Source organism: Embleya sp. NPDC059213 (genome assembly GCF_042754445.1).
GTDB lineage: Bacteria > Actinomycetota > Actinomycetes > Streptomycetales > Streptomycetaceae > Embleya.
This window is the reverse complement of record NZ_JBHZAV010000036.1, coordinates 1-55870: the sequence shown is the minus strand read 5'-3', so window position 1 is coordinate 55870 and position 55870 is coordinate 1. Positions and strand designations below refer to the sequence as shown.

53 protein-coding genes and 1 pseudogene (1 of these 54 cut by a window edge) are annotated in these 55870 nt (G+C 71.9%); 22 read left to right on the top strand and 32 right to left on the bottom strand.

Features of this window, described 5'->3' with window-relative positions; genetic code table 11:
• On the bottom strand, positions 1-61 hold the 5' end (the start) of the coding sequence (locus ACFXMF_RS16220) for a helix-turn-helix transcriptional regulator (RefSeq protein ID WP_360318376.1). Its footprint begins 788 nt before the window's first position; the window shows 61 of its 849 coding nt (coding positions 1-61); the start codon lies at positions 59-61; its stop codon lies beyond the left edge, outside the window.
• A gap of 68 nt (positions 62-129) precedes the next feature.
• Positions 130-387: a hypothetical protein gene (locus ACFXMF_RS16215; RefSeq protein WP_360318378.1), complete on the bottom strand. Its 258-nt coding sequence runs from the start codon at positions 385-387 to the stop codon at positions 130-132.
• Positions 388-592: 205 nt separating this feature from the next.
• Between ACFXMF_RS16215 and ACFXMF_RS16210 the strand changes: the two genes are divergently transcribed.
• The gene (locus tag ACFXMF_RS16210) at positions 593-1546 is read left to right on the top strand and encodes a YafY family protein (RefSeq protein ID WP_360318481.1); all 954 of its coding nucleotides are present in this window, start codon (positions 593-595) and stop codon (positions 1544-1546) included.
• A gap of 195 nt (positions 1547-1741) precedes the next feature.
• Positions 1742-3286: a PucR family transcriptional regulator gene (locus tag ACFXMF_RS16205; protein ID WP_379989451.1), complete on the top strand. Its 1545-nt coding sequence runs from the start codon at positions 1742-1744 to the stop codon at positions 3284-3286.
• Positions 3287-3385: 99 nt separating this feature from the next.
• Here ACFXMF_RS16205 and ACFXMF_RS16200 read toward each other — a convergent pair whose 3' ends face one another.
• The 7 genes from ACFXMF_RS16200 to ACFXMF_RS16170 form a co-directional block, all read right to left on the bottom strand.
• On the bottom strand, positions 3386-3610 hold the full coding sequence (locus ACFXMF_RS16200; protein ID WP_078974137.1) for a hypothetical protein: 225 nt from the start codon (positions 3608-3610) through the stop codon (positions 3386-3388).
• Between the two features lie 311 nt (positions 3611-3921).
• Positions 3922-4767, bottom strand: a complete 846-nt coding sequence (locus tag ACFXMF_RS16195; protein WP_379989452.1) for a DUF4097 domain-containing protein — start codon at positions 4765-4767, stop codon at positions 3922-3924.
• A gap of 97 nt (positions 4768-4864) precedes the next feature.
• Entirely contained in the window at positions 4865-5407 is a 543-nt protein-coding gene (locus ACFXMF_RS16190; RefSeq protein WP_379989454.1) for a hypothetical protein, read from the bottom strand.
• 174 nt (positions 5408-5581) lie between these two features.
• Positions 5582-7024 (bottom strand): FAD-binding oxidoreductase, encoded by a 1443-nt coding sequence (locus ACFXMF_RS16185; protein ID WP_379989456.1) that lies wholly within the window; start codon positions 7022-7024, stop codon positions 5582-5584.
• Positions 7025-7163: 139 nt separating this feature from the next.
• Positions 7164-8450, bottom strand: coding sequence for an MFS transporter (locus tag ACFXMF_RS16180; protein ID WP_360318388.1), 1287 nt, complete (start codon positions 8448-8450; stop codon positions 7164-7166).
• Positions 8447-9076, bottom strand: a complete 630-nt coding sequence (locus tag ACFXMF_RS16175) for a helix-turn-helix domain-containing protein (protein ID WP_360318390.1) — start codon at positions 9074-9076, stop codon at positions 8447-8449. The genes ACFXMF_RS16180 and ACFXMF_RS16175 overlap by 4 nt, the downstream gene beginning before the upstream one ends.
• A 76-nt stretch (positions 9077-9152) precedes the next feature.
• Positions 9153-9401, bottom strand: a complete 249-nt coding sequence (locus ACFXMF_RS16170) for a hypothetical protein (protein ID WP_360318392.1) — start codon at positions 9399-9401, stop codon at positions 9153-9155.
• 206 nt (positions 9402-9607) lie between these two features.
• Here ACFXMF_RS16170 and ACFXMF_RS16165 point away from each other — a divergent pair.
• Both ACFXMF_RS16165 and ACFXMF_RS16160 read left to right on the top strand, forming a co-directional pair.
• Positions 9608-11257, top strand: a pseudogene (locus tag ACFXMF_RS16165) (FAD-dependent oxidoreductase); the annotation flags it as partial.
• Between the two features lie 113 nt (positions 11258-11370).
• The gene (locus tag ACFXMF_RS16160) at positions 11371-12798 is read left to right on the top strand and encodes an ATP-binding protein (RefSeq protein ID WP_380017796.1); all 1428 of its coding nucleotides are present in this window, start codon (positions 11371-11373) and stop codon (positions 12796-12798) included.
• An 88-nt stretch (positions 12799-12886) separates the two neighbouring features.
• Here ACFXMF_RS16160 and ACFXMF_RS16155 read toward each other — a convergent pair whose 3' ends face one another.
• Positions 12887-13204, bottom strand: a complete 318-nt coding sequence (locus tag ACFXMF_RS16155; protein ID WP_360318398.1) for a type II toxin-antitoxin system PemK/MazF family toxin — start codon at positions 13202-13204, stop codon at positions 12887-12889.
• 380 nt (positions 13205-13584) lie between these two features.
• Here ACFXMF_RS16155 and ACFXMF_RS16150 point away from each other — a divergent pair, with 380 nt between their 5' ends.
• The 3 genes from ACFXMF_RS16150 to ACFXMF_RS16140 all read left to right on the top strand — a co-directional run bounded on the left by ACFXMF_RS16150 (position 13585) and on the right by ACFXMF_RS16140 (position 16097).
• Positions 13585-14808, top strand: coding sequence for a histidine kinase (locus ACFXMF_RS16150; protein WP_360318400.1), 1224 nt, complete (start codon positions 13585-13587; stop codon positions 14806-14808).
• Positions 14808-15479, top strand: coding sequence for a response regulator transcription factor (locus ACFXMF_RS16145; RefSeq protein ID WP_360318402.1), 672 nt, complete (start codon positions 14808-14810; stop codon positions 15477-15479). Before ACFXMF_RS16150 ends, ACFXMF_RS16145 begins: the two co-directional genes overlap by 1 nt.
• A gap of 195 nt (positions 15480-15674) precedes the next feature.
• The gene (locus tag ACFXMF_RS16140; protein WP_379991492.1) at positions 15675-16097 is read left to right on the top strand and encodes a hypothetical protein; all 423 of its coding nucleotides are present in this window, start codon (positions 15675-15677) and stop codon (positions 16095-16097) included.
• Positions 16098-16456: 359 nt separating this feature from the next.
• Here ACFXMF_RS16140 and ACFXMF_RS16135 read toward each other — a convergent pair whose 3' ends face one another.
• The 3 genes from ACFXMF_RS16135 to ACFXMF_RS16125 form a co-directional block, all read right to left on the bottom strand.
• Complete coding sequence (locus ACFXMF_RS16135; protein ID WP_379991493.1) at positions 16457-17113, bottom strand: SnoaL-like polyketide cyclase; 657 nt, start codon at positions 17111-17113, stop codon at positions 16457-16459.
• Positions 17114-17487: 374 nt separating this feature from the next.
• Positions 17488-18378: a TIGR03854 family LLM class F420-dependent oxidoreductase gene (locus tag ACFXMF_RS16130; protein WP_379991494.1), complete on the bottom strand. Its 891-nt coding sequence runs from the start codon at positions 18376-18378 to the stop codon at positions 17488-17490.
• Positions 18379-18382: 4 nt separating this feature from the next.
• Complete coding sequence (locus ACFXMF_RS16125) at positions 18383-19246, bottom strand: helix-turn-helix domain-containing protein (RefSeq protein ID WP_379991495.1); 864 nt, start codon at positions 19244-19246, stop codon at positions 18383-18385.
• Positions 19247-19365: 119 nt separating this feature from the next.
• Here ACFXMF_RS16125 and ACFXMF_RS16120 point away from each other — a divergent pair, with 119 nt between their 5' ends.
• Complete coding sequence (locus ACFXMF_RS16120) at positions 19366-20607, top strand: cytochrome P450 (protein ID WP_360318413.1); 1242 nt, start codon at positions 19366-19368, stop codon at positions 20605-20607.
• On the opposite strand, the gene ACFXMF_RS16115 is transcribed toward ACFXMF_RS16120, so the two are convergent.
• Entirely contained in the window at positions 20604-21176 is a 573-nt protein-coding gene (locus ACFXMF_RS16115) for a hypothetical protein (protein ID WP_360318415.1), read from the bottom strand. The genes ACFXMF_RS16120 and ACFXMF_RS16115 overlap by 4 nt on opposite strands.
• 218 nt (positions 21177-21394) lie before the next feature.
• On the opposite strand from ACFXMF_RS16115, the gene ACFXMF_RS16110 reads away from it, so the two are divergent.
• Entirely contained in the window at positions 21395-21928 is a 534-nt protein-coding gene (locus ACFXMF_RS16110; protein WP_360318417.1) for a DUF6817 domain-containing protein, read from the top strand.
• Between the two features lie 91 nt (positions 21929-22019).
• On the opposite strand, the gene ACFXMF_RS16105 is transcribed toward ACFXMF_RS16110, so the two are convergent.
• The gene (locus ACFXMF_RS16105) at positions 22020-22520 is read right to left on the bottom strand and encodes a hypothetical protein (protein ID WP_360318419.1); all 501 of its coding nucleotides are present in this window, start codon (positions 22518-22520) and stop codon (positions 22020-22022) included.
• Positions 22521-22656: 136 nt separating this feature from the next.
• Here ACFXMF_RS16105 and ACFXMF_RS16100 point away from each other — a divergent pair, with 136 nt between their 5' ends.
• A complete protein-coding gene (locus tag ACFXMF_RS16100) occupies positions 22657-23631 on the top strand; it encodes a helix-turn-helix domain-containing protein (RefSeq protein WP_360318421.1) in 975 nt (324 codons plus the stop codon).
• Here ACFXMF_RS16100 and ACFXMF_RS16095 read toward each other — a convergent pair.
• Positions 23542-24054 (bottom strand): MarR family transcriptional regulator, encoded by a 513-nt coding sequence (locus ACFXMF_RS16095; RefSeq protein WP_360318484.1) that lies wholly within the window; start codon positions 24052-24054, stop codon positions 23542-23544. The genes ACFXMF_RS16100 and ACFXMF_RS16095 overlap by 90 nt on opposite strands.
• A 275-nt stretch (positions 24055-24329) precedes the next feature.
• On the opposite strand from ACFXMF_RS16095, the gene ACFXMF_RS16090 reads away from it, so the two are divergent.
• Together ACFXMF_RS16090 and ACFXMF_RS16085 are read left to right on the top strand one after the other, a co-directional pair.
• Positions 24330-25049: an SDR family NAD(P)-dependent oxidoreductase gene (locus ACFXMF_RS16090; protein ID WP_379991496.1), complete on the top strand. Its 720-nt coding sequence runs from the start codon at positions 24330-24332 to the stop codon at positions 25047-25049.
• 204 nt (positions 25050-25253) lie between these two features.
• Positions 25254-26066 carry an alpha/beta hydrolase gene (locus ACFXMF_RS16085; protein WP_360318426.1) on the top strand — a complete coding sequence of 271 codons (813 nt, stop codon included), beginning with the start codon at positions 25254-25256 and terminating at the stop codon, positions 26064-26066.
• A 77-nt stretch (positions 26067-26143) separates the two neighbouring features.
• On the opposite strand, the gene ACFXMF_RS16080 is transcribed toward ACFXMF_RS16085, so the two are convergent.
• From ACFXMF_RS16080 to ACFXMF_RS16065, 4 genes are all read right to left on the bottom strand, one after another.
• Positions 26144-26905, bottom strand: coding sequence for an SDR family NAD(P)-dependent oxidoreductase (locus ACFXMF_RS16080; RefSeq protein WP_379989823.1), 762 nt, complete (start codon positions 26903-26905; stop codon positions 26144-26146).
• A gap of 80 nt (positions 26906-26985) precedes the next feature.
• Positions 26986-28512 (bottom strand): MFS transporter, encoded by a 1527-nt coding sequence (locus ACFXMF_RS16075; protein ID WP_379989822.1) that lies wholly within the window; start codon positions 28510-28512, stop codon positions 26986-26988.
• A 108-nt stretch (positions 28513-28620) separates the two neighbouring features.
• Complete coding sequence (locus ACFXMF_RS16070) at positions 28621-29205, bottom strand: TetR family transcriptional regulator (protein ID WP_360318432.1); 585 nt, start codon at positions 29203-29205, stop codon at positions 28621-28623.
• Positions 29206-29295: 90 nt separating this feature from the next.
• The gene (locus tag ACFXMF_RS16065) at positions 29296-30312 is read right to left on the bottom strand and encodes a helix-turn-helix transcriptional regulator (RefSeq protein ID WP_379989821.1); all 1017 of its coding nucleotides are present in this window, start codon (positions 30310-30312) and stop codon (positions 29296-29298) included.
• Positions 30313-30374: 62 nt separating this feature from the next.
• Here ACFXMF_RS16065 and ACFXMF_RS16060 point away from each other — a divergent pair, with 62 nt between their 5' ends.
• The gene (locus tag ACFXMF_RS16060) at positions 30375-31517 is read left to right on the top strand and encodes a winged helix DNA-binding domain-containing protein (RefSeq protein ID WP_379989820.1); all 1143 of its coding nucleotides are present in this window, start codon (positions 30375-30377) and stop codon (positions 31515-31517) included.
• Positions 31518-31534: 17 nt separating this feature from the next.
• On the opposite strand, the gene ACFXMF_RS16055 is transcribed toward ACFXMF_RS16060, so the two are convergent.
• The 3 genes from ACFXMF_RS16055 to ACFXMF_RS16045 form a co-directional block, all read right to left on the bottom strand.
• The gene (locus tag ACFXMF_RS16055) at positions 31535-32077 is read right to left on the bottom strand and encodes an anthrone oxygenase family protein (protein WP_360318437.1); all 543 of its coding nucleotides are present in this window, start codon (positions 32075-32077) and stop codon (positions 31535-31537) included.
• 147 nt (positions 32078-32224) lie between these two features.
• Positions 32225-33199 carry a hypothetical protein gene (locus tag ACFXMF_RS16050; RefSeq protein ID WP_360318439.1) on the bottom strand — a complete coding sequence of 325 codons (975 nt, stop codon included), beginning with the start codon at positions 33197-33199 and terminating at the stop codon, positions 32225-32227.
• Positions 33192-33848, bottom strand: coding sequence for an MBL fold metallo-hydrolase (locus ACFXMF_RS16045; RefSeq protein WP_360318441.1), 657 nt, complete (start codon positions 33846-33848; stop codon positions 33192-33194). The genes ACFXMF_RS16050 and ACFXMF_RS16045 overlap by 8 nt, the downstream gene beginning before the upstream one ends.
• A gap of 142 nt (positions 33849-33990) precedes the next feature.
• On the opposite strand from ACFXMF_RS16045, the gene ACFXMF_RS16040 reads away from it, so the two are divergent.
• Complete coding sequence (locus ACFXMF_RS16040) at positions 33991-34857, top strand: fused MFS/spermidine synthase (protein WP_360318443.1); 867 nt, start codon at positions 33991-33993, stop codon at positions 34855-34857.
• A 77-nt stretch (positions 34858-34934) separates the two neighbouring features.
• On the opposite strand, the gene ACFXMF_RS16035 is transcribed toward ACFXMF_RS16040, so the two are convergent.
• Positions 34935-35645, bottom strand: coding sequence for a lysophospholipid acyltransferase family protein (locus tag ACFXMF_RS16035; RefSeq protein ID WP_360318445.1), 711 nt, complete (start codon positions 35643-35645; stop codon positions 34935-34937).
• 123 nt (positions 35646-35768) lie between these two features.
• Positions 35769-36326: a TetR/AcrR family transcriptional regulator gene (locus ACFXMF_RS16030; protein ID WP_379989818.1), complete on the bottom strand. Its 558-nt coding sequence runs from the start codon at positions 36324-36326 to the stop codon at positions 35769-35771.
• 318 nt (positions 36327-36644) lie between these two features.
• Between ACFXMF_RS16030 and ACFXMF_RS16025 the strand changes: the two genes are divergently transcribed.
• Positions 36645-38186: an APC family permease gene (locus ACFXMF_RS16025; RefSeq protein ID WP_360318447.1), complete on the top strand. Its 1542-nt coding sequence runs from the start codon at positions 36645-36647 to the stop codon at positions 38184-38186.
• On the top strand, positions 38183-39847 hold the full coding sequence (locus tag ACFXMF_RS16020; protein ID WP_379989817.1) for an amidohydrolase: 1665 nt from the start codon (positions 38183-38185) through the stop codon (positions 39845-39847). The genes ACFXMF_RS16025 and ACFXMF_RS16020 overlap by 4 nt, the downstream gene beginning before the upstream one ends.
• A 118-nt stretch (positions 39848-39965) precedes the next feature.
• Here ACFXMF_RS16020 and ACFXMF_RS16015 read toward each other — a convergent pair whose 3' ends face one another.
• On the bottom strand, positions 39966-40820 hold the full coding sequence (locus tag ACFXMF_RS16015; protein WP_379989816.1) for a nuclear transport factor 2 family protein: 855 nt from the start codon (positions 40818-40820) through the stop codon (positions 39966-39968).
• Positions 40821-40882: 62 nt separating this feature from the next.
• Between ACFXMF_RS16015 and ACFXMF_RS16010 the strand changes: the two genes are divergently transcribed.
• Positions 40883-41908 (top strand): helix-turn-helix transcriptional regulator, encoded by a 1026-nt coding sequence (locus ACFXMF_RS16010; protein WP_379989815.1) that lies wholly within the window; start codon positions 40883-40885, stop codon positions 41906-41908.
• A gap of 549 nt (positions 41909-42457) precedes the next feature.
• Here the strand turns inward: ACFXMF_RS16010 and ACFXMF_RS16005 are convergent.
• Entirely contained in the window at positions 42458-43000 is a 543-nt protein-coding gene (locus ACFXMF_RS16005; RefSeq protein ID WP_379989814.1) for a GNAT family N-acetyltransferase, read from the bottom strand.
• A gap of 218 nt (positions 43001-43218) precedes the next feature.
• Between ACFXMF_RS16005 and ACFXMF_RS16000 the strand changes: the two genes are divergently transcribed.
• The gene (locus ACFXMF_RS16000; protein ID WP_379989813.1) at positions 43219-43980 is read left to right on the top strand and encodes a group II truncated hemoglobin; all 762 of its coding nucleotides are present in this window, start codon (positions 43219-43221) and stop codon (positions 43978-43980) included.
• Positions 43981-44395: 415 nt separating this feature from the next.
• Positions 44396-45985, top strand: a complete 1590-nt coding sequence (locus tag ACFXMF_RS15995) for an alpha/beta hydrolase (protein WP_360318456.1) — start codon at positions 44396-44398, stop codon at positions 45983-45985.
• A gap of 246 nt (positions 45986-46231) precedes the next feature.
• Here the strand turns inward: ACFXMF_RS15995 and ACFXMF_RS15990 are convergent, their stop codons facing one another.
• The gene (locus ACFXMF_RS15990) at positions 46232-46888 is read right to left on the bottom strand and encodes a pyridoxamine 5'-phosphate oxidase family protein (protein ID WP_379989812.1); all 657 of its coding nucleotides are present in this window, start codon (positions 46886-46888) and stop codon (positions 46232-46234) included.
• A 111-nt stretch (positions 46889-46999) separates the two neighbouring features.
• Between ACFXMF_RS15990 and ACFXMF_RS15985 the strand changes: the two genes are divergently transcribed.
• The 3 genes from ACFXMF_RS15985 (at position 47000) to ACFXMF_RS15975 (ending at position 50484) form a co-directional block, all read left to right on the top strand.
• Positions 47000-48307 carry an aminotransferase class I/II-fold pyridoxal phosphate-dependent enzyme gene (locus ACFXMF_RS15985; RefSeq protein ID WP_360318460.1) on the top strand — a complete coding sequence of 436 codons (1308 nt, stop codon included), beginning with the start codon at positions 47000-47002 and terminating at the stop codon, positions 48305-48307.
• A 162-nt stretch (positions 48308-48469) separates the two neighbouring features.
• Positions 48470-49762, top strand: coding sequence for a sensor domain-containing protein (locus ACFXMF_RS15980; RefSeq protein WP_360318462.1), 1293 nt, complete (start codon positions 48470-48472; stop codon positions 49760-49762).
• Positions 49763-49839: 77 nt separating this feature from the next.
• Positions 49840-50484 carry a response regulator transcription factor gene (locus ACFXMF_RS15975; RefSeq protein ID WP_360318463.1) on the top strand — a complete coding sequence of 215 codons (645 nt, stop codon included), beginning with the start codon at positions 49840-49842 and terminating at the stop codon, positions 50482-50484.
• A gap of 253 nt (positions 50485-50737) precedes the next feature.
• On the opposite strand, the gene ACFXMF_RS15970 is transcribed toward ACFXMF_RS15975, so the two are convergent.
• From ACFXMF_RS15970 to ACFXMF_RS15955, 4 genes are all read right to left on the bottom strand, one after another.
• On the bottom strand, positions 50738-50965 hold the full coding sequence (locus ACFXMF_RS15970) for a hypothetical protein (protein WP_360318465.1): 228 nt from the start codon (positions 50963-50965) through the stop codon (positions 50738-50740).
• Positions 50966-51413: 448 nt separating this feature from the next.
• On the bottom strand, positions 51414-53051 hold the full coding sequence (locus ACFXMF_RS15965; protein WP_360318468.1) for a HAMP domain-containing sensor histidine kinase: 1638 nt from the start codon (positions 53049-53051) through the stop codon (positions 51414-51416).
• The gene (locus tag ACFXMF_RS15960; RefSeq protein ID WP_379992702.1) at positions 53048-53809 is read right to left on the bottom strand and encodes a response regulator transcription factor; all 762 of its coding nucleotides are present in this window, start codon (positions 53807-53809) and stop codon (positions 53048-53050) included. The genes ACFXMF_RS15965 and ACFXMF_RS15960 overlap by 4 nt, the downstream gene beginning before the upstream one ends.
• Positions 53810-54007: 198 nt before the next feature.
• Positions 54008-54850 (bottom strand): hypothetical protein, encoded by an 843-nt coding sequence (locus tag ACFXMF_RS15955; protein ID WP_379992701.1) that lies wholly within the window; start codon positions 54848-54850, stop codon positions 54008-54010.
• Between the last annotated feature and the right edge of the window lie 1020 nt (positions 54851-55870).

The window sequence follows — 55870 nt, the reverse complement described above, 5'->3', positions numbered from 1 at the left end:
CGGCGGGCCGAACCGCCGCGCGGCGGTCGCGGAGGTACGTACCAAGTTCGTTCTCGCTCACGGCCCGCAGTCTAGGGCGTGCCCTCGATCCCGTCGTGGTCGCTGCTTTGCCGTCTCGGCTGCCGGTGCTCAGTGGTCGGCGCGGCGGGCCGCGACCGCGCTCAGGCGCTGGATGTCGGTGACCGTCTCGGCCAGGACGGCGAGTTGGCGGCGGAACGCGACGAAGTCGCGGGCCTGCCAGGCCAGTGCGGCCTGCTCCAGCGCGTGCTCGACGGCCCGCTCGTAGTGCGCCCGGGTCGCGTCGTCCACCCTGGACAACACGGCCGCGTCGATGTGCGGGCGCAGCGGGCTGTCGTCGATGACGATGCGCACGTTCGGGCGTTCCATGGCGTCCACGGTCGCATCGTCCACCGGGCCGGGGCAGCCGGCGCACGGGGCGCGCACCGATGCGGACGGTGAGCGGTCGGGGGCGGAGCACTCGGTCACGGTTGGGCGAGCGCGCGCGGGCGGACGGCCGGTTCGGGGTGCGCCCGAGGTGTCCGCCGGTGGCCCGAGCCGACCGACCGCGCGGCGAGGGCGCATGCTGGAGAGTGTGAAGTCCGATCGGCTGCTGTCCATCCTGTTGCTGCTCCAGACCCGTGGTCGGGTGCCGGCGGCCGAGTTGGCCGACCGGTTGGAGGTGTCGACACGGACCATCTACCGCGACGTCGAGGCACTGTCCACGGCCGGCGTGCCGGTCTACGCCGAGCGCGGTCGGCACGGCGGGATCTCGCTGCTGCCCGGATTCCGGACCGATGTCACCGGCCTCACCTCGGACGAGGCCCGCGCCCTGTTCGTGCTCGCCGAGCAGGGCACCCACGCGGCGCTCGGCCTGGACGGCGCGCTGGGCTCGGCACTGCGCAAGGTGATGGCCGCGCTGCCCGCGCCGCATCGGCCCGCCGCCGAGGAGATGAGCCGCCGGGTGCTGATCGACCCGCAGCGGTGGATGGTCGGACCACAACCGGCGGTGGACGTGGGCGCGTTGCAGGACGCGGTGTTCGCCGAGCGACGGTTGTCGATTCGCTATCGGCGCAGCGGGGCCAGGACGGCTCGGACGTACACGGTCGACCCGTACGGGCTGGTGGCCAAGGCGGGCACCTGGTACCTGGTCGCGGACCGCAACGGGTCGCCCCGGTTGTTCCACACCGATCGGCTCACCGCATTGACCGTCACCGAGGAGCCGGTGCGGCGCCGGGCCGGGGTCGAACTGGCCGAGGTGTGGCATGCGTTGCGTCGGGGCATCGACGAGCAGCCGGCCGTGGTGCGGATTCGGGCCCGGGTGCGGCGGACCCGGCTGGACATGTTCGTGCGGATCATCGGGGCCTGGCTGACCGGACCGCCGCAGGAGCACGATGCCGAGTGGGTCACGGTCGAATTGGGCTACCCGGCACTCGGCGCGGTCCGCCAACTGCTCCAGTTCGGCACCGACGTGGAGGTGCTGGATCCGCCGGAGGCACGTCGGACGGTGGCCGAGACGGCGACGACGATCGCCCGGGCGTACGGGTGAGTGGTGCGCGCGGTGCCCAGCGGGCGGGCGGATCCGGGGCCACGAGTTCCGGCGATCGGGTGCTTTTCGGGCGGCGGTGGTACGGGGGAACCGGCGGAACCATCGTGTCCGCATCGCTCCGTGTTCATACGATCATCGGAACATGATGGGCGAGGGCTTGGGGGCACGGCGGTGCGGGTCGAGGATCTGTTGGGCATGCCCGAGCTGCGACTGGCCCTGCTGGCGGGTACGGAGGGGCTCGCGCGCGAGGTGCTTCGGGTCTGCGCCGCGGATCCGGTCGACCCCGGCGGGGGCCTGCTCGGCGGCGAACTCGTGGTGCTGCCCGCGGACGGGTACGACCCCGGGCGCGGGGACCTCGCGCGGGCGCTCGCGGCCGGCGGCGCCGCGGCGGTCGTGGCCCTGCCCGAGGCCCGCGAGGGGACCGACGGCACCGAACCGGCCCCCGACGAGGTGCCGTACGCGCTGGTCCAGGTGTGCGCGCGGGCCGGCCTGCCGCTGCTCCTGGCGCCGCGCGCCGCCTCGGCGGTGCGGATCGCCGAGGTGGTCGCGCACCGGCTCGCCCTCGAACACGGGCCGGGCGCCGGGCGGTTGCCGAGTCGGCAGCGGCGCCTGATCACCGCGCTGGCCGAAGGCGCGGACACCCAGGACCTGCTGGACCTGCTCGCCCGCGAACTCGGCGCGGCCTGCCGGGTGCTGACCCCCGCCGGGCGGGTGCTCGCCGCAGCACCGGCGGCCGGGGCGGAGGCCGCGTGCGTCGCGGCCGATCCGGTCGAGCTCGCGCGCGGCGCGCTCGCGGCGGCGCGGCTGCCGGCGGTGATCGACGGCGAGACGGTGTTCGCGCTCGGTCGGGGCTCGACGTTCGCCGGCTACCTCGTGTGTGCCGGCGACCGCACCGACGACGACGCGCTCGCCCAGGCCGCCGACCTGCTGCTGCTCGGCGGTGCACGGCGGGCCGAGCGGCTGGGCGTGGAACGGGCGCACGCCTGGGAACTGGTCGACCTGGTCGAGTCGGACGCGGCCCCGGACGCGGTCCGGGCCCGGTTGGGCGCGGCCGGCATCGGACCGGACGCGGCGCCGATCGTGTGTTGTGCGGCGGGCGACGGCGCGGACCCGGCGACCGAGCGGCTCGTGTCGGACCTGATCGAAAGGGTGCTCGCGGCGGATCCGGCGGCACGCTGGGTGGTGGCCTGCGGCAAGGCCGAGACGGTCGTGTTCGGCTCGGCCGGGACCGGGACCGGGGCCGGTGCGGCGGCCCGGATCGCGGCGGCGCTCGAACAGGCGGCGCACTGGTGGCAGCCGCTGCTGGGGACCGAGCGGGTGGCGATCGGGATTGCCGGGATGTCGCCCACGTGGGCGACGGCGCTGGCCCAGGCCAGGGGCGCGCGGGACCTCGCGTGGGCGCGCCCCGGCCGGCTCACGGTGGCCGTCGGCCCGGAGATCGACGCCTATCCGGCGCTGCTGGCGGCCGTACCCGCACCGGTTCGCAGCGCGTTCGCGGATCGGGTCCTGGGGGGCCTGCGGGCGTACGACGCCGAACACGGCACCGACCTGATCGGCACCCTCGCCGCCTTTTTGGCCGCGAACGGTGCCTGGCAGCGCTGCGCCGGGACGCTGGGCGTACACGTCAGCGCGTTGCATCAACGCATGGGCCGGGTCCGGGACCTGACGGGCCGGGATCTGTTCTCCGCCCGGGACCGGGTGGATCTGCTGCTGGCGCTGGAGACCGAGCACGCCGGTTGAGCGGGGGCGGGAGGAGCGGGCCGGCGGGACGGCGGCGCGGGTCCGCGCGGCGGCCCCGTTCGGCCGGGCGCGGGCCCGCGATCGTGCACCTGCGGACGGCTACTTGGCACCGCTGTCCTGGAGGTCGGCAAGCGACGCGGCCCAGCGGAAGTACTTGTTGCGGCCGAGGTCGCCGATCGTGGTGATCTTCAGCGAGGCGAGGTGCTCGGCGTGGGCGTCGGTGATCCCGGCCAGCCCGGCGACGGGCGCGGCGAGGACTTCGCTCAGGGTCTTGTTCTCGTAGGCCTTGTCGAGCAGCTTGTCGAGGTCGGCGGTCACGGGCATGGGTGCTCCTTGCGGGATCGAGGCGGCTGGTGTCCGCATTCGACTCCCATGTTCCGCCGACATTGTCCTGGATTGCGACATTTGCCGCGTTGTGCGTGTCGGTGGTGCCGGCGTGCGTCGCAGGGCGACCGCTCGATGTCGGCGCCGGCGCTCCAGGGGTGCGAGCGCGGCCAGGATCAACAGCGCGCACAGCAGCGGCAGCGGTACCGGATGTGGCAACGGCCAGATGCCACCTGACATTTCGGGTGCGGCCCACATGGCTGCTCCTCTCCGGTACGCGCGTCGGCGCGCTTCGGGTGGGCGGGGGCGGGTCAGGAACGGCGGATCACGATGTCGCCGGACAACGTGCGGGCGCGGACCTCGACGGTGTCGTCGCCGGCCGACGGGCCGTCCGCCGAGTTCAGCGAGTTGTGGATCCGACCGGCCGGGGATTTCAGGTCCAGCCAGGCCGAGGTGCCCTTGCGGATGCCGACCTCCAGTTCGCCGGACGCGGTCTCCAGGCGCACCGCGCCGTGCACCACCTCGCGGATGCGCACGTCGCCGGACACGGTCTTGGCACCGACGGTGGTCAGGGCGCGCTCGACGGTGATGTCGCCGAGCGTGGTGTTCAGCCGCAGGTCGCCGCTCACCGCGCCCAGCGAGATGCCGCCGGAGGTGTTGCGCACCACCGCCGTGCCGTCGATCCGGTCGATCCGGATCTCGCCGGCTGACGTGGTGACGTCGGTGTGTCCGACCGAATGGGCCACCGAGACGTCGCCCGAGGTGGCGTCGAGCTTCAGCGCGCCGGTCCGGTCCAGCCGGATGTTGCCGGCGGCGACGCTGAATCCGGCTTCGCCGATTCGGCCCTCGGTGTGGATGTCCGCTGCGGCCGCCTTGCCCTCGACTCGGGAATCGGTGGGCAGTTCGATCGTCACCTCGACCGAGGGGGATCGCCCGAAGAACGAACGGGTCCGACTCTCGGGCGTCCGCACCGTCAGGCGGCCCGACCGGTAGCGGATCGAGGTCTGCTCGGCGGCGCGCACGTCGCCGGCCTGCGACGGGTCGCTGGGGCGTACCTCGACGACGGTGTCGGTGCGCTCGCTCGCGCTGATCCGGAGGAGGCCGGCCTCCAACTCGACGGTGGCGAAGATGGGTTCGGGCGTTTCGTAGACAGGCATGGCATCCCGTTTCGGCGAAGGTGATCGGGGTGGGTGGTGGGCGCGGGTGGTCGAACCGGCCGTCCGGCGGGCCGGGTTCCGTCCCGAGGGGATTCGGTTAGCGCACCCAGCCGGTGTAGCGCTGGGCGCCGCGCGAGGTCGCACGTTTGTCCCGGCCGCGGTCCTCGGGTTCGAGCGCGGCGGAGATCATCCGGACGAGCCACGCGTTGACCGAGAGGCCCTCGCCGCTCGCGGCCTGTTCGACCCTGGACTTGACCTGATCGGACAGCCGCAGCGTGATGCGCGACGTGCCGCCCTCGTCCGCTTCCGGCGCGGGAGCGGCGGGCGGCGGGCCGGGGGGATCGCCCGGGTCGGCCTCGAAGGCGTCCTCGGCCGCGGGCTCGAAGGGCCGGGTGGCCGGCGCGGGCGTGACCAGGAAGTCCGGATCCAGCCCGCGCAGCCGCACATCCACCGAACCCGGCGCGAGTTCGCGGCTGATCTCGTCCGCGGCGGCGGACAGTGCGCCGAGCAGGGCCAGCCTGGTCGCCGACTCCAGCGGCACGATCAGCCGCTCGGCGAGCAGCCGAGACTCCGTGCCGCCCGCCTCGGCGGCGACCGCGAGTTCCCGGCAGAGCTTGTCGACGTAAGGCGCGAGGTCCATGACGTCATCATGACGTCAGAATGGCGTCATGTGCAAGCGAGAATGGCTGCGATCGTGACGTCAAAAGGCATCGCATGGCGTCATCCGGCCTTCGGGTGACGTCATGCGATGCCGCGGGTGGTGCGTCCGTCGCGGCCCCGACGGTCACGACTCGCGATCGCCGGGGCCGGCGGTTCAGCGGGGGTCCGACTCGTCGTTGGTGGTCGGGGCGAGCAGGTTGTGGTTGCCGGTGAACAGGTTGTTCGGGTCGTGGGCCGCCTTGAGCTCGGCCAGGCGGAGCCGGGTGTCGGGGTCGTACATCGCGGCGACCTGATCCGGGGTGGGCGGGACGCCGTCGCCGTAGACGAAGTTGAGGTTGCGGCCCACGGACAGCGGTTTCAGTACGGCTCGGACGTCGGCCTGGAGCGCCCGCGCGACATCGAGGTCCGCCCCGTCGATCATCGCCACGACCCGGACGATGTAGCGCGCGTCGCGGTGGCCGACCGCGTTGGGCACGGCCGGCTGCCGGGAGAGCGCGCCGCCGAGGTGGCGCACCTCGTGCATGACCATCATCGGCGCGTCGGGGCCGGCGATGCGGTACACCTGCCGCAGCGTCTCCGGATCCAGGTCGCGGACCAGGACGTTGTCGCCGAGGTAGGCGTGCGGATGGGCCGGGTCGTTGTGGATGGTGTGCGAGTCGGCGTAGGCAAGCTCGGCCAGGTTGTCGACCAGACGCGGCCCGACCGCGCGCAGCGGAGCCACCAGGCGTTCCCCGTCCGCGACTTCGCCGGTGTGCACGATCTTGATGGACGCGGTGTGCCGGCCGCGCAACGGCGGCGGGACCTGCTCGATGTCGGGCAGACCGATGAACGAGATCGACGAGGTGACCTGCTCCGGCACCGTCTCGGTCCAGGCGAGCCAGGCCGCGGTGGCCGCCTCGACGTGGTCGGCGTCGAAGATCAGCGAACCGCCGTACACCCGGGCCACCGGGAACAGCTCGAACTCGATCGAGGTGACGATGCCGAAGTTGTCCCGGCCGCCGCGCAGCGCCCAGAACAGGTCGCCGTCGCTCTCGGCGGTGACCCGCCGCACCATAGCGTCGGCGGTGACCACCTCGATGGCCAGGACATGATCGGCGGCATAGCCGAACTCGCGCGCCATCAGGCCCAGTCCGCCGCCCAGCGTGTAGGCGACGACCCCGACGTGCGGGGCCGAGCCGTTGAGCGGGGCCAGCCCGTGCGGGGTGCTCTCGGCCACCACCCGCTCCCAGCGCGCACCGGCCTGGGCCCACGCGGTCCGCGCCCGCGGGTCGACCCGGACCTCGGCCATCCGTCGGGTGGAGATCAGCACGCCGCCCGGGGCCGCGCTCGCCGGAGCGTGCCCGGTGGCCCGGACCGCCACCGGCAGCCCGTGCGCCCGGGCGAACTCGACCGCGAGCCGCACGTCCTCGGCGTCGGCCGCGCCCACGATCACGTCCGGCCGGGGTCGGAACGCGGTCTGGAATCCGGACCGCTCGTCGTCGTACCCGGCGTCGCCCGGCACGACCACGACACCCTCGACCCGCGCGGTCAGCGTGGCGATCGCGGCGGCGAATTCCGGGTCGCCGCCCGGTTGTGCGGCGGCGTTGTTCGCGGTCATCGCAGACTCCTTCGCTCGAGGGCGCCCGGAGCGGCGCCCCTGGTTTTGTGCGGCCACTCTCCCTCGATAACTCGACACCCGCCGTCAAGTTTTCGGACGGGTTCAGCGCGCGGCCGAGCCGGCGCCCGGCCCGGATTCGCTAGGCGACCCGCTGCGCGACAGGTGTGTCGAGGTCCTCCTCCCTGCTCGTCGGGAGGTCGCGTTGGTGGGCCATCGGTGAGAACAGCAGGATCAGCGCGGCGGACGGGATGGCCGCCGCCATTACCCAGACGGTGGGGCGTACGCCGATCGTCGAGCCCAACGCGCCGGCCAGGACCGCGCCCACCGGGATGGTGCCGTAGTTGACGAACTGCATGCTGGCGGCCATCCGACCGAGCAACCTCGGCGGGCAGTAGCTCTGTTGGAACCCCGCCTTGATCACGTTGCCCGCCACGACCCCCGCCACCATGGCGAAGTTGCCCACCACGAACAGGGCGAGCCTGGGTCCCTCGGCGGCCAGCGGGACGAGCAGGACGATCACCGGCAGACCCAGTTCGAACACGATCGTGGCCCGCGCGGTGCCGATCCGCGCCGCGACCCGGCGGCCGACGAAGGCCCCCGCCACGCCGCCCAGCGAGCCGATCGCGATCAGGCCGCCGACCGCTCCGGGGCTGACCCCGATCGTCCGGACCAGGAACACCACCTGGACCGATTGCAGCCCGATCAGAGCGAGGTTGGACACGCCGCCGAACAGCGCGAACGTGCGCAACCATCGGTCGTGGGCGACCAGCCGCAACCCCTCCCCGATCTCGCGGATCAGCGAGGGCTCGGCGCTCGGGGCGGCCGCCGGGTCCGGGTGGGCCGACTGCTCGCGGTGCCGGATGTTCAGGAGACATGCGAACGAGGTCAGGAACGTGCCCGCGTTGACGTACATCCCGTTGACCGCGCCCACGAGCTGCGCGATCAGGCCGCCCGCGCCGACCCCGGCGATCTGCGCGGCGGACGCGCTGCCGTGCAGCTTGCTGTTGCCCTCGGCCTGGTCGACGGGCTTCAGCAGGCTCGGCAGGTAGGCGGTGTAGGCGGTCTGGAAGAAGACCGCGGACACCCCCGTGGCGAGGGTGATCGCCAACAGCAGGCCGATGTTCAGCAACCCCGCGAAGTGCGCCAGGGGTACGGACAGAAAGAGCGCGCACGACGCCGCGGCGGCAGCGAGCATGATCGGGCGGCGCGCTATTCGGTCCACCCATACGCCCACCGGCAGACCGATCAGCAGCCACGGCAACCAGGCCGCGGCACCGAGCAGGCCGACCTGGAACGTGCTCGCGTCCAGTGTGGAGACCGCGATCAGCGGCATCGAGACGCTGGTGACCGAGGCGCCGAACCTGCCCGTGGTCTCGCCGAACCACAACAGGCGGAAGTCGCGGTGTCGGCGGAGCAGTCCGCTCACGTCGGCTCCTCGGTGGGTGCCTCGGGCGTCGGGTCCTGGGTGGTCGGTTCGTCGGGCGTCGGTTCCGCGGATCGGCGTGGCAGCGCCTGGTACTGGAGCACGACGGTGATCGCGCCGGGCAGCTCCGGTGCCTGGGTGTACTCGCTCACGAGCGCGACCACCCGATCGTTGAGTTCGGCGAGCTGATCGGCCGTCAGGCGGGCGCCGCTCCAGTCGGAGACGGCCCGGGCCCGGACCCATTCCGGACCCATCTCCTGGGCGTCGGCGTAGGTGGCCACCATGCGCTCGGCCTGTTGGCGCAGCGCCTCGTCCTCGTACACCGCCAGCGCGCCGCTCGTGGCCGGGTCGTCACGGAAGTCGCTGGTGTTCAGTTGGCGCGGGTTGTAGACGGCCCGCCACCAGCGCTCGCGCTTGGTGCCGCGGTCGGGGTCGTCCTCGATGAAGCCGTGCTCGGCCAGGGTGCGCAGGTGCCAACTGATCGTGCCGGTGCTCTCGCCGAGCCGCGCGGCGAGTCGGGTGGCGGTGGCGGGGCCGTCCAGCTTGAGGAGTTCGACCAGGCGCATGCGCAGCGGATGGGCCAGGCCACGCAGGCTGCGGGCGTCCATCCTCGGGAGGGGATTGGGCATGCCTCGACTCTAATAGGCAGAGACTTCTCTGCAAAGGACTCTCGGCAGAGAAGTCTCTGCAATTGCTGCGCCGATCTCAGGACGTGTCGGCCAAGGCCGCAGGGGACACGGGGGACGCGGGGGGCGTGGGGGACGCGGGAGTCGGCGGGTTCGGCGCCACGGGCGCGGTGGGGCTGATCGGCACCGGGACCGGGGTGGGCCGCGGTCCGTCCGAGTCGTGGGTGAAGTGCAGGATCAACGTGACCACCAGGCCGATCACGATCACGGCCACTCCGACGAGCGCCTGGATGGTCTCGCGATGCGGGGGGCGTCGTTTCTCGGACATAGCGCCACGTTAGGCATGTCGGACGCGGGTCGGCAGGGAAAGCGCACGACTTTCGCCGCAGGTGTCGGCATACGTCCGGTCGATGGCTCCCCACCTGCGGGTTTCCGCGAGGAGATAACGTGGCGCACGCGCCGTCCGGTGCATGGCCGAGGCCGGATCCGGGCAGCGGTCCCCTTTTGTGCTCCGCCCAGCCCGTGAGGAAATTCGTGGACAAGCCCGTCCTGCTGACCGTCGACGACGATCCGGCCGTGTCCCGTGCGGTCGCCCGCGACCTGCGGCGGCAGTACGGCGACCGGCACCGCATCGTGCGCGCCGAATCCGGCGCCCAGGCGCTGGAGGCGCTGGCCGAACTGCACGAGCGGGGCGAACAGGTCGCGGTGCTGATCGCCGACCAACGCATGCCACAGATGGACGGGGTCGCCTTCCTGGAACAGGCCGCGCATCTGTACCCGCGTGCGAAACGGGTGCTGCTGACCGCCTACGCGGACACCGGCGCGGCGATCCGGGCGATCAACGACGTGGACATCGACCACTACCTGCTCAAGCCGTGGGATCCGCCGGAGGAACGGCTGTACCCGGTACTGGACTCGCTGATCACCGCGTGGGAGACCGCGCCGGTGCCGGACGAGAGCTGGGCCACCGTGATCGGCGCCCGATTCTCCGCGCCCTCCTTCGAGTTGCGCGACTTCCTCGCCAACAACGGGGTGCCGTATCGCTGGTACGACGTCACCCAGGCCGAGGCGCGCCGGCTGATGCGTGAGACCGGCACCACCGAGGCCGACGTGCCGGTGGTGATCGCGCCGGACTCGACCGTGTTGCGGGCCCCGTCCAAGGGCGAACTGGCCGAGTACGTGGGCCTGTCCGTGACCGCCTCCGGCGACCTGTACGACGTGGTGATCGTCGGCGGCGGCCCGGCCGGCCTCGGCGCGGCGGTGTACGCGGCCAGCGAGGGGCTGCGCACACTGCTGGTGGAGCGCCAGGCCACCGGTGGCCAGGCCGGGCAGAGTTCGCGGATCGAGAACTATCTCGGCTTCCCGGACGGCATCTCCGGCTCGCAGTTCATCGGCCGGGCCCGCCGCCAGGCGCTCAAGTTCGGCGCCGAGATGGTCAGTACGCGCGACGTGACCGAACTGCACGTGGACGGCGAGGTGCGCACCATCTCGTGCGACGGCGACATCGTCGCCCGGGGCCATGCGGTGGTGCTCGCCACCGGCGTGTCCTATCGCACCCTGGAGGCGCCGGGCCTGGCCGAACTCACCGACCGCGGCGTTTACTACGGCGCGGCGCTGACCACTGGCCCGGACACCCGCGACCAGGACGTCTACATCGTCGGCGCGGCCAACTCGGCCGGTCAGGCCGCGGTGTTCTTCGCCCGCTATGCCCGCCGGGTGATCATCCTGGTGCGCGGTGCGGGCCTGGAGGCGTCCATGTCGCACTACCTGATCGAGCAGTTGGCGCAGATCCCCAACATCGAGGTGCGCGTGCGCACCGAGGTCTCCCACGCGCACGGCACCGGTCGGCTGCGCGAACTCACCCTGCGCGACCGCGACTCCGGCAAGGAGGAGACGGTCCCCGCGTCCTGGTTGTTCGTCTTCATCGGTGCCAGCCCGCGCACCGCGTGGCTGGACGGCAGCGGCGTGCGCCGCGACCGGGAGGGCTACATCCTCACCGGCAGCGAACTCCTCGACGACTGCGACGGCGAACTCGACGGCTGGAGTCGGCCGCCGTTCGTCCAGGAGACCGCCGTGCCGGGCGTGTTCGCCGCCGGCGACTCGCGCGCGGCCTCGGTCAAGCGGGTCGCGTCGGCGGTCGGCGAAGGTGCGATGACGGTGATGTTGGTGCACCGCTACCTGGACACGTTGGGCGCCCGGAGGGACTCCGCGGATTCCGCAGGTTCCCCGGATTCCCCGGATTCCCCGGATTCCCCGGATTCCCCGGATTCCCGCACCCCGGCGACGGAGGGCTCGCGATGAGTGTGTGCGACGTGTTGCCGCCCGAGGAACTGCGCACGCTGTTCCTGTTCGAGAAACTCCCGGACGAACACCTGAACTGGCTGTGTGCGCACGGCAAGGTCAAGGCGTTCCCGGCGAACACCACGCTCTACCACGAGGGCGACCCCGGCGAGTGCTTCTTCGTGTTGCTCTCCGGCGAGGTCACGATGAACCGCATGGTGCGCGGCGGCGAGCTGGAGGTGCACCGCTCGTCGATGCGCGGCGCCTACGTCGGCGCCGCGCTCGCCCTGGACGGCAGCGGCAACGACGGCGCCACGCCGGCCGTGCACGCGTACGGCAACACCGCGCGCACGCACGTCGACTCGACCTTCTTCGTGCTGCCGGCGGCCGAACTGGCGCAGGTCTTCACCGAGTGGTTCCCGATGGCCGCGCACCTGGTCGCGGGCATGTTCCTGGGCGCGCGCCGCAACGGCTCGGCGGTCGGGCAGCGCGAGCGCATGGTGGCCCTGGGCACGCTCACCGCCGGGCTCACCCACGAGTTGGGCAACCCGGCGGCGGCAGCCGAACGGGCCGCCGCGAACCTGCGGATCCGGCTGGGCGAATTGCGCTCGGCCCGAGCCGAGTTGGCCCGCGCCGGGGCGACCGCCGAGGCGCTCGCGGCGCTGGATCGTTTGCAGGCCGAGGTGTTGGCCCACCGCGGCGCCGAGGCGCCGCGGCTGCGACCGCTGGAGTTCGCCGACCGGACCGACGAAGTGGCCGAGATCTTCGAGGACTTGGGCGTCGAGGATGCCTACGAGACGGCCCCGTCGTTCGTGAACGTGGGTCTGTACCAGGACTGGGCCCGGGACGCGGGCGCCGCGCTCGGTCCGGCCGCGCGCCCCGGATTGACCTGGCTCGCCGCCAACCTGGAGGGCGAGGCGCTGCTCGACGAGGTCGCCGACGCACTCGGCCGGATCACCGAACTGCTCTCCGCCGCCGGGCAGTACACCCAGATGGACCGGGCCCCCTACCAGGAGACCGACCTGCGCAAGGGCCTGGACAGCACGGTGGCCATGTTGGCCGGCCCGCTGCGCGACATCCGGGTCGAGCGCGAGTACGCCGAGGACCTGCCGAAGATCCAGGCGTATCCGGCCGAGCTCAACCAGGTGTGGACCAACCTGATCGACAACGCCGCCGACGCGATGGCCGGCCACGGCACGCTGACCCTGCGGGCCCGCGCGGACGCGGCGTCGGTGGTGATCGAGGTCGAGGACGACGGCCCCGGCATCCCACGCGACATCCAGGACCGGATCTTCGAGCCGTTCTTCACCACCAAGGCACTGGGCGAGGGCACCGGACTGGGCCTGGACATCTCGTACCGGATCATCGTCGAACGCCACGACGGCACGGTCACGGTCGACTCCGAACCCGGCCGCACCACCTTCCGGATCACGCTGCCGAGATAGCGCGTGGGCCCGGCGGGCGCCTGCTCGCCGGGCCGCGTCGCGCGGTGTCGCCCGGGCCGCGCCGTCGGCGGCGGCCCGGGCGGCGGCCTCACAGGCCCAGGACGGCCCGCAGCGCCACGTCGACCTGTTCCATCTCGTCGGGCGTGACATCGCCCAGATAGGTGCCCTGCTCGAAGCGGCCGTGTCGGGACGTGTACAGGTCGGGGGCCAGCACGACGCCGTTGACGGGCGTGGTGATCCGGACCGTGACCAGCGACTCCCGGCGGTCGCCGACGGTGTCCACCAGCGCGCACAGCGCCGCGCCGGGGTGCAGCGCGGCGACGTGGTCGTTCTGCACGATCATGAAGGTGCGTTCGCGGCCGACGGTGGGGATCGTCCACACCTGGCCACGCCTCAGCGGCCGCATCGCTCCGCCCCTGTCCGGCCCGAGACGGCGACGACCGGCCGACCATTGCGCGTTGTCCGTGTGGAACGGTCGGGGTCGGGGACGAAGCGGTTGCCGGTAGCCATGGCATCAGTCGTACCAGACGCGGCGGTACCCGAATTGCCATCGGGGGGCGCGTTCGCCGCCGGCGGAGCGATTCGCCCGATTCATCGGCTCCGCAGTGCACTTGGGCGGGCCTACCTGTTCGGGTTCCGGGTCGCGTCCCGGTCGCGACCCCCGGTCGGCCGGCGGTCGGATCGCGGTCGGTTCGGCGAGGGCCGCGCAGATCCCTCGCACGAGCGAGGCGGCGGCGGGGGATCAGCCGCGACACTGTCGGTACACACCACCCGGGAGCAAGCCGCATGTCCGACCACCTCGCCGAGCGCGGCGCCGACCGGCACGTTCGTGACCGGGCCAAACACACGCTGGGCATCCTGCGCCGGACCGACCCGCAGGTCCTGGACCTGATGATCGCGCTGATGGTGCAGTTCATGGTGTCGCTGCCGTTCCTGGTCGCGCTGCGTTCGCCCTACCGGATCGGATTCCTGCTGCTGAGCGGCACCGCGATCCCGCTGATCTGGCGACGTCGGCAACCGTTCGCGGTCGCGTGTGTGGTGGCGCTGTTCACGGTGCCGGTGTCGCTGCACCATCGACCCGGTCAGCCCTTCCAGTTCGGCATGACGATCGCCATCTACACGGTGTTCGCGCTCGGTCGGCGCTGGGAGCGGATCACCGTGGCGGTGTTGGCGCTGCCGATCACGCTGTTCGTGGAAAACTTCAAGAATCAGCCGGTACAACAGGCCACTTTCGACGTCCTGGCCCTGACCGCGGCCGCCGCGTTCGGACTTGCCACTCGGCACCGCACCGCCTACATCGCCGGGATCGAGGAGCGCACCCGCCGACTGGAGCACGAACGGGACCTGGAGATCCGCCGCGCGGACGCCGAGGTGGCCCGGGCCGCCGCGCGCGAACGGGCCAGGATCGCCCGGGACATGCACGACATCCTGGCGCACGCGGTGAGCCTGATGACCGTGCAGGCCGAGGCCGGGCCGGTGGTGGTGCGCAGCGATCCGGCCCGGGCGGAGGCCGCGTTCGACGCGATCGCCGACGCCGGGCGCGACGCGATGGTGCAACTCCGGCGGATCCTGGGCACGCTCAAGGAGGACGACGAGGCCGGCGCCCGGGCGCCGCAGCCCACCGTCGCCAACATCGCCGACCTGGTCGCCGAGGTCGGCCGCACCGACCTGCGGGTGGTCTACGAGAGCGTCGGCATGCGCCGACCGCTGCGCTCGGACGCGGAGATCGCCGCGTACCGTGTCGTCCAGGAGGCGCTGACCAACACGGTCCGGCACGCGCACGCCACCACGGTGGTGGTGCGGCTCGAATGGGGCGAGGACACGATGAGGATCACCATCACCGACGACGGCCGAGGCGGGCGACCGCGACCGGGCGGCGGACACGGGCTGATCGGCATCCGTGAGCGGGCGACGGCGTGCGGTGGCAGCGTGACGACCGGGCCGCGGGTGACCGGGCCGGGCTTCGAGGTCGCGTTGCGGATCCCACTCGATTCGGTATGGGCCTCGTGATGCCGATCAGCGTGGTGGTGGCCGACGATCAAGGGCTGGTGCGCAGCGGCTTCGCGATGATCCTGGACGCGCAGCCGGACATCTCGGTGGTGGCCGAGGCGGGCGACGGCCTGGAGGCGGTCGAGGCGGTTCGTGCGTACCGGCCCGACGTATTGCTCCTGGACATCCGGATGCCCAGGATGGACGGCATCGAGGCGGCCCGGGTGTTGTCGGCCGAGGCGCCGGGATGTCGGATCGTCATGCTGACCACGTTCGACGTGGACGAGTACGTCTACGACGCGCTGTACGCGGGCGCGGCCGGCTTTCTGCTCAAGGACGTGCGCCGGGACGATCTGGTGCACGCGGTGCGGATGGTGGCGAGCGGCGAGGCGCTGCTCGCGCCGTCGGTGACCCGACGGCTGATCGCCGACTACACGCGCCGGCTACCCCGTACGGAGGCCCCGGCCGAACCGTCCGAGCGGCTGGCCGTGTTGACCACGCGCGAGCGTGAGACGATGCGCTGCCTGGCGCTGGGGATGTCCAACGCGGAGATAGCCGAGGCGCTGGTGGTCAGCGAACATACGGTGAAGACGCACGTCAGCAGCATTTTGGGGAAGCTCGGGCTGCGCGATCGGGTGCACGCGGTGATCTGCGCGTACGAGACGGGCCTGGCCGTCCCGGGCCTGAATTGACCCCCGCGCGAGCGGTGCGCGGGCCGTCGACTCGCTCGCTCGGGTGAGGTCCGCGAGATTTCTCCGTCCTACAGGGGGAGTACGTGGGCTTGCGGAAACGGTTCGTACAGCCGATGCGCTGCACGGCCCCTACGGCGAATCCTGGTGGGGCCCGAGGGATTGTCCCGTCGGGCGCTTCGAACGGGGGAGCGCGCCATGAGCGATGTCCTGCAGCAGACGCCCAACGAGCTCTACCTGCGATTGAGCGACTGCACGATGCGGGTGGGCAAGGGTTCGCGTGGGCGACCGGCGCTCGAGGTGTACACCGGCTACCGGCTGATCGACGTGGCCGTGGCCGGCGCCGCGCTGGGGCCGAGGCTGCTGCGCGGCGCGCTGCGCTCCGCACGCGGCGAACCGGCGTGGGCGCTCGCGTGGGGCGTGTTGCCGGACGACGGCGTGCCGCCGCAGGTCGAGTTCCGACGCGGCCGGTTCGTGTTGCAGGCACCGGCGACGATCTTCGCCGAGCGGTTCTGGGTGGCCACCGTCCCGGGCGTCTACCGCTCCTTGACGGTGCGCACGGAAGGCGACGCGCTCGGCGAGGGCGGGCGGCTCGGTCGGATGCGGACGCCGCGGTTGTGAGGGCGTCGGCGAGTGCGGACCGGGTCCGGCTTCCGGGTCGGGTTCGGTGAGGTGCCGGCCGCGCCATTGATTCCGTACACCCCGCCCCGCTGAACACCTCGGCGGCGAACGGAAACCCGGCCCCGTCGAGTCCGACGGAGTCGGTCCGGAAGGCGTTGTCCGGCGGCACCCGGAAGTTGGTCGGGTCGTGCTCGTCGGTGCTTCGGCTCGTTCCGGTGCCGTCGGCGGGTCGGATCCGGCTGCGGCAGCCACCGGTCGGTTCCGGCCCGGCGCCAAGCTGTGGCCGACCTGTCGGGGAAGTGGCTGCGGGGCGGGGGTACGGCTGGGAACGGGGGCGGCCCGCTTCGGTGTGGGCTCGGTCAGGTGGCGTGGGCGACCGGGCAGCCGCCGGTCAGCCGGGAGAGGAAGGCGTTGGGGTCGTAGTAGTGCTCGACCTCGACGAGCTTGAGGTCTTCGCTGACCTTGGCCACGCTCATGCCGAACATCTCGATGGTCTCGCCGTTCGGTCGGAAGCCCTTGTATTCGCCCGTGTAGCTGCCCCAGTGTCGCCACTTGAAGGCGATCACGGGCGGCGGGGACAGGACTTCGAGGACCTCCCAGTAGAAGCCCTCGGGGAACGCGGTGTGGAAGATGTGGTGTGAGGACTCGAAGCTCTCCCCACCCGGCGAATAGAAGATGCTGTCGCCGATCAGGATGTTGTAGCTGCCCTGGTCGACGATGTCCTGCGCGCTTGCCCACGGGCCGCCGTTGACGTTCGTGCGGAATCGCTCGGTGGCCATCGAGACCCAGGTCTTCGGGTCCCTCTTGTGCGAGACCTCCATCTCGAAGACCTGCACGAGGCTCTCGACGATCGCCTCCAGCGAGTCGGGTGCGTGCTGCGTGCTGCGCTGTCCCGGCATCACCGTGTGCGAGAGGTGGTAGTCGGGGGCCTCTTCGCGCCAGTCGGCGGGGGCCGCCGCGGCGACGACGGCGTCCCGTCCCTGGAGCCAGAGCGGAGTCGCGGGGGAAGTCGACACGTGTTTTCCGTCCTTCGTTGCCGGCGGCAGCGCTCGGTGGCGCGCGCCGTCCGGAGGGGAACGGGGGCGATCCTGACTCACTGTCAGACCAGGCGCAACCTTCCGTGGTGCCGGCCGGTGCCCCACCCCTGGCCGGATTCGATCGGCCTTGCCGGATGGAATCCGGCCAATCGGAGGGCATGACCGACTCCCGGGCATACGGGGACTGTTCACGTGTCGACATGCACGCCGATGCAGGTCGGCGGGGCAACCGCCGGTGTGCGGCCGGTGTTTCGCGGGCCGGTCGGGCAGCACGGGCCGCATGATTTCGGCAGCGGCGCGTGTGCGCAATATTTTGCCTACGGAGCGTCAATCGCCGTTTACCGCAAGATCGTTCATGTCTCCAGTGGCAGCAGCTCGGCGGCGAACTCGGCCAGGAACGTGGCCCACGAGCGGGGTGTGCCGGCCGGTCGGACCACGAACTTGCTCACCCCGGCATCGGCATACCGGTTGATCAGCTCGCGCGCGGCGGCCCACCCGGTGGGGAGCAACTCGGCGATGTCCACGTGCGGTCGTTGCCGGCGCAGCGCGCCGAGGTCGCGGCCGGGCAGGTCGTCGAACGCGACGACCAGGCTCATCCCGTAGTGGTCGTCGTCGACGGTACGCCCGGCCTCGGTCGCGGCGGCCTCGATCGTGCGGCGGGCCGCACCGGCCTCGTCGGGGGTCAGCGCGGCGCCGAGCCACCCGTCGGCGAGCCGACCCACCCGGCGCAGCGACTGCGGGCCGCCGCCCCCGAGCCACAGGTCGAGCGGACGGGTGGGGCGCGGGCCGACCCGGGCGTGTGCACACCGGTGATACTTGCCCTCGAAGGACACGTCGTCGTTTTCGAGCAGAAGACGGACGAGGGTGAGTGCCTCGTCCATCACCTCGCCGCGCGGGCCCGGGATCGGGAACAGCGGCCGATCCCGCTCGGTCGCGTGCCGAACCCCGAACACCGGCAGGATCCGGCCCGGCGCGAGCGCGGCCAGCGTGGCGAGTTCCTTGGCCACGGCCACCGGATTGCGGCCGGGCAACACGGTGACCCCACTCCCGAGCTTGAGCCGCCGGGTGCGACCGGCGGCGTAGCCGATGGCGACGAGGGGATCGGGGAGATCGGCACCGATCAGGTCGGGAAACCAGAGCGAGTCGATGCCGAGCTCTTCGATGCGGTCGAGCAACTCGTCGAACGGCGGGGAAGGCGTGGCGGTGGCGGGCGGGGTGAGACCCAGGCCGATGCGCAGTTTCATGGGGTCAGTGTGGCGGGGCGGGTGGGGGCCGCAGGCGGGCGGCGGTGGACTTCAGTTCGGTCGTGTAGTGCCGGCGCTCGGCTCGGCTGACGGCGGGGCGCAGGGGACCGATTTGCAACTCGTGGGTCGGGGGGCCGTGCGGGGTCGGGACGGGGGCGGACAGGTAGCTGAGGGGGAGGGGCCGGGGCGAGGCGAAGTCGGCCTCGGTGTAGGGGTGGGCGCCGATCGAGGCGAGTTGCTCGCGGGCTCGTTCGCGGAGGGCGGTGCGGGTCGGGTGCTCGTCGAGGAGGCCCACCACGTCGCGCAGGACGGTCAGCAACTCGGTCGAGTCGCCGCGCGGGCGCCAGGCGGCGACGCCGTGGGTGCGGATGGTGTCCAGGGCCGGGGCCAGGTGGGGCGCGTGGGCGAGCCAGGCGGCGCGTTCGGCGGCGGGCCGCCAGGGCATCACCGAGGCGCCGGCGGGTGGGCGCAGGGGGAGGCGGGTGCCCACGTCGATCCCGGCCGGCAGCCGACCCGGGCCCGGCTCCACCGCGAGGAAGACCACGTGGTCCGGGCCGACCAGGGACAGGGCCACGCCGCAGTCGACCCGGGTCGCGAGGGCGGCGAGGAGCTGCGCCGTGTCGTCCGGGAGCGCCACCCGGGTGCGGACCGCGGCGGCGACGGTGAGCAGGCCCGGGCCGAGGGTGTAGCGGCGATCGGGGCCGCGTTGTACCCAGCCTGGTGCTTCGAGGGCGGCCAGTACGGCGGTCGCGGTGGAGCGGTTCAGGTCGAGGCGGGCGGCCACCTCCGAGACGCTCGCACCGTGCGGCGACGCGGCGAGCAACTCGACGACGGCCACCACCCGGTCGGTGGGCGGGGAAGCTGCCATGGGCACCTCTTGTTCGGGAGCGGGGTTGTGTCTAGGGTGCCGGTGAATATACGTCACTTTGACGACGAATATTCGTCAGTCAAGGGCTTGCCGACCGGCGGGGGATTCGGATGGACGCGATGGACACGACGGATGTGGTCGACCCGTTCGACGCGCGGGCGCCGTTCGACATCGAGGGGTACGACTTCGCGTTCGACGACATTCCGGATCTGCACGAGGTGATCGCCGCGGCGCGGGCGCGGAAGCCGTACGCGATCGTGCCGTTCCTGGGGACGCGGGCGGTGCTGTTTCTCACCCACGACTTGGTGACCGCGGCGTTCAAGGACGAGGAGTCGTTTCCGGCGTCCGCGATCTACGCCGCGACGACCGAACCCGTGCTCGGGCACACCATCCAGTGCATGCGTGGTGCCGAACATCGGATCAACCGCAAGCTCGTGGTGCCCGCGTTTCGGCGCAAGGTGGTCACCGACCAGGTCGAGGCGATCCTGGAACCGCTCGCGCACGAACTCGTGGACCGTTTCGAGGCGCGCGGCGAAGCCGACCTGGTCGCCGAGTTCACGCACGGCTACCCGGTCCGGGTGATCACCCGGCTGCTCGGACTGCCGATGGACGACGAGGAACGGTTCCGCCGCTGGGCGGTCGACCTGTTCCACTTCCCGATGGAGCCCGAGGCGGCCGAGCGCGCGTCACGCGAGTTCACCGAATACGTCACGCCGATCGTCGCGCGCCGCCGGATCGACCCGGGCGACGACCTGCTCTCGACGCTCGCCCACACCGAGGCCGAGGGGCGCCGGCTCACCGACGAGGAGATTCTCTCGTTCCTGCGGCTGCTCTTCCCGGCCGGCGCCGACACGACCTATCTGGGACTGGGCAACGCTCTGTACGCCCTGCTCACCCATCCCGAGCAGTTGGCCCGGGTGCTGGCGAACCCCGACGTGGAACTGGAGTGGGCGGTCGAGGAGTCGCTGCGCTGGGAGCCGCCGGTGGGCCTGTTGCCTCGGATGTGCCCGGCGCCGGTGCGCGACTGGCAGGGGCTGGGGCTGGACATCCCGGCGGAGACACCGCTGATCTTCGCGATCACGGCGGCCAACCGGGACCCGGCGCACTATCCGGACCCGGACGTGTTCGACATCGGCCGCCGGGTCCGACCCACGCTCGCCTTCGGCGACGGGCCGCACGTGTGTCCGGGCACCTGGCTGGCGCTGGCCGAGATCCGGGCCGCGCTCAAGGTGCTGCTGCAACGGTTGCCGGAGATGCGATCGGCCGAGCCGACGCGCGTGCGCGGGTTGCTCGGTACGGCGCTGCGCGGGCCGGAGTCGTTGCGGGTGCGGTTCCGACCCCCGTCCCGATGTGGCGGCTAACGCGCCTGCTCGGCCGGGAGTTCGGCATCGAGGCGGGTCACGTTCTGGAGCAGGCCCCAGACGAACTCCGCGCGGTAGGTGTCCGTGCCCTCGGTGACCAGGCTCGCCCAGCGGCTGGGCGCGGAACCCTCCACGTGGCGCAGGTCCGGGAACGCCCCGGCGACATCCCCGATCACGAACTCCCAGGGTCGCAGCGCGGCCACGCCTTCGACGGGCGGCGTCGTGGCGGGATCGGCGCGCACCAGCCATTCCTGCCAGACCCGCCCGTCGGGACCGGTCAGGACCTCGAAGCGCAACTGCGGCCACAGCGGCAACACCCACCACTGCGCATCGGCGGTGAGATCCCCGATCCGGCGCTCGGCCCGGCCGGACGGCTCACCCAGCGCGGCCCGGTAGGCCCGGCCGGGGCCACCGACCGAGCGGCTGCGCACCATGCGTTGCCACTGCGCGTTGACCTCGCGCATCCGGGTGCGGGTGAATTCCAACTCGCGGACGGCGTCGGCGACCAGATCGGGTTGGTAATCGCCCATGCGTCGCAACAACACCAGACAGAACTGATCCGGTCCCACGCTGATCTCCGTACTCGTTCGCAGCCGACCTCGACGCTATCCACAAAGCGGACGGCGTCGTCGTCATTCCCGGAAGTCGTCGACGCGGGTCGATTCCGGGCAATGTGTATGCCCGAGGCCCTGGGATCTGACGGTCCGTCAGCGCTATCGTGAACCCGAAGTCATCGGGCGGCCACCGGACAGTCGGCGCCGACCCATTACGTGGCAAGGGGTGGCACATGATCGTCGACTACATCCGAATGCTCGGCGGGGACCGCATCGAGCATCCCGGCGGGACCCTGCTGGCCCACTTGGGCCGAGTCGAGGCACTGCTCGGCGACTGGGGCGCCCGCCCCGAACTGCGCACCGCCGGCCTGTGCCACGCCTTCTACGGCACGGACGGCTTCGCGACCACACTGCTCCCGCTGGACCGCCGCGCCGAACTCGCCGGCCGGATCGGCGTGGACGCCGAGCGCATCGTGTACTTCTACGGGAGTTGCGACCGGGCCGCGAGCCACCCCACGCTGGTCGACGGCCCGTTCCGGGACCGGTTCACCGGCCGCACGTACACGCCGACCGAAGCCGAACGGCGCGACTTCGCCGAACTCACGGCGGCCAACGAACTCGACATCGTCCGCGTCATGCCGGAGGTTCCGGCCCGGTGGGGCGCCGAGCTCCGGGACATGCTGGCCGGGTTCCGTCCGTTGCTCAGCGCCGGCGCGTGGGCCGAGTGCGAACGGGTGCTCGGCGACGCCAGGGCGGGCACCCGCTGACTTCGGGCCCGCTTCGGGTCCTGCTTCCGGTGCTGTTTCCGGTTCTGTTTCTGCTTCGCGGCCCGCGCGAAGCTCGGCGCCCGGGCGATCGTCAGCGGCCGTCCGGCGTCGGGCGGTGCTCGACGTATTCGACGACGGTGCCGTCGGCGTGCCGGGCGGTGACTCCGGAACCGGTGGGCACCCGGCGCGGCGGTTCGAGGATCTCGGCGCCTGCCGCCGCCAGCCGTTCGAGGCAGGGCGCCAACTCGGGGACCAGCAGGGTGCCGGTGGTGGACCGGAAGCGCTCCACCGTGGCGGCGGCACCTTCGATCAGCAGGAAGCCGCCGACGGCGGACAGGGCGATGCCGAATTCGCGGAAGGTGAACCACATATCGCGCTCGACGCCCTGGAGACCCTCGTAGAACGCGGTCGCGGCTTCCAACTCACCGGGCTCGACGAAGACCCGAAGGAACGCGCGCGGTGTGGTGAGCGTGGACGAGTCGTTGCTGCGGCGCCACACCACGTCGGAGCCGGCGCCGGCGGCGGCGATGGCGGACGCGATGGCGGACGCGGTGGACTCGGTGGCGGCGGTGGGCGTGGGCTGGTCGGTCATGGTTGTCGGGTCCCCTGTCGGTGTGCCGGCCGGGCGATCGGCCGGGGGTGATCGGTACGTCCACCACCCTCGCGACGTCGCCCGGATCGGGGCAGGCTCCGGTTCATACCGTGAGTACCGGTCATAGGCTGGGCCGATGGCCACCCAGGACGGGCAGGATCGTCGGCGCGGGCTGGGCGGGTTCCTGCGCGCACATCGCGAACTGCTCACGCCCGAGGACGTCGGGCTGCCCCGATCGCCGCGTCGCCGCACGCCCGGCCTGCGCCGCGAGGAGGTCGCCGCGCTGTCGGGGGTCGGGGTGGCCTGGTACACGTGGTTGGAGCAGGGCCGGGTGGACACGTCGCGCCAGGTGCTCGAATCGGTGGCGCGGGCGCTGCGCCTGGACGTCGACGCCCGCCGGCACGTGCTCGAACTGGCCGGCTTCCACGTACCGCCCGAGGCGGGGCCGGCGTCGGCCGACGGTCTGCGGGCGATGGTCGGGAGTTGGCCGACCAGCCCGGCGCTCGTGCTCGATCGGGCCCTGGACGTACTGGCCTGGAACGACGCCTGGCGGGCGATTCGGCCCGACCCGGCGGGCGTGCCGATCGAGCGCCGCAACCTGCTGCTGATGCTGCTGACCGACCCGGCCCACGAGCCGGCATTCCCCGAGCGCGAGCCGCTCGCCCTCGATCTGGTCCGCCATCTGCGCACCCGTCCCGACGACGCGCGGCAGCGCACGGTCGCGGCACGACTGCTGGTCGAGCGGCCGGACCTGGCGGCGTGGTGGCAATGCCGCGCGGTGGGCGTGTTCGCGGCCCGGACGGTGCGACTGTGCGGGGCTGCGGTGCGGGAGGCCGAGGCGGATCGGGCGGCCGAGGAAGGCGCGACGTGGGCCGTGCCGCTGCGCTTCGCGGTGTCCCTGCTGCTGCCGGCGGAGGGCCCCGAGACCACGGTGCTGGTGTGGACGCCCGCGGATGCGGCGACGGCCGCCCACGTGCTGGACCGGACGGCGGGGGAGCAGGCGACGGGGAGCGGCCGGGGGTCAGGTGTCGGGGTCCCCCACGTGGGTGAGTCGATCGTCGCCCAGCCTGGCCTGCACGTCCCGGAACAGGATCGCGAGCAGACCCGCTAGCTGCGTCTGCTGCTCGGGGGTCAGGCCGTCGATCAACTGCGCTTCGCGACCCAGTACCCGATCGACCGTCGCCTCCACCAAGGCATGCCCCGCCTCGGTCAGTTCGACCTCGACCGAGCGGGTCCGACCGGATCCGGCCCGCCGGACGACCAGGCCCTCGCGCTCGGCCCGGGCGACCCGCTGCGAGACGGCGCCCGCCGTGACCAGCGAACGCCGGCCCAGTTCGCGCGTACCCAGGACGTACGGCGCTCCACTGCGCCGCAGCACACTCAGCAGGTCCAAGGTCGCCGCGTCGACGCCCGCCCCGGCCAGCACGCGGCGCCGGTCGTCCCCGAGCAACTTGGCCAGCCGCCAGATCGGCGTGACGATCCCGATCGAGGACACCGGCGTCCCGGGCCGCTCCCGCTCCCACGCGGCGGCGATCTCCTCGACGGCGTGACCGACGCGTCCCGAGGCACCGCCGCCGACCGGGTCGAGCGGCTGCTCGGCGGTCCGTACGTCGGCCCGCGCGTCGGCCTCCGGGGTCGTTCCTGTCCCGACCCCGGCGCCGGGCCGGTCCGCGCCGGCCGTCGTCGGCTTTCCCGGCGATGTCTCGGCCGCGGCACGGGGCCGGCGCTCGTCGGTTGCCATGGAACCTCTTCCCGATGTTATGTTCAGATCTAAATTTAGAGCTAAACGACCATTGTGGAGGTCATCCTATGGCACGCAACATCCTGGTCACCGGCGGTGGCACCGGTATCGGACTCGCGATCGCCCGGCACTTCGCCGGGCTCGGTGCCGCCGTGACGATCACCGGTCGGCGGGCCGAGCCGCTCGCCGTCGCCGCCGAACGGACCGGAGCCCGAGCGCTGGTCTGCGACCACACCGACCCCGAGGCGCTGACCCGACTGCTGGCCGAACTGCCCGAGCGGATCGACGTACTGGTCAACAACGCCGGCGGCAACACCGACTTCGACCACGGCCCCGCCACCGACCTCGCGGGCTACGCCCGTGCGTTCCGGGCCAATCTGGACGCCAACCTGGTCGGCGCCGCGCTGACCACCCGGGCCGTCGAGGACCGGCTCGCCGCCGGCGGCGCGGTGATCGGCATCGGTTCGCTCGCCGCCGACAAGGGAGCCGGATCGTACGGCGCGGCCAAGGCCGGACTCGCCGCCTGGAACGTCGCCCTCGCGGACGCCCTCGGCCCGCGCGACATCACCGCCAACGTGGTCTCGCCGGGCTACATCGCGGACACCGAGTTCTTCCGGGACAACCTCACCGAGGACCGCCGCCGACACCTGGTCGCCTCGACGTCGCTACGCCGGGCCGGCTCGCCCGAGGACGTCGTCGGCGCTGTCGCGTTCCTCGCCTCGCCCGCAGCCCGGCACGTCACGGGGCAGGTGCTCAACGTCAACGGCGGTGCGTACAAGAGTCGTTGATGTCGGGAGCAGCTCGGCGGCCCCGGCCCGCAGGCGCGGACCGGTCGGGCATCCGCGGCGCCGAAGCGGGAAACCGGGTTCACCGGACGGGGCATCGCTCGCGTCCGTAGCGTTGGGCTGCGGCGCTCCCCGCACGGAACGCACGGAACGCACGGAACCCGTACAGACTCCCCGCAGAGCTTCTCCACACGGAAGGCAGATCCGATGGAATCCCACACGCTGGCGGTGCCCGGAGCCGACCTCTACTACGAGGTACGCGGCTCCGGTCCGGTGCTGTTAACGATCAACGGCAGCAACGGAGACACCGATCTGTTCGCGACGCTGGGCGATCGCCTGGCCGACCGCTACACCGTCGTCGCGTACGACCGACGCGGCAACTCCCGTAGCCGGCTCACCGGTCCGCCCGGCGAGCAGCGCATCGAGGAGCATGCCGACGACGCGCACCGGCTGCTCCAGGCCCTCACCTCGGAGCCCGCGGCCGTCTTCGGCACCAGTTCCGGTGCCGCGATCGGCCTCGACCTGCTCGTGCGACACCCGGAACAGGTCGGCCTGCTCGTCGCCCACGAGCCGCTCGTGGTGGGGCTGTTGCCCGAACCGAAGCAGTGGTACGCGAAGTTCGACAACGTCGGCGAGTTGTACCGGACCGACGGCCTGAAGGCCGCGATGGTCGAACTCAGCGCGTTGTTCGGCCTGTCCGGCCCGCCGGAGCCCACCGGGGATCTGCCCGCGCCGTTGCGCGAGTTGCTCGAACGGGTGCAGACCAACGTGCACTTCAACCTGTCCTACGAACTGTCGTCGTTCGCCCGCTTCGAGCCGGACCTGACCGCGCTGCGGGACGCACCGCTGGTGCTGGCCGTGTCGAACGAGGGCCCGGAGACGCTGCTCTACCGCACCACGGCGCTGCTCGCCGAGCGTCTGGACATCCCGGTCTTCGAGTTCCCGACCGATCACGTGGGCTACGCGTTGCGCCCCGACGAGTTCGCCGTGGCCCTGGCCGAGGTGCTCGACCGGGCCTAGGCCCGGTCGAGCGACAGGCGCGAAGCGGCCCGGCCGCGTCGGGTGACGGCGGCCGGGCCGGTGGCGCGCGGTGTCGGTCAGGCGCTGGCGCCACCGTCCAGGACGAGGTCGGTGCCGACCGCGAAGCCGGCCTCGTCGGAGGCCAAGTACAGGACGGCGGCCGCGAGTTCGGCCAGTGCGCCGACCCGACCGGACGGGTTCTCGCCCTTCATCCGGTCCGCGCGCTCGGCCTCGGTCTCGCCCGGACGCAACGACATCGAGGTGGCCAGCGGGCCGGGGCTGACCGCGTTGATTCGGACGCCGTCACCGATGTGGTCGAGCGCGGCATTGCGGGTGAGCGTGCTCACCGCGGCCTTGGACGTGACGTAGGCGCCGAGGTTGGCCAGCCGGGCGTGGGCGCCGAGGTTGGAGGAGATGTTCACGATGGCCCCGCCGCCGTTGGCCCGCATGTAGCCGATCTCGTGCTTCATCGAGAGCCACGTGCCGGTCACGTTGATGTCCAGGGTGGCCCGGAAGTCCGCCTCGTCGAGGTCGGCGAGCGGACCCACGCCCTGGATCACACCGGCGTTGTTGACGGCGACGTCGAGACCCCCGAACAACTCGACCGTGCGGGCGACGAGCGCGGCCAGGCTCGCCGAATCGGTGACGTCGGCGGTGACGGCCGCGCCTCGTCCGCCCTTGGCCTCGATCAGCCGGACGGTCTCCGCCAGCGGTGCGGCGGTGCGGCCCGCGGCCACGACGGCGGCTCCCTCGCGAGCGAAGGCGAGCGCGATCTCCCGGCCGGCGCCCGAGCCGGCTCCGGTGACGAGGACGGTCTTGGTGGTGAAACGTGCGGACATGGTGTTCTCCCGAGTCTTGCGGTGTGGAGGTGGTGGCGGATCGATGGGTGTGGTCGGTCGGTGGATGCGGTGCCGGCCGGTCAGCCGGTGCGCGGTGGTCCCGCCTCGCGGCTCGGTTCGGGCACCCGGTCGCCGTGCCGGTCCCGGAGCAGGGCGGTCGCGGACAGGGCGGCCAGGAGGAAGACCGCCCCGGCGGTGCCGAAGGCCCAGGCGTAGCCGACGATCACGTCGGCGCGGGTCGCGGCCACCGACATCAGCGCGGCCAGGCCGAGGGTGGGCCCGAGTTCCATCGCGGTGTTCAGCACGCCGCCGGCCAGGCCCGCCTGGTGGGCGGGTACGTCCCCGGTGGTCAGGACGGCGGTGCCGGCGAAGATCAGGGCGGCGCCGACGGGCAGCAGGACCAGGCCCGGGAGTAGGTCACGGGCATAGCGGGTGCCCTCGTCCAGGCGGGCGAGCAGGAGCAGGCCCGTGCCGCCGATCAGCAGGCCCGACACGGTGATGCGGCCCGGACCGTAGCGACCGATCAGCGGGCCGGCCGCTCGACCGGCCACGATCAGCGCGAGGGCGAACGGGACGAACGCGCCGGCGGTCGCGAGCGGTGACCAATCGCGGTTCTGTTGCAGGTGGAGCGAGATCAGGAAGCTGATCAGGCCGGTCCCGGTGGCCGCGAGCAACACCCCGACCAGGCCCAGGACGCGGCGCGGAGCGCGGACGAAGCCGGGCGGGAGGAGCGGATCGGCCACCCGTCGTTCGACGACCAGGAAGGTGGCGAGCAGGAGCACGCCGACACCGAGCGGGACGAACACGGCAGCCGACGTCCAGGCATGGTCGCCGGTGACGGTCAGGCCGTATCCCGCGAGCGTGATGCCGACCGCGGCCAGGACCGCGCCGAGCGGATCGAGACCCGGACGGCCGCCCGGCCCGCCGTCGGCCGGCTTCCCCGCCGGCAGCCGACGTGGGGTCAGGAGCAGCGCCGCACCGGCAACGGCGACCGGTATGGCGAACATCCAGCGCCAGGACACCCAGGTGGTGAGCACGCCCGACGCGAGGTTGCCGATCGCGGCGCCCAGTACGGACAGCCCACCCCAGGTCGCCATCGCCCGCCGATACGCGCCCGGTTCGGGGTACACCGCGCGCAACACCGCCATCGCGGCCGGCGCGGTCAACGCGGCCCCCAACCCCTGCCCGAACCGCACCGCGACCAGCACCGCGAAGCCGGGCGCGAACGCCGCGATCGCCGAGGCGAGCCCGAAGACGACCAGGCCCACCGTGAACATCGGGCGTCCGCCGTAGCGATCGGCGAGTCGACCGCCGAACAACAGCAGTCCGCTGAACGGCAGTCCGTAGGCGGCACTGAGCAACACCAGATCGGCCGAACCCAGGCCGAACTCCCGGCCGATGTCGGGCAGCGGCACGCCGATCGCGGTGATCGTGAAGATCAACGTGGCCTGCACGGTGCCGAGTACGGCGAAGGCGAGGCCGGCATGCGGCGTGGTCGTGACCGTGCCGCCCGTGACCGTGCCCGTGACCGTGCCCGTGACCGTGCCCGTGACCGTGCCGCCCGTGACCGTGCCCGTGACCGTGCCGCCCGTGACCGTGCCGGTCATTGCGATACCCCCGTTGCCGATAGCTTTTACAGATCGATCGTTCTGGAATAAGGGCAGGCGTGTGCCCGGCGGGTCGCCGGGTCGCGCGCGGGTTGTCGGCGAGTGCCTTCAGTCGAGCAGTACGAGTGCCTGTCGGGTCGCGTCGCGCAGGCGGACGGAGTCCGGGCCGGCCTTGCCGACCACGCGCATGCCCTGGAGCAGGACCAGCAGGAAGCGGGCCAGCGCCTGGGGGTCCCGATCCGGGCCCAGTTCGCCCTGCGCCCGGGCCCGGGTGAGCGCGACGGTCAGATTGGTCTCCATCTGACTCCAGCCGTACTCGACGATCCGGGCGGCGCCCGCGTCGTGTGCGGCCAACTCGGCGGCGGTGTTGGTCAGGAAGCAGCCGCGCAGCCGGGTCGGCTCCTCGGACGCCTGCCGGGCGAACCGCTCGACCAGGGCCCGAACGGCCGGCAACACCGGCCCCGGCTGGGACAACTCCTCGAACAACTCCGGGTTGCGGCTCTCCCGGTAGCGGTCCAGCGCCGCCAGGTAGAGGTCGTGTTTGTTGCCGAACGTCGCGTAGATGCTCGCTCGGGCGATGCCGAGGCGAGCCACGAGGTCCGCCATCGAGGTCGCCTCGTAGCCGCGCTCCCAGAAGAGTTCGAGCGCGGACTGCAAGGCGGCGTCGGGATCGAATTCCTTGGTCCTGGCCACGGACACGACCCTAAGGCATTCGAGAACGTACGGTCAATAAAGATCGACCGCCCTGCGGAACCGGACCGGGTGCGCGGAGCCGGACCGGTGTCAGCCCGCCGCCCGAGTCCAGCGACCGGCCAACCGAGCCACCCGGTCCACGAGTTCGGGTGGGCCCTCGACGGTGAAGTCGAGGTCGAGGAAGGCGAGATGGATCGCCAGCGCGTCGATCGAGGAGGCCCCCGTGGTCAACCGGCAGGTGTCCGCGTCGATCGCCTCCAGGACCCCGCCGCTCGCGCCGATCCGGGCCGAGGCGAGTTCCGGCGAGGCGTGCAGGAGCACGGTCGCGTGGTGTGCGTAGGCGCGGACGGAGATGCCCGCGGTGAGGTATGCGGCGACGTCGTGGTCCGGCAGCGTTCGCGGCGTGAAACGCGGGCCGGTCGACGGGCGCAGCCGGATCCGGTCCACGCGATACGTGCGCCAGTCGGCGCGGTCGAGGTCCCAGGCCAACAGGTACCAGCGGCGTCCCGTGCAGGCGAGCCGGTGCGGCTCGACCGTGCGAACGGCCTCGCGGCCGTCGTGGGTGCGGTAGTCGAAGCGCAGCGTCTCGGCCGAGCGGCAGGCCGCCGCGATCGTGGTCAGGTCGGCGGGAGCCACCGTCTCGCCGCATCCGGGCAGCGACACGGTGACCGCGTCGAGCGCGTCGACCCGGCCGCGCAACCGGGCGGGCAACATGCGTTCGAGCTTGGCCAGCGCCCGGGCCGAGGTCGGCTCGATCCCGGTGACCGTACCGCCGACCGCCGTGCGCAGCCCCGTCACGATCGCGACCGCCTCGTCGTCGTCCAGGAGCAGCGGCGGCAGTGGGCCGGTCGGGTCGAGCCGATAGCCGCCGGCGGCGCCGGACGCGGTGCGCACCGGGTAGCCCGCCGCGCGCAGTCGCTGCACGTCGCGCCGCACGGTACGGGGGCTGACCCCCAGGCGCGCGGCGAGGCGGGGGCCGGTCCAGCCCGCCGGGTCGAGGGAACCGGACCGCTCGGCGCGGTCGCGGCGCCCGGGCCGGCGCTCGGGCGGGGATTGGAGGAGGGACAACAGACGAAGCAGGCGGGTCGTACTCTCCAGCGTGTCCATGTGATCAGCGTTGCGTCGAATGCGGCAGGTTTCCGTCCGCATTCGCTCCTAGTCTTCGGTGCATGGAGATCACCACCCTCGGCAACCGCCGACTCAATCGTGCGCTGCTCGAACGCCAGTTGTTGACCCGGCGGCACGCCGTCTCGGCCCAGGCCGCGCTCACGCACCTGGTCGGTATGCAGGCGCAGGCCCCCCACCCGCCGTACGTCGGTCTGTGGACCCGCCTCGCCGACTTCGCGCCGAGCGAGCTGGCCGATCTCCTGACCGACCGCCGGGCCGTGCGCCTGGGCCTGATGCGCGGCACGGTGCACCTGGTGACCGACGCCGACTGCCTCGCGCTCCGGCCCGTCGTGCAGCCGATCTACGACGCGGACCTGTATCGCAATCAGCTACACGGTCTCGGCGACTCGAACGTCGACGTCACCGAACTGGTGTCCGTGGGCCGGGAGTTGATGGCCAAGCAGGCACTGACCGCCAAGGCGCTCGGGCTGGCGCTGGCCGAGCGTTTTCCGGACGAGGACCCGAAGGCCCTGGCCCACGCGCTGCGCAGCCAGGCATCGCTGGTCCAGGTCCCGCCGCGGGCCCTGTGGGGTCGCAGCGGTCAGTCCGCGTGTACCACCGCCGAACACTGGCTCGGCCGGCCCCTGGCCGCCGAAACCGCCCCGGACGAGATGTTGTTGCGCTATCTGGCGGCCTTCGGTCCGGCCACGATCGCCGACATGCAAGCCTGGTCCGGTCTGAACCGGCTGCGGGCGGCGGTCGATCGGCTGCGTCCGAGCCTGGTCGTCTACCGGGACGAGGCCGGCCGCGAACTCTACGACGTGCCCGATGCCCCGCTGCCGCCCGAGGACGCGCCCGCTCCGGTCCGCTTCCTTCCGGAATTCGACAACATCCTGCTCTCGCACGCCGACCGGGCCCGGATCATCTCCGAGGAGGACCGCAAACGCATGTTCACCGTCAACGGCATCATCCGGGCAAGCTTCCTGGTGGACGGCATGGTCGCGGGCATGTGGCGGCTCACCCGAGCCGGGAAACCGGTCTCGGCGGGCTCGCCCGCCGCCGCCGGCACGTCCGGCCCACCGCTGGTCCTGGAACTGCAACCCTTCCGCCCGATCGACCGGGCGGCCGGGGCGGAGCTGACCGCCGAAGGCGCCCGGCTGCTGGCCTTCGTGACCACCCACGACCACGAGATCCGCTTCGTCTGAGGACGGCACGCGGGCGGTCAGGCGCGGTTGCGGCGGTGCAGGCGGAGGGCCTTGAGCATGGCGACGGCGGCGGCGGTGGAGAGGGCGGCGCGGATGCCGTTCCAGATGTTCCAGGTGGTCTCGAAGTCGGCGCGGGACTTGCCCGGGTCGACGTCGCCGGCGTGGGCGAGGGCCTGGTTGAGGGGGACGTTGATGCCGGAGGTGGTCAGCACGGTGGTGGTGTAGAGGGCGAGGGCGGCCAGGGTCCAGCGCATGACGGTGGCGGTGGCGGCGTGCCCACGCAGCTTCCAGGCGGCGATCGCGGGGGCGGCCATGGCGGCGGTGAAGACGGTGAAGAACAGCGGGTTCTCGATGCCGGTGTTGATCTGCTGCATCGAGTGCACGAAGTCGGCGTCGCCCTTGGTGCCCAGCCACGGCATGACGACCGCGGAGAAGGCGACGTAGGTGCCGGCCATCAGCGTGTTGGCCACGGCGCCGGCGGTGAGCCAGCGGCCGACGGTCCTGCGGGTGGTGCCGATCGCGTCGGTGCCGGCGGCGAGCGTGTGGTCGATGGCAGCCATGATGAACTCCCTTGAGAATGAAGGTTGTCGGTCGGGACCGGCGGGCGCTTTTCGCGATTTCGCCGTCCCGTTCCTCGATGTCTCAAGACTCTCGTCTGCGCGCGCCTCGAACAACGGCCGATCCCGGAAGCGTGGTTAACCTCCGGGTTACCGATGCCGATCGCGGTTCGCGGGCCCGCCGGGGAAGCCGGCGCCGCGCAGGACCGTGCCCAGGTCGTGGGCCAGGTCGCGGCTCGCGGCGGGCCGGCCGGTCGGCGGGTGGGCCGTGTCGGCCAGGAGCCGGGTGATGCGCCCGGAGGCGATCGTGGCCCGGGCCGGGACGATATGCGACTCCAGGAGGTCGCCGGCGGCGCGCCAACTGCGGGTCCGGGCGAGGGCGTGCAGCAGGTGGGCATGGTCGTTGTACGCGGTACGGCTGCCGGGAATGCGCCCTGCGGCGGCCTGTTCGAACAGGGGGATCGCCCGGGTCCAGCGCCCGTTGTCGGCGTGCAGCATCGCGTGGTGCCAGGTGATCTCGGCGGTGTCGAGCCACCAGGTCCAGGCGGGATCCCGGGGGCCGACACCGTCGAGGTGCCGCGCGTACGTCTCGCCGATGAGCCTGCGGGCCCGCGCGTGCTCGCCGTACTGATCGAGCGCGCGGGCCCGCCGCAGCACGAACAGGGTCCGGACGCCGGGCGGCAGGTCGTCTTCGAGGACGGTGTCGCAGATGCGCAACGCCCGGTCCGGGCGGTGCAGATGGATGGCCTGCATGGCGAGCTGGGACAGCGCGAAGTGTTCGGCGGAGCGATCACCGGCGAGCCGCGCCGTCCGGACGGCCCGAGTGGTCAGCCGATGGGACAACCCCTGTCGATCGGCGTCGTAGGCCAACCAGCCGGCGATCTGGTACGCCTCCGCCACGGCGGACAGCCGGTCCCGAGACGGCCGGCCGGCGGTCGCGGCGCGCAACGCGCCACCCGCCGACCGGACCGCCGGCGCGAGAATGGCGCCGGCGCCGAACCGGGTGTCCAGGGCGACGATGTGCGCGTTGTACTCCCGGAGTTGCCGAGTCTCCTCGTCGTCCCGGCCGCTGTGCGGCCGAGCCGGTATCGGTGGTAACGGTGTGCCGGGTGCGGGGTCAGGCATCGGCGAGCGAGGTGCTCTCGCCCGGGGCCAGGCGTCGGACGGGGCGGGCGTCGGACCCGGCGAGTTGGCCCAGGAGGCGTTCGGCGAGGGCGAGGCCGGTGTCGTTGTACAGGCAGTCGTGGATCAGGAACGCCCGGGAGGGGTCGACCGCGCGGACGTAGTCGGCGGCGTCGCCGAGCTTGAGCCAGGGGGCGCCGGACGGGACCAGCAGCGTGGGCACCGCCTCCTCGGGCACGGTGAACGCGTCACCGGGATGGAAGACGCGACCGTCGACGAGGAAGCCGACATTGTCGATCACGGCGATGTCCGGGTGGATCACCGCGTGCTTTTCGCCGTACACGTGTACCGCCACGCCCTGCGCGCCGCCGATCTCGAAGGTGTCGCCGTGGGTCACCGCGTGGATGCGGCCGGCCAGGTCGGGGAACTGCGCGGCGACGACCGGGTTGGTCCAGATCTCCAGATCCGGGTTGGCCGCGGCGGCGGCTCGCAGTGTGTCCGGGACCACATGGTCCAGGTGCTCGTGGGTGATCAGTACGGCGTCCGCCCCGACCATCGCGTCGGGTTCGCTGAACGAGCCGGGATCGATCACGATGGTGCCGCGATCGGTGGTCAGACGTACGCACGCGTGGCCGAGCTTGGTGAATTGCATGGCTGCTCTCCCGACTGGGTTCCGCTTCGTTGGTGCCACCTGATCGGTGCTGCGGTGTCTGTTGCCGCTGCCCCGGTCGATCATGCCAAGGCGATCGGCATCGGCGGCGGAGCGGGGGTCGCGGCTGCGAGACAATCGATGCATGTACGACGACCAGCAAGAACCGACCGAGTCGATTCCGGTGGGGCGGGCGACGGATCTCGGTGCGGCGTTGCTGATGCCCGACATCGACCGGCCCCGCGCGTGGTTGCTCACGCTCAACGATTCGCCGCAGTCGTACGTGGATCTCGATCAGCCCGCGCACTTGGAATTCGAGTACACGCGGCGCCTCGGCCACGTCGTCGATCTCGTGGCCGAACCGGGTGCGGCGGTGGCCGTGCTGCACCTGGGCGGCGGCGGATTCACGCTGCCCCGCTACATCGCGGCCACCAGGTCCGGCTCGGTGCAGACCGTCGCCGAGCTCGACGCCGAACTGGTCGCGTTGGTGCTGGAGCATCTGCCGCTGCCGGCGGACGAGCCGATGGAGATACGCACCGGCGACGCCCGGGCCGAACTCACCGAGCGGCCCGACGACTCGGCCGACCTGGTGATCGCCGACGTGTTCGGCGGAGCGCAGGTGCCCGCGCACCTGACCTCGCGGGAGTTCGCCGCCGAGGTGGCCCGGGTGTTGCGGCCGGGCGGGGTGTACGCGGCCAATATCGCCGACGGGGGCGAACTGGAGTTCGCTCGGGCCCAAGTGGCCACGCTGCGTGCGGTGTTCCCGGAGGTGGCGTTGATGGCCGAACCGGGTGTGCTGCGCGGCAGGCGCTTCGGCAACCTCGTCGTGGTCGCGTCCGCGGCCGCGCTGCCGGTGTCGCAGTTGGCCCGGCGTACGGCCGGCGACGAAACTCCGGCCAGGGTGCTCTCCGGCATCGAGGCCCGAGTCTTCTCCCGCGACGTCGCGCCGGTGACCGACGACACGGCCACCGCGTCGCCGGCCCCGCCCGGAGGCACGTTCCGCATCGGCTGAGGGATCGGGCTCGGGCCCGGAAGTCCTGTGCCGGGGGTGGCGAGGCGCCGCCCCGGCAACGCGACGGATGCCGTCGCTCAGACCTCCGCCGCCGTCTCGTTGTAGACGCCCGCGTAGTCCTGCCCCGACAACTTCTGGATTGCTTCCATGATTTCGTCGGTGATCTCGCGCCGGGCCCGGGCCACGTCCTTGCGCTCGTAGTGGTGCGAGAAGTCGAGCGGCTCGCCGAAGCGGATGAGCGCGCGCGGCGACAACCTCGGGATGTTCGAGCCGATCGGCTGGACCCGGTCCGTGTCGATGATCCCGACCGGGACCACCGGGCACCGCGCGGCCAGCGCGAGCCACGCGACACCGGTTCTGCCGCGGTAGAGCCGGCCGTCGCGGGAGCGGGTGCCCTCCGGGTAGATCCCGAACGCGTCGCCGCGTTCGAGCACCGAGAGCGCGGTCTCCAGGGCGGCCTTCGCCGCACTGTGCGCGCCTCGGGGCACGGCGACGGCGCCGATGCCGGTGAAGAACGACTTGCTGACCCGGCCCTTGAGCCCGGGGCCGTCGAAATACTCGGCCTTCGCGAGGAACGACACCTTGCGCGGCATGACCACGGGGATCGCGACGCTGTCAACGAACGACAGGTGGTTGCTGGCGATGATGACCGGGCCGGTCATCGGTACGTTCTCGCGGCCCTCGGTGCGCGGGCGATAGATCGCCTTCGCGGTGGGCGCCACGACGCCATGCATGAACTTGTCGATCAGCACGGATCCCCCGTGGGAGTGGGTGAGGTCTGGAAACACGCGCCACCTTATCGAGTCTGCGGCACCCCCCATGACGCGTGTACCCACCTGCACTGTTGACGTGGTGTCAAATGTCGTCACGGCCCCGATCGTGCCGATCGGTGCCGCCGGGGCCCACCGCCGTCACACCCGCCGGGCGAGCGATTCCAGCATCAGGTCGAGCATGTCCTCGAAGGGACTGCCCGCCATGCCCTCGGCCAGGTGCACGCGGACCGTGCCGATCGCCGGATAGTCGGTCTCGGGAAGCGTGTTGTACGTCTCCGTCCAGGATCGGTCGTCGGCCGCCCGCACCTCGGGCGCGAGTGCGCTGTAGGACGCCTCCAGGGCCGCGTGCGCGAGCACGGTGTCGATGAACACGCGGTAGTAGCGGACCGCGTCGACGGGGGAGAAGCCCGCCGACAGCAGCAGACCGACCCCCATCTCCACCGCCCGGAACTCGTTGTGCCGCCGGGTCACCCGGGACGCCGCGATCGCGGCCACGCGCGGATGGCGCAGATAGCCGTCGCGCACCCGCAGGCCCAGCTCGCGCAGCGACGCCACCCAGTCCGGGCCGGGCCGGTAGCCCACCAGCGTCTCGCCGATCAGCGAGTCGGCGATCGCGAGCAGCAGGTCGTCGGTGTTGCGGAAATATCGATAGATCGCGGTGGGGTCGCAGCCGAGCGCGGCGCCGAGCTTGCGCACCGTCAGGGCCTCCGGGCCTTGGTGTCCGATCAGACGTACCGCACAATCGACAATGACATCTTCGGACAAAACCGTCCCGGACTTGGTCGGCCGGCGCCGGCGACGTTCACCCACCACCCGGTCGACCCGCTTCGCCTCCCCCGGGTCCGCTCGATCCTCCCGGTTCACGACTTCCCTGCGCTCCACAATTCCTCCGCAGCCGGCTCGACGTGCACCGGGTCCGATTCCATCTTATGTCAACACCATTGACGTAATTCTGACGCAGGCTGTTTCATCGGCGTCCACCCCCTGTCAGCTTTAGCCTCCCTGGGAGCGCCGATGTCCACGAACCCGCCCCGGGTCGACCAACCGCCCGAGCTGCGCAAGTCGCTCGGTGTCGTCGACGGCATCGCGGTAGCCGCGTCCAGTACGGCGGCCACCACCAGCATCGGCGTCGGCATGGGCACGTTGGCCGCCACCGTCGGGTTGGCCACGCCGGCCATCATCCTGATCGCCTTCCTGCCCATGCTCGGCATCGCCGGAGCGTACGCCCGCCTCAACCGGGTCGAGCCGAACTGCGGCAGCGGCTACGTCTGGGTCGGCAAGTCGATCGGCCCGTACTCCGGCTTCCTCACCGGCTGGGTCGCGCTCGCCGGATCGATCATCTTCCTCGCGTACACCAGCGCGATCACCGGCTCGGTGATGCTCCAGTTCGCCAACAAGGCCGGTTGGCACGAGTTCGCCGGGCTGGCCCTGGATCCGAACTCGACCAAGCTCAGCACCGTCCTGGGCCTGGTGGTCCTGGTCGTGGTCACCGTGCTCGCGATCACCGGCGTGCACCAGGCCACCCGGTTGCAGACCTTCCTGCTCGTCTTCGAGTACTCGGTGCTGCTGATCTTCTGCATCTGGGCGATCGCCTCCGGCGAGCAGCCGTTCTCCTTCTCCTGGTTCAACCCCTTCGAAATCGACTCGGCCTCGGACTTCGCCCAGGGCCTGGTGCTCGCGGTGTTCTTCTTCTGGGGCTGGGACGCGGCGTTCAGCGTCACCGAGGAGACCAAGAATCCCGGGGACTCGGCCCGCGGCGGCCTGATCGCGCTGTTCGTGATGCTCGGCATGTTCCTGCTCGGCGCGATCGCCTTCCAGCGCGTGATGACCGTCCCGGAGCTGGCCGAGAACGGTCCGCAGGGTCTGACCTTCCTGGGCGCGCACCTGGCCGCCGACCCGTGGGCGAGCCTGCCGCTGCTCGCGCTGATCTTCTCCGCGGTCGCCTCCCTCCAGTCCGGCGTCATTCCCACCGCGCGCGGCATGCTGGCGATGGGCCGCGACCAGACGCTCGGCAAGGTGTGGACCCGGATCCACCCGACCTTCGGATCGCCCGCGATCGGCACGATTTTGATCATGGCGATCGCCGCCGGCACCGCCGTCCTGGCGATCGGCATCCCCAAGCTCAACGACATGATCCTGGCCGCGGTCAACTCGATCGGCCTGATCGTGGCGTTCTACTACGGCCTCACCGCGATCGCCTGCGCCGTGCGCTTCTGGCCGACGCTGCGCACCGACCGCACCGAGGGCGTGCGCGCCGTGATCATCCCCGGGCTGAGCGGACTGGCGCTGCTGGGCGTCGGCGCCTACCTCGCCTACGACTACCTGACCATGAGCGACAGCTTCGAACTCAGCCCCGACAACGGCTGGTTCATGTTCTCCGTGCCGCTGGTGGTGATCCTCAGCGGCCTGGGGTTCGCCGTCTACGCCAAGTACGTGCGCAAGTCGGCCTACTTCGAGACCGGGCGGGGCACCGACGGCGACTCGATCGAGTTGCCGATGGACCGCTACAACGACGCCGCCGATTTCGATGCCTTCAAGTCCAAGGGAATGGTATGAGCAAGATCGAGCAGACGACCTCCGCCGGCGCGGTGGCCGCCGACGTCGTCTTCACCGGCGGCCCGGTCTACACGGTCGACGCGGCGCGCAGCCGGGCGAGCTCGGTGGCCGTGCGCGACGGGCGAATCGTCGCGGTCGGGCACGACGAGGTGCGCGAGCTGATCGGCGATCGCACCGAGGTGGTCGATCTCGCGGGCAAGCTGCTGATCCCGGGCTTCCAGGACGCGCACGTGCACCCGGTGGGTGGCGGCATCGAAATGGGCCAGTGCGACCTGTCCGAGCACGAGACGGTCGCCGAGTATCGCGAGACGGTGCGGGCCTACGCCGACGCCAACCCGGACCTGGAGTGGATCACCGGCGGCGGCTGGTCGATGGAGGCGTTCCCGGGCGGCCTGCCGCACCGGTCGATGCTCGACGACCTGGTTCCGGACCGCCCGGTGTTCCTGCCCAACCGGGACCACCACGGCGCGTGGGCCAACAGCGTGGCGCTGCGGCTGGCGGGCATCACCCGGGACACCCCGGACCCGGCCGACGGTCGGATCGAACGCGACTCGGACGGCGAGCCGACCGGTGTGCTCCAGGAGGGCGCGGCCGACCTGGTCGGTCGGCTGCTGCCCGCGCTCACCGCCGAGGACCAGGTGGCCGGCCTGCTCCGGGCCCAGCGGTTGTTGCACTCGCTGGGCATCACCGCGTGGCAGGACGCGCTGCTCGGCGCGCACGCGAATGTCAGCGACGCGAGCTCCGCGTATCTGACGGCGGTGGACCGCGGCCTGCTGACCGCACGGGTGGTCGGCTCGTTGTGGTGGCAGCGCGACCGCGGGATCGAGCAGATCGAGGAACTGCGGGCGCGCCGCGCCGCGGGCACCCGGGGACGCCTGTCCTGCACGACCGTCAAGATCATGCAGGACGGGATCGCGGAGAACTTCACCGCCGCGATGCTCAGCCCGTATCTGACGTCGTGCGGATGCGCCTCCGACAACAGCGGGATCAGCTTCATCGAGCCGGCCGCGTTGCAGCGCTACGTCACGGCGCTCGACGCGCACGACTTCCAGGTGCACTTCCACGCGTTGGGCGACCGCGCGGTCCGCGAGGCGCTGGACGCGGTGGCCGCGATGCGCGCGACGAACGGGTGGAAGGACACCCGGCCGCACCTGGCCCACCTCCAGGTGGTGCACCCGGACGACCTCGGCCGGTTCCGCGAACTCGGCGCGAGCGCGAACATCCAGGCGCTGTGGGCCGCGCACGAGCCGCAGATGGACACGTTGACCATCCCGTTCCTGGGTGCGGAGCGGGCCGCGTGGCAGTACCCGTTCGGCGCGCTCGCGCGCAGCGGTGCGACGCTGGTCGCGGGCAGCGACTGGCCGGTGTCCAGCCCGGACCCGATCCAGGGCATCCACGTGGCGGTGAACCGGAAGCTGTACGGGTCGGACTCGCCGGCCTTCTTCCCGGAACAACGGCTCGACCTGCACACCGCGCTCGCGGCGTACACGGCGGGCACCGCGTACGTGAACCACCTGGACGACACCGGCAGCATCGTGGTGGGCAAGCAGGCGGACCTCGCCGTGCTCGACCGCGACCCGTTCGCGGCACCGGAGAGCGAGATCGGCGCGACGCGCGTGCTGGAGACGTTCGTGGGCGGGGAGCGGGTGTTCGGGGCCTAGGCCCGGTCCGGACGGATCGTCGGCGCGCCTGTGGCGTCGCGGACGAGGTCGGCGATCCGTTCGTGGTCCGGTGGGTCGGTGGGCGGTTGCCGGCCGGGGACGGCCGAGCCGGCGTCGGTCAGCCGCCGACCGTGTGTGCCCGGGCCACGGTGAGGCTGTCCTCGTAGACGTGGTAACGGCTGATCAGGCCCGCCTCGACGGTGACGTGCAGCGCGCACCGCGCTCGGTAGGCCGTGCCGGTGGAGGCGGCCGTACGCCGGATCTCGGTCGACAGGACCGCCTCGGGCCCGTCGACCAGAATCCGCAGACCGGGTCCGACGACCGGGTCGCCGGCCTGCTCCGGCGGCTCGTCGGTGTGCGCGGCGGCCAGTTCGCGAAAATGCGCGGCAACGTCGGCGCGGGTCGAACGCGACCGGATCCACGGCGTGGACGGGTGACCCTCGGCCGGCCAGTCGAGCACCCAGTCCACGTGCTCGGCGAACAGTTCGGCGATGCGATCCGGGTCGCCCGACGCGACGCGGCGGACGAACTCGCAGACGACGGCGTCCGTACCGGGCCCGAGGTCGGTGGGCAGGGTGAACTGGTGGTCGTGCCGGATCCGGCCGTCGGGTGCCAGCTGCACGACCACCCGCCCGGTCCACGCCACATCGCCGCCGGCCGCCGGGACCATGTAGGTCGTGAAGGTGATCGCGCCGTTGTGGCCGACCGCGTCCCCGGCCGAGCGGAACACGAACCCGCCCTTGTCGACCAGTTGTTCGTAGGTATCGGTGACGCGGGCCAACAGCGCGTCGTGCCCGACGTGCCGTCCGGACTCGATGGTCTCGATCCCGTCCGGCGTCCACAGCGCCTCGATGGCGGCGCGGCGGGCGCTCGGGTCCGGCTCGTGCCACACGGCCAGGTAGCGGTCCGCGAACGCGTCGAGGTCGACGGGGGTGGCAGGGGCGGTTTCGTCGGTGGTGTGGATGGTGTTCATGGGCGGAAGGTAGACGCGCTCCACTGACACGTTGTGTCAGTGGATTCGGGCAGACTTCCCGGATGCGGGCGAGTCGGCTGGTGTCCATCCTGTTGTTGTTGCAGACCCGGGGGCGGGTCACCGCCCGGGAGATCGCCGACACGCTGGAGGTCTCGATCCGGACCGTCTACCGGGACATGGAGTCGTTGAGCGCGGCCGGCGTGCCGCTGTACGCGGATCCGGGCCATCGCGGCGGCTATGAACTGCTCGACGGATTCCGCACTCGGCTGACCGGACTCACCACCGGCGAGGCCGAGTCGTTGTTCCTCACCGGCCTGCCGACCGCCGCCGCCGATCTGGGCCTGGGATCGGTGGTGACCGCCGCGCAGCTCAAGCTGATGGCCGCGCTTCCGCCCGAACTGCGGGACCGCGCCGGGCGGATCGCCGAGTGCTTCCACCTCGACGCGCCCTCCTGGTACGGCGCCGAGGACCACACGCCCCACCTGGCCGAGGTCGCCGACGCGGTGTGGAACCGGCGCCGGACGCGCATCCGCTACCTCCGCTGGGCCGAGCCACACGAGAACACCCGGGTGGTGGACCCGTACGGCGTGGTGCTCAAGGCGGGCGCCTGGTATCTCGTCGCGGGGCACGCGGAGGCGGAGGGTGTCGGGGACCGGGCGCGGATCCGTACCTATCGGGTGTCGCGGATCCTGGATGCGCAGTCCCTCGCGGAGACATTCGAGCGACCGGCCGGGTTCGCGTTGGCGACCTACTGGGAGGACTACCTCGATCGGTTCGACGACCGCCGGCTCCGCGCGTCGGCGACCGTGCGGGTGTCGCCGGTCGGGATGCGGCGGCTGGTGGAGGCACTGGAGCCGGTCCTGGTACGCGCGGCCCACGCGAGCGCGACCCGCCCCGACGTCGACGGCCGGGTCGAGCTGGTCCTGCCGATCGAGTCGGTCGACTCGGCGATCACCACCCTCCTGCCGTTCGGCGGCGAGGTGGAGGTGCTGGGGCCACCGGAACTGCGGGCCGGGATGCGGGCGGCGGCGGTCGCGTTGGCGCGGGTGTACGGGTGCGCCGATACCGACGCCGACAGGTATGGGTGATGTTCGGGCCATTTGCGCGGATCTCCGGCCGGAAGCGGCCGGATACCAACCGGATGGTGGACTTCCGGATATTGCATTCTTTGCCGTAGCTATACCGATCCCGGCGCCCGGGCGCCGGTTCGACGTGCACAATCAAGCCTTTGCCGATGGATCATGAAGGACGCCGACCCCGATCGGGCCGTCGTTCGGCATGCTCTCTTCGTGCCCGTGGCATGACCATCCCGTACGCAACCGACACGTTGGCGAAGCGGGTTGTTGCCCCGAGCACAACCCGGAGTCGCGGACGGCGAGGCCGGATCGTAGGGTCGCGTGCAACGCGGAGGCCGAGGGATCGGGTGGAACGAGGGATCACCGGATCGCGTGGTTGGACACCCGGGTGATCAAATGTCCGAGTGACTCTGCGGGGCGCACGTCCGATCCGCCCGCGTCCCGCAGTTGGCCCGAAGGTAGGGCCGGGCCAGGGCCCGTCCATCCCGATCCCGCCGCGTCGCGCCCGGCGGGATCGGGGGACGGGCTCCGGTGCGTCCGGCCTCCCCGGATCGACATCGGCTACGCCGGGCCCCGGCCGAGCGCACGCGACCAGGCCACCTCGCGGTCGAGTTGCCCACTCGTGCGGAACAGGGTCACCTGGTGCGTTTCGGCCAATACCGCCGCGAGGCGGGTCCGGTCGGCCGGCTCGAAGCCCAACCGCCGCCAGAACGGGCCGGATCGGCGACTGAACAACCAGGCGTGTCGAGCGCCGGCCGCAGCGGCGCGGTCGAGCGCGAACCGAGCAAGTTCGAGCCCCAGACCCCGTCCCCGAGCCTCCCGATCCACCGCGACGCTACGAATCAGCGCGTGATCACCGGCGGCGGACAACTCGAAGCCGGTGCTCCCCCGCACCCTGCCGCCACCGTCCCGCAACAGCCACAACCGCACGCCGGCCGCGTCGAGTCCACTGAGCGTGAGATCGGCCCGAACCAGGAAGTCGTGCAGATCGGGAACGTCGCCGGGGGTGAGGGGCGTGAGCATGCTCGCGGACCCGCCGGGCTGCCGGGCGCCCTCGACATCCGTGACCTCGTCCGAACCGTTCGCCGCCGTCCCGAGATCCATGGCGCCGATTCTACGAAGCCGCCGCACCTCGAAGCGGTGCCGGATCCGCTGCCGGCGCCGAGGGTTCGAGGGGGTGATCGGGTGGGCTCGGGCGATCGGGTGGATGGGCGGATTGCCTTACGCGGTCCGCGAAATCGGCTCGCGTCGATGATCACCCGGTAGGTGATCATGCCTATGGTTGACGCGATCGAAACAGCGTCTTGCATGGGGGACCGTTCATGATCGTCGAATACATCCGCTACACGATCGCCGAAGCCGACGGCAGCGAGTTCGAGGCCGCGTACGCGCGCGCGGCCGAGTCGCTCGCGGCCGCGCCGGAGTGTGTGGACTACGAGTTGAGCAGGTGTCAGGAAGAGGCGTCCGCCTACATTCTGCGGATCCGGTGGAGTTCGACCGACGCGCACCTGAACGGCTTTCGCAAGGGTGAGTACTTCGCCGCCTTCTTCGCCGCGATCCGGCCGTACGTCACCGCGATCGAGGAGATGCGGCACTACACGGTGACCGACGTGGCGGGCAAGGGCGGTTCGACGCCGACGCTGTACGAGTGGGCCGGGGGCGCGCCCGCGTTCGAGCGACTGTTCGGCACGTTCTACGAGCGGGTGGCCGAAGACGAGATCCTCGCCCCGGTGTTCGCGAACATGGACCCGCGGCACGCCGAGCACGTGGCCGCCTGGCTGGGCGAGGTGTTCGGCGGCCCGTCCGTATACAGCGCCGAGTTGGGTGGGCACCGGCACATGGCCTCGCGCCACCTGGGCCGGGGGATCACCGAGACGCAGCGACGTCGGTGGGTCACGCTGCTCCTGGAGACGGCGGACGACGTGGACCTGCCGGCCGACCCGGAGTTTCGCGGCGTGCTCGCGTACTACCTGGAGTGGGGCACCCGGATGGCGATCATGTACTCCGGGCCCAACCCGCCGCCGCTCCCGGAGTCGCCGATGCCGCGCTGGGACTGGGGCCTGACGCCGCCGTACCTGGGCTGACCGAACCCGGGCCGCCACGCGGGCCGCCGGGCGGTCGCAGGCCCCCTGCGGCCCGCGCGGAACGCGCACGCGGGTCGCGAGGGCGGTTCGGGGCCGGCGCCCGGTGGAATGCAAGAGGGATCAAGGACGGATCGAACTCCGGACGGTGACCGGGTGATCAGTGCCGAACCTCCGGATCGACTACGCGCGTCGGCCACGGAGTGCAATCGCATGGCTCCTTCTCCGCTCGCCTACATAACCGACCAAACGGGCGTACGGCGTGGTAAACCCAAAATCTGGGTAAAGGTCGCCACTGCGCTTGGCAAGGATTCCCGTTCCGACCCGACCGCCCCCTCGTCGCATCGACCGTCGACACGGCAGCATCTGCGGCGTCGATGTCACTCGTGACAGATCCGTCACATGGAGGAACACCCACGTGAAGAGACACACTCTCGTCGCGTTCGCCGCCGCCACTACGCTGGTGAGCGGGTTGCTGACCCTCGCTTCGCCGGCTTCGGCGGACGACTCGCCCGCACCCCAGGCCGAGTCCGCTTCCACCCCCATCGCCTGGAAGAACTGCGGCAGCTCGAACTATCCGACGATGGAATGTGGTTCACTCCAGGTCCCGATGGACCACGGCAATCCCGGCGGCCGGCAGATCACCATCGCGGTGTCGCGGATTCCACACACGGCCGCGAAGTCGCTCGGCCCGCTCCTGGTCAACCCCGGCGGCCCCGGTGCGCCGGGTCGCGGACTGGCCGGCTACGTCGCGAAGAACCTGCGCCCCGAAGTGGCCGCGCAGTTCGACGTGATCGGCTTCGACCCCCGCGGCGCGGGTGCCAGCGAGCCGCACCTGGACTGCGTCCCGGGCTTCAACAACCCGGTCCGCCCGGACACCGTCCCGGACAACTTCGGTGACGAACTCACCAACATCAAGCGGGTGTACGAGTACGCCCGGGCCTGCGGCGACAAATACGGCGACTTCCTGAAGCACATGAACACGCCGGCCTCGGCCGCGGACATGGACTCGATCCGTGCCGCCCTCGGGGCCAGGCAGATCAGCTACTTCGGTTACTCGTACGGCACCTACCTCGGTGCGGTCTACGCCAAGCTGTTCCCGAGCCGGGTCAAGCGACTGGTGCTGGACAGCATCGTCGACCCGAGCAAGGACAGCGTCTGGTACGGCGGCCAGCTCACCCAGGACGTGGCGTTCGACAACAACCTGAAGGCCTTCTTCGGTTGGGTCGCCAAGTACGACGCGAACTACCACCTGGGCACCGACCCCGCCAAGGTCGAGCGTGCCTGGTACACGATGCGCGACCAGCTCAGCAAGGCCCCGGCCGAGGGCGTCGTCGGTGGCGCCGAGGTCGAGGACGCGTTCGCCCAGGGCGGCTACAACGACTCGACCTGGGCCGAACTGGCCGAGGGCTTCTCGGGATACGTGGTCGACCACGTCACGGCCCCGCTGCGCACCGCGTACGAGGACCTGGCGGGGGCGAGCCCGGGCAACGACAACATCAACAGCGGCTACCTGGCCACCCAGTGCCGCGACGCCGCCTGGCCCAAGGACTGGGCGACCTGGCACCGGGACGCGGTCAAGACGTACGCCAAGGCACCGTTCCTGACCTGGAACAACGTCTGGTTCAACGCGGCCTGTGCGTTCTGGCCGACGTCGAGCCTCAAGCCGGTGAACGTCGCCAACGACAAGCTGCCCAAGACCCTGCTGTTCCAGGCGACCAACGACGCCGCGACCCCGTACGAGGGCGGCGTCACGATGCACCGGCTGCTCCGCGACTCGGCCCTGGTGGTCGAGCAGGGCGGCCGCAACCACGGCATCTCGCTCAGCGGCAGCAGCTGCCTGGACGACTACCTGAACGAATACCTGGTCACCGGCAAGACCCCGAAGGGCCGGGGCCACGGTCCGGCCGACGCGGTCTGCCAGAAGCTGCCCGACCCGGTACCGAACCCGGTGGCGGCGGAACTGACGGCCGCCGCACCGAAGAAGGCTTCCAAGACCGCTCTGTAGGGCGGTACCACGGCAAGCTCGCAACACGGCAACACGGCAACACGGCAACACGGCAACACGGCAACACGGCAACACGGCACAACCGGTACGTCCGTACGGGCCCGTCGCTTCCGCGGCGGGCCCGTCCGCGTTGCCGCGCGGGTGCGTCGCGGCGACGGCGATCGGCGCGCCGGCGGGTGGGGGCGGCCCGATCGGGGGAGGGGCGGGGATGGTCGGTGCCGCGGCGGCTTCGGTGGTGCGCCCCGGTCAGGATGCGCCGAGCCACTGGGCCAGGTACGCCGGGATCTCCTGGTCCCGGTCCGGGCGTACCGGCCCGCGGGTGGTGGTCAGCGGGACCACGCCGGCGTAGTGCGGCAGGTCGAAGTCGTCGGGGTCCTCGGCCAGGCCGTGGTCGCGGACCTTCGCGGCGACCTGGTCCAGCTCCAGTCGGAAGACGGCGGTCTGCGCGTTCTCCTTCGGGCTGGGCGGGCGGACGTCGTCGGCGCGGCCCGGGACCAGGTGGTCGATGATCACCCGGTAGGCGTGCATCTGCTCGTCCGGGTCGGTGACGTGCACCAGCGGACCGTGCGCGATCACGCAGCGATAGTCCATCGAGTGGTGCATCGCCGAGCGGGAGAGCACCACGGAGTCCACGTGGGTGACCGAGACCGCCACCGGCAGCCCCTCGGCGCCGCTCGCCCGTGCGGCCAGGGCGAGCTGTCCGCCGCTGGAGGTGTGCAGGTAGAGCCGCTCGCCGTCGCGGCCGAACGCGAGCGGGATCAGTTGCGGCCGACCGCCGAGGGTGAACGAGACGTGCGCGAGGAAGCCGGCGTCGAGGATCGCGTGTACCGCCTCGACGTCGTAGCGCATCCGGTCGCGGTGTCGGTGGGGGGTGGTGGTGGCGGTGGCGGGATAGTCGGTCATCGTGAAGATCCTTTGTACTAGTTCAAATAAGTGATTGGAGTAGTACAATAGATGTGCATCGGGGGAGGATGTCAACGGCATAATCCGACGACCCCCAGACGCAGGAGAAGCATGGCCACCACCGGTCGCACCGCCGCCGACATCGCCGCATCCGTCGAACGCGACCTGCACGCGCGCGAGCTCGCGCCCGGCGACGCGCTGCCGCCGGTTCGGGCGCTCGCCGCCGAACTGGGCGTCAACGCCAACACCGTCGCCGCCGCGTACCGCACCCTGCGCGAACGCGGCATCGTGGAGACACACGGCCGGGCAGGCACCCGGATCCGGGCCCGCCCGGCGACCATCCGGCGCAACGACCTGGGCCCGCAGGTACCGCCCGGCACCCGCGATCTGTCCAACGGCGAGCCAGACCCCGTGCTGCTGCCGTCGCCGGTCTTCCCCGAGCCGAGCGATTGGCGTCCGCTCTACCGGGACGGCGCGCTGTACGAGCCGTTCGCGGAGGCCGCCCGTACGGTGCTGCGCGCCGGCGGCGTGGGCGGCGCGCACCTGGCCGCCACCTCCGGCGCGCTGGACGGCATCGAGCGCGCGCTCACCGCACACCTGCGGCCGGGCGATCAGGTCGCGGTCGAGGACCCCGGCTGGGGCAACCTGCTCGACCTGCTCGCCGCGCTGAACCTGACCCCGCGGCCGATCCCGGTCGACGACGACGGCCCCGACCCGGTCGCGACCGAGGCCGCGCTGCGGGCCGGCGCGCGCGCGATGGTGGTCACCACCCGCGCGCAGAACCCCACCGGCGCCTGCGTGTCGGCCGAACGGGCGGCCGAACTGCGCCCGATCCTGGCCGCGCACCCGCACGTGGTGCTCCTGGAGGACGACCACGGCAACGACATCTCCGGCCTGGACATGCACACCCTCACCGGCGTCGGCATCCACTGGGCGCACATCCGCTCGGCGTCCAAGGCATACGGCCCGGACCTGCGCTGCGCGGTCCTGGCGGGCGACGCGGTGACGGTCGACCGGATCGGCGGCCGACAGCGGCTGGGCCCCGGCTGGGTCAGCCACGTACTGCAACACGCGGTCGCCCACGCGTGGACCGACCCCGAGGTGGCCGAACGCATCCGCTTCGCGCGTCGGACGTACCGGGTGCGCCGTACCCGACTGATCGACGCGCTGCGCGCCCGCGGGGTGGCCTCGGTCGGCCGGACCGGGATCAACGTGTGGATCGAGGTACCGGACGAGACCACCGCCGTGGCCGGCCTGCTCGCCCGGGGCTGGGTGGTCGCCCCCGGCTCGCGGTTCCGGATCACCTCCGCGCCCGGCCTGCGGATCACCGTGGCCACGCTCACCGCCGAGGAGACCGAGCGGCTGGCCGACGCGGTGGCCCTCGCGGTCCGGACCGGGGCGGGGCGACAGACCCGGTGATCACCGAGGGGTGGATCATGCCGTGGATGAATCGTCCGGTATGAGAGGTGGGGCAAACCGAACCCCGGGGTCGGGGGCTGTCACCCTCGATCCGGGTGCCCCGGGCCGGGGAGCATGAGCACACTCCACCATCACGATTGTTACGCCTTGAGGATGCCCGCCATGTACACGTTCCTGAAGGCCCCGTTCACGAAACGAACATGGGCCGAGACCGGCTACGCGATCCTCACCTTCCCGCTCGCGGTGTTCGGCTTCGGTGCGATCTTCCTGTTCTCCGTGTTCGGGATCGCCCTGACCGTCACCCTGATCGGCCTGCCGATCCTGGCTCTCGGGGTGATGGGTGCGCGGGCCTGGGGTGGTGTGCACCGAGGACTCGCCCGCGCCATGCTCGGGGTCGAGACGCCGCCGCTGCGCACGTTCCGGCCCAAGCGCGGCCCGCTCGGGCTGCTGGGCTCGTCGCTGGGCAACGCCGAGGGCTGGCGGGCGATCGCCTACCACCTGATCAAGTTCCCGCTGAGCGTGGTCACCGTCGTGATGACCGGCGCGTTCTGGTGCTACGGGCTGGTCATGCTGGCCTACCCGCTGCTCATCGTCGTGTTCGACCCGCACACCACCGACTCGCACGGCGTCGACCGCCGCTCGGGGGTACAGATCGGCGAGGTGTACTTCGACACCCTGCCGCTCTCGCTCCTGGTGAGCGTGTCCGCCATTCCGATCCTGCTGCTCGCCCCCTGGGTGGTACGCGGGCTCGTCCAGCTCGACCGGTGGCTCGTCCCCGCGCTGCTCGGGCCGACCGAATCCGCGCAGCGCGTGGCCGACCTGGAGGAGACCCGGGCGATCGCCGTCGAAGACTCGGCCGCGACGCTGCGCCGGATCGAACGCGACCTGCACGACGGCGCGCAGGCCCGACTCGTCGCGCTCGCGATGAACCTCAGCATGGCCAAGGAGAAACTGGACGCCGAGGACACCGAGCGTCCGATGGACGTGGACCGCGCGCGCACGCTCGTGGACAGCGCGCTGGGCAACGCCCGCGAGGCGATCGTCGAACTGCGCGACCTCGCCCGGGGCATCCACCCGCCGGTCCTGGACCAGGGCCTGGACGCCGCGCTGGCCACCCTGGCCGCGTGCAGCGCCGTCCCGGTGGAGGTGCACACCGACATCGACGTGCGTCCACCCGCCACGATCGAGACCATCGCGTACTTCTGCGCCGCCGAACTGCTCACCAACGTCGCCCACCACTCCGGCGCGAGCGCGGCGGTCGTCCAGGTGCGGGTTCGGGAAGGCCGGTTGCTCATGGTGGTCACCGACAACGGGCACGGTGGCGCGAACGTGAGCAAGGGCAGCGGCCTCACCGGCCTGGTCGAGCGGGTGCGTACGGTGGACGGCGTCCTGCGGATCGTCAGTCCGCCGGGCGGACCGACCGAGGTGACCGTGGATTTGCCGGCGCGAGGGTGAGCGCGGACCGAGGGACGGGAAGCGCGGACCGAGGGACCGGGGCCGAGGGGCGGTCGGGGCATGGGACGATCGAGCCCATGCGCATCGTCATTGCCGAGGACGCCGCGATCCTGCGGGACGGCCTCGTTCAACTGCTCCTCGACCGCGACCACGAGGTCGCGGCCGCCGTCGCGGACGCCGACGCCCTGCGAGCGGCGGTGGTCGAGCACAAGCCGGACGTGTGCGTGGTCGACATCCGGATGCCGCCGACCCACACCGACGAGGGCCTGCGGGCCGCGATCGACATCCGCCGGGACCACCCCGGCATCGGGGTGTTGGTCTTCTCGCAGTACATCGAGACCCGGTACGCAGCCCAACTGCTCGGCGGCAACGCGGCGGGCGTGGGCTACCTGCTCAAGGAACGCGTGGTGGACACCCGGGACTTCACCGATGCGCTGGAGCGGGTCGCGGCCGGCGGCACCGCGCTGGACCCCGAGGTGGTCACCCAGTTGTTCGGCGCCGGGCTGCGCAGCGGCGGCCTGAGCACGCTCACCCCGCGCGAGCACGAGGTGCTCGGGCTGATGGCCGAGGGGCGGACGAACGCGGCGATCGCGAAGAAGCTGGTGGTGACGGAGCGCGCGGTGGAAAAGCACGTCGGCAACATCTTCACCAAGCTCGACCTGCCGCCTTCGGACACCGATCACCGGCGGGTGATGGCGGTGTTGCGGTATTTGCAGCTCTGAGGGCGGCTTCGAGAGCGCAGCCTTCGAGGGGGCGGCTCGGAGAGTGCAGCTCCGAGGGAGCGGCTTCGAGGGAGCGGTTCCGAGAGTTCAGCTCTGAGGGTGCAGCTCCCAGGGGTGCGATTCCGGGGATGGGAGCGGTGTGGGATGCCCGGATCTCCCCCTCCGTGATCCATGCATCCCACACCGTCCTCGGGCCGACCGCGGTGCCGGCCCCGGGGCGGATCGATTCAGGGCAATACCGGTTGCTCGGTTCTCAGGTCCGCGCCCGCATGTCCACCGCGGTGCGCGCGCCGCGCACGATCGAGGTGAACGCGGGTGGTGGCGCGGCCGGTTCGTGGTCCGTCGCGGGCACGAACGTGCCCATCTCGTGTCTGCCCGTGCCGCTGTCGTCCGTACCGCGCGCGGTCAGCGCGACGATCGCGGACAGCACCGCCGCCAGGATGCCCGCCGTCGCCGCGGGCACGGCGAGTCCGCGACTCACCGGATCGTCTTCCCCGGCCGGGCGGCACGCCACGCCTTGCGCACCCCGGTAGCGGTGCTCCGCCGCCGCCACTCCGGCGTCGGATGCCAAGGCGTGGCCCGGTCGTTCCGAAGGCAGGTCGCCGCCTCCGGCCGGATGTGCCGCTCGTCCGTCGCGCTCCACCACGGGATGCGCGTCATCGAACCCGTGCCGCTCGGGTGGCCGTCGAACCGGGTCGGCCCCGTGGCCGGCCGCGGGTCCCGCCGCAGCCGCCGCGAGCACGGGGCGGGCGCCCGGTGGCCGCCGCCACCGGGCGTTCCCGCATACGCCAAGGGCACGGTGAGCCGTGTCCCCATGGGCACCGGATCGGTGGGAGTCGCGCTCTCGCTGCGGTCGAACACACGCATGTGCGACCTCCCCCGAAACGCCGTGCCCGCCCCACCCCGGGCGGGCACGGCGTTTCTCGAGGCTAGGGACGTTCCTTGTGGGTTTCCTGTGAACGGGCCGTCGGGGAAGGAATCTTCCCGGTGCGCCGGGTTGTCGCGCGTGATTTCGGTACGCCGGCCCGGGGTCGGGACCCAACCGGGACGGAGTCGGTGCCGGACCCGGCGGCGACGCCGGTGGTGTCGGATCCGCCGGTCGCATCGGTGGAGCGGGGCGCGGGTGAACTCGTCGGCTCCGGGGCCCGGATACCCAACCAGGCGCGTTCCCGCGCCGCGACCGGGTCGGCGCGCAGCGGCAGCACCACCTCGATCCGGGTGCCGTGTCCCGACGGTGGCACCCCGACGGTGACCCGGCCGCCGTGCAACGCGACCTGCTGGGCGACCAGGGTCAACCCCAGCCCGGCCCCGGGGCTGTCCGGGCCACGTCGGAATCGCTCGAACACCACCTCACGCAACTCCGGTGCGATACCCGGCCCTTCGTCGTCCACACACACCACGCCGCAGTCCATCCCGGGCAACACCTTCACCAGCACCCGACCCGCCCCGTGTACCAGCGCGTTGCCCACCAGGTTGTCCACGAGCAGGCGCAACCCGGGCCCGAGTCCGTAGACGACCACCTCGTGCGGTGCCTCGACCCGTACGTCGACGGCCTCCGCGGCGGCCTGTTCCTCCGCACCGGGCCGGCGGGTCGGCGCGGCCCGGACCGCCGCGTGCGCGACCTCGCCCAACTCCACCGGCCCGAAGGCCGATGCGTCCACCAGATCGCCCTGGGCGAGCGCACGCAGCGCGGTCAGTACCGACAACACCCGTTCGTGGCCCACCCGGAGGTCCGCGACCACGTCCTCGCGCTCGGCCGCGACCAGGTCCGGATAGGTGGCCAGCACGTCCAGATCGGTACGCATCCCGGTGAGCGGGCCGCGCAGTTCGTGGTCGACGGTGGCGGCGAACGAGCGGGCGGTCTCCAGCGCTTCGCGGGTGCGTGCGGTCTGCGCCGCGTACCGGCCCAGCACGTCGTCCAGGGTGCGGCCGAGTTCGTCCACCTCGACCACGCCGGAGGGTACGTGCACCGCGTCGTGCGCGCCGCCGTCCGGATCCAGCCGGGCCGCCCGGCGGCGCAGCGCGCGCAACGATCGGGTGGTCGCGGCGCCGGCGGCGAGCCCGGCCAGCCCGGAAAGCGGCACCGTGAACGCGGTCACCACGTACACCCGTCGGCGCAACAGTGCGGCCTGTGCGTCCGGTTCGCCCGAGGGCACGAACACGTACAACGCCCCGGTCGGCAGCGGCCGGGTCACCATTCGCCACGAACGCCCGCCCGCGTGAACGGTCACCGGAGACGGCGCGCGGGCGGGCAGCGGGGTGTCCTCCGGCGGCTGGGGCCCCACCAACAACGGTCCGTCCGCGGTGTCGAAGCGGACGCCGACGTCCAGGGCCAGACCGAGGATTCGGTACTGCCGGGTGCGGATCGCCTGTTGGCGCTCGTCCAGGTCGGTCCGGGCCAGGAACCGGGCCGGTGGCGCGAGGCGTTCGGCCCGTTGCTGGAGTTGTTGTTCCTGGCGCTGCGTCAAGTCGTGTCGGGCCCAGCGCACCACCAGGGTGCCCGCGCCGAGGACGAGCAGCGGCACCAGCACGGCGACCGACAGCGCGATCCGGGTGGAGAGCTTCATCCGGGACCGCCCGAGGGACGCAGGACGAACCCGATGCCGCGCACGGTGTGCAGCACGCGCGGTCGGCCGCCGGCCTCCAGCTTGCGGCGCAGGTAGCTGACGAAGGTGTCGACCACGTCGGTGCGCACGTCGAAGTCGTAGCCCCAGACCCGGTCCAGGAGTTGATCCCGGGACAGCACCAGACCCGGGTTGCGGGTGAAGACCTCCAGGAGCGCGAACTCACGGCGGGTCAACTCCAGGGCGGCGCCGTGGCAGGTCGCGACGTGCGCGGCCACGTCCACCGCGACCGGGCCCACCCGCAACACCGGTTCGCCGGCCCCGACCACCGGGCGGCGGCGCAGCAACGCCCGCAGTCTCAGGTCGAGTTCGCGCAGATCGAAGGGCTTCACCAGGTAGTCGTCGGCGCCGCTCTCCAGGCCCGCGATGCGATCGGCGGTCTCGTCGCGCGCGGACAACATCAGGACCGGCGTCGCGGCACCTCGGGCGCGCAGCGCGGCACAGACCTCGATGCCGCTGACACCGGGCATCGCCACGTCCAGGACCACGACCTGAGGGTCGAATACGGCGGGCGGGGCCGGGGCGGCGGGGGCGATCGGCGGTGCGGGCACGATCAGTTCGAGCGCGCGGGTGCCGTCGGGGGCGAGGGTGACGCGATATCCGGCCAGCCGTAGACCGCGCTCCAGGGCACGTCGGATGGAGGGGTCGTCGTCCACGACCAGGACGTGCGGCGGGTGCTCGGTGTCGGGTTCCGCGATCACCGGGTCGCGGCCCCCGGCTCCGCGGTGGCGGGTGTGCGCGGTGTGTCTTGTCTGTCGAACGCCTCGACGCGATGTGTGCTGGCCATGTCGTCGGCTCGACCCATGTCGTCCCCCGGAAGGCTGTTGCCGTTGTCGCCGAAGTTGTCGGTGGCCAACCTATGGGTGGAGAGCGGGTGGTGTACGCCGAATGACGGCTCGTCAAACGAGTGGTGGGGGAGGGGGGTCGGGGTGGTTGGGCGGGTTGGGGTGGTCGGGAGGGTTGGGAGGGTCGGGAAGGTCGGGAGGGGCGGGGGGCTCGGCGGCCTCGGAGAGCTCGGGACGCGCGGTGGGCGCGGTCGGCTCGGTGGGTGATGTGCCGGGTGGGGGCTGGGGAGTGTCCTGGTTGATGGACAGCCAGCGGAACCAGTTGGTGCGGTTGATCGGGATCTGGGGGTTGTGCAACAGCCACAACACGTGGCCGGCCTGATCCCGGGTCCACGGCTCGCCGCTGTCCTGTGCCTTCGTCAGCCGGGCGCGCAGGTCCTCGCCGTCCACGACGCGGGCGATCCGGGAGTACTCGCGGTCCTTGCATCGATGCCGGCGGTACACCACCGCCTCGACCAGGTCCACCAGGCGGCTCCGGGCCTCAGCGTGGTGCCCGGGGACGGCCAGCAGCCGGATCAGCCGCTGCTTGGTGCTCCAGACCTTGGCGTGCCGGGTCCATTCGGTCGGGTACCGGGCCTCCCACTCCAGATAGGTCAGTGCGTACGGCAGCCCGCCCCAATCGGGCACCTCGGCGGCGGCGAGCGGCTCGGCCAGCAGCGCCGCGGCGGGCGTGCGCAGCCACGCGGCGCGGAAGCGTTGCCAGGCCGTCTCCTCGGCGGAGACCGAGCGGGGCACCCGCAACACGACCGTGTCGTAGGCGGCGCGGGCCTCGCGGGTCTCCCTGGCCACCCGCAGATAGTGGTCCAGGGCACGCCGGTGCGCGATCTCGTCATCCGACACAAGCGCGCCCATCCACCCCAGCCGGGCGTCCCACTCCTCGACCGCGCCTCGTTCCATCACGCCGACGATCTACCCAGGTCGATGCGGAACAAGTCCGCCACGGGGCGTGCGGGGGGCTGGGTCGTGGGCGCGGGGGGTCGGTCGGGGCCGGGGTGGGGGTGTGGGGCATGTGGCTGGGCGTGGTCGCGAGCGCAGCGAATCGAGAAGCCCGAGACGCGAGCCGGGCCCGACGCCTGAGCCTGGGTCGTGAGCGGAGCGGGCGGGTGGGGGGCTTTCGGCGATGCAGCGTTGCTTCTATTGGGCGCCTTCGGCGCCGGCTCGCGAGGCACCACTTTTTTGTTCCGTCGCGGGCTCCTCCACAAAAAAGTGGCCCCTCGCTCGTGACTTCGTGTCCCTGCGCTTCGCTCCGGGCCACGAAGTCAAAGTTCTGCGGCTCCGCCGCTCTCCGCGCTGCGCGCGTCGATCGCGCGGCTTGCCTGTCTCGGGGGCGCTGACGCGCCGGGGGGCAGCGTTGTTCGGCGGCCTGGGGAAAGCCTCAGGCGTTGGTGCGGCCGATTGTTCGTGGTCGGTCGACGGCCACGGTGGGGGTCGAGGGGCCGGAGCGGGCCGTCCCGGTGCCCGTGAGAACGCGGCTTCCGAGCCATGGGCAACGGATTGAGCGCGTGGGTACGCCGGGCAAGCCGTCCGCACGGGGCCGCAGTCGGCGACGTTTCCTTGAGCGCACTGTCGATCGCGTCCACCCACCGCGAAGCGGTCGGCGGAGCCGGGTTGCAGGCGCAGCGGACCGGAGGCGCCGAGGCGCGCGGGACCGATGTCGTGGAGGCAGCGGAACGACAGGCCCGAGTCGAGGGTGCGTGCTTTGACCACGGCGGTGGCCAAGCGTCCAGAGCGCGCCGCCGAACAACGCTGCCCGCCCCGGCGCGTCAGCGCCCCCGACCCAGCCCCACCCCGGTGATCGACGCGCGCAGCGCGGAGAGCGGCGGAGCCGCAGAACGTTGACTTCGTGGCCCGGAGCGAAGCGCAGGGACACGAAGTCACGAGCGAGGGGCCACTTTTTTGTGGAGGAGCCTGCGACGG

Coding starts and splice junctions, on each gene's coding strand:
- ACFXMF_RS16215 (WP_360318378.1), bottom strand. CDS start 387: ATGGAACGCCCGAACGTGCGCATCGTCATCGACGACAGCCCGCTGCGC.
- ACFXMF_RS16205 (WP_379989451.1), top strand. CDS start 1,742: ATGCCCGAGCTGCGACTGGCCCTGCTGGCGGGTACGGAGGGGCTCGCG.
- ACFXMF_RS16200 (WP_078974137.1), bottom strand. CDS start 3,610: ATGCCCGTGACCGCCGACCTCGACAAGCTGCTCGACAAGGCCTACGAG.
- ACFXMF_RS16195 (WP_379989452.1), bottom strand. CDS start 4,767: ATGCCTGTCTACGAAACGCCCGAACCCATCTTCGCCACCGTCGAGTTG.
- ACFXMF_RS16190 (WP_379989454.1), bottom strand. CDS start 5,407: ATGGACCTCGCGCCTTACGTCGACAAGCTCTGCCGGGAACTCGCGGTC.
- ACFXMF_RS16185 (WP_379989456.1), bottom strand. CDS start 7,024: ATGACCGCGAACAACGCCGCCGCACAACCGGGCGGCGACCCGGAATTC.
- ACFXMF_RS16175 (WP_360318390.1), bottom strand. CDS start 9,076: ATGCCCAATCCCCTCCCGAGGATGGACGCCCGCAGCCTGCGTGGCCTG.
- ACFXMF_RS16170 (WP_360318392.1), bottom strand. CDS start 9,401: ATGTCCGAGAAACGACGCCCCCCGCATCGCGAGACCATCCAGGCGCTC.
- ACFXMF_RS16160 (WP_380017796.1), top strand. CDS start 11,371: ATGAGTGTGTGCGACGTGTTGCCGCCCGAGGAACTGCGCACGCTGTTC.
- ACFXMF_RS16155 (WP_360318398.1), bottom strand. CDS start 13,204: ATGCGGCCGCTGAGGCGTGGCCAGGTGTGGACGATCCCCACCGTCGGC.
- ACFXMF_RS16150 (WP_360318400.1), top strand. CDS start 13,585: ATGTCCGACCACCTCGCCGAGCGCGGCGCCGACCGGCACGTTCGTGAC.
- ACFXMF_RS16145 (WP_360318402.1), top strand. CDS start 14,808: ATGCCGATCAGCGTGGTGGTGGCCGACGATCAAGGGCTGGTGCGCAGC.
- ACFXMF_RS16140 (WP_379991492.1), top strand. CDS start 15,675: ATGAGCGATGTCCTGCAGCAGACGCCCAACGAGCTCTACCTGCGATTG.
- ACFXMF_RS16130 (WP_379991494.1), bottom strand. CDS start 18,378: ATGAAACTGCGCATCGGCCTGGGTCTCACCCCGCCCGCCACCGCCACG.
- ACFXMF_RS16125 (WP_379991495.1), bottom strand. CDS start 19,246: ATGGCAGCTTCCCCGCCCACCGACCGGGTGGTGGCCGTCGTCGAGTTG.
- ACFXMF_RS16120 (WP_360318413.1), top strand. CDS start 19,366: ATGGACACGACGGATGTGGTCGACCCGTTCGACGCGCGGGCGCCGTTC.
- ACFXMF_RS16110 (WP_360318417.1), top strand. CDS start 21,395: ATGATCGTCGACTACATCCGAATGCTCGGCGGGGACCGCATCGAGCAT.
- ACFXMF_RS16105 (WP_360318419.1), bottom strand. CDS start 22,520: ATGACCGACCAGCCCACGCCCACCGCCGCCACCGAGTCCACCGCGTCC.
- ACFXMF_RS16100 (WP_360318421.1), top strand. CDS start 22,657: ATGGCCACCCAGGACGGGCAGGATCGTCGGCGCGGGCTGGGCGGGTTC.
- ACFXMF_RS16090 (WP_379991496.1), top strand. CDS start 24,330: ATGGCACGCAACATCCTGGTCACCGGCGGTGGCACCGGTATCGGACTC.
- ACFXMF_RS16085 (WP_360318426.1), top strand. CDS start 25,254: ATGGAATCCCACACGCTGGCGGTGCCCGGAGCCGACCTCTACTACGAG.
- ACFXMF_RS16080 (WP_379989823.1), bottom strand. CDS start 26,905: ATGTCCGCACGTTTCACCACCAAGACCGTCCTCGTCACCGGAGCCGGC.
- ACFXMF_RS16075 (WP_379989822.1), bottom strand. CDS start 28,512: ATGACCGGCACGGTCACGGGCGGCACGGTCACGGGCACGGTCACGGGC.
- ACFXMF_RS16065 (WP_379989821.1), bottom strand. CDS start 30,312: ATGGACACGCTGGAGAGTACGACCCGCCTGCTTCGTCTGTTGTCCCTC.
- ACFXMF_RS16060 (WP_379989820.1), top strand. CDS start 30,375: ATGGAGATCACCACCCTCGGCAACCGCCGACTCAATCGTGCGCTGCTC.
- ACFXMF_RS16055 (WP_360318437.1), bottom strand. CDS start 32,077: ATGGCTGCCATCGACCACACGCTCGCCGCCGGCACCGACGCGATCGGC.
- ACFXMF_RS16050 (WP_360318439.1), bottom strand. CDS start 33,199: ATGCCTGACCCCGCACCCGGCACACCGTTACCACCGATACCGGCTCGG.
- ACFXMF_RS16045 (WP_360318441.1), bottom strand. CDS start 33,848: ATGCAATTCACCAAGCTCGGCCACGCGTGCGTACGTCTGACCACCGAT.
- ACFXMF_RS16040 (WP_360318443.1), top strand. CDS start 33,991: ATGTACGACGACCAGCAAGAACCGACCGAGTCGATTCCGGTGGGGCGG.
- ACFXMF_RS16025 (WP_360318447.1), top strand. CDS start 36,645: ATGTCCACGAACCCGCCCCGGGTCGACCAACCGCCCGAGCTGCGCAAG.
- ACFXMF_RS16020 (WP_379989817.1), top strand. CDS start 38,183: ATGAGCAAGATCGAGCAGACGACCTCCGCCGGCGCGGTGGCCGCCGAC.
- ACFXMF_RS16015 (WP_379989816.1), bottom strand. CDS start 40,820: ATGAACACCATCCACACCACCGACGAAACCGCCCCTGCCACCCCCGTC.
- ACFXMF_RS16010 (WP_379989815.1), top strand. CDS start 40,883: ATGCGGGCGAGTCGGCTGGTGTCCATCCTGTTGTTGTTGCAGACCCGG.
- ACFXMF_RS16005 (WP_379989814.1), bottom strand. CDS start 43,000: ATGGATCTCGGGACGGCGGCGAACGGTTCGGACGAGGTCACGGATGTC.
- ACFXMF_RS16000 (WP_379989813.1), top strand. CDS start 43,219: ATGATCGTCGAATACATCCGCTACACGATCGCCGAAGCCGACGGCAGC.
- ACFXMF_RS15990 (WP_379989812.1), bottom strand. CDS start 46,888: ATGACCGACTATCCCGCCACCGCCACCACCACCCCCCACCGACACCGC.
- ACFXMF_RS15985 (WP_360318460.1), top strand. CDS start 47,000: ATGGCCACCACCGGTCGCACCGCCGCCGACATCGCCGCATCCGTCGAA.
- ACFXMF_RS15980 (WP_360318462.1), top strand. CDS start 48,470: ATGTACACGTTCCTGAAGGCCCCGTTCACGAAACGAACATGGGCCGAG.
- ACFXMF_RS15975 (WP_360318463.1), top strand. CDS start 49,840: ATGCGCATCGTCATTGCCGAGGACGCCGCGATCCTGCGGGACGGCCTC.
- ACFXMF_RS15965 (WP_360318468.1), bottom strand. CDS start 53,051: ATGAAGCTCTCCACCCGGATCGCGCTGTCGGTCGCCGTGCTGGTGCCG.
- ACFXMF_RS15955 (WP_379992701.1), bottom strand. CDS start 54,850: ATGGAACGAGGCGCGGTCGAGGAGTGGGACGCCCGGCTGGGGTGGATG.